Raw genomic sequence first — 57,671 nt, forward strand, 5'->3', positions numbered from 1 at the left:
CTCGCTGGAAACCGGCATTTTGCGCTGTTCATTGGCAAGCTGCTCTGCTTCGTTTAGCATATCGTTCGTCTGGAACTGATTCAGGATTTTCACCAGTACCGCCGACAATGTTTTCAAAGAAGCAGCGTAGGTATAAATATAAGAGTCATACCATGCATTCCAATGGCTAATGGCCGAGAACAAGGCAATGGTCGCAATCACCGGCGTGCACACGGGCAGAATGACTTTCACAAAAATCTGAATGTCGTTCGCGCCTTCCATTTGCGCCGCCTCCTCCATTTCTTTGGGCAAACCCTCCATGTAGGTGCGAACTAATATCATCCAGAAGACGCTTATGATTCCGGGGAAAATAAACACCCAAAAGCTGTCGATGAGATTCAAGCTGCGCACTACCATATAGGTGGGAATCAATCCGCCGCCGAAGTACATCGTAAAGATAAAAAACAAGTTGATTCCGCGCCAGCCCGCAAGCTCTCTTTTACTGAGCGCATAAGCCAGCATCGAAATACAAGCAAGCGTAAGAGGTACGCCGATGACCGTTCGACCGACCGTCACGATAATGGAATTCAGAATTTCCGAATCCTTCAGGACGGTTTTGTAACTGTCTAGGCTGAACTCATTGGGCCACAGCATAAATTGTCCATAAGTAGGGTCGGACGCATCGTTCAGGGATAAAACGAAAATATGCCAGAATGGAAAAAACGTAATCATGAACAAACATACCAACGATCCGTAAACGAATATATTTCCTGTAATGGTTGCAAGCGTATAGCGTTGTAACCGATTGCTTATAGCGCTAGACTTGTTTACCCGCGCAACTTCGTTTTTCATCCTCTTCCTCCTTCCAGCTGTACATACAGCTTAGAATAGACGCGTTCCGCTCATTTTTTTAGATAATTGGTTGACAGCTACCACCAAAATAAACGCGACTACCGATTTGAACATACTTACGGCAGATGCATACGAGAACATGCCATTCTGAATGCCGTAACGGAACGCATAGGTATCGATTACATCGGAATACGACCTGTTCAACGAATTCCCCAGTAGGAAAAATTGATCAAAGCCGGTATTTAGCAAATTGCCGATGTTTAAAATCAAAAGAATAATAATCGTAGGCCGCAGCATCGGCAGTAACACATATCGGATTTGCTTTAACCGACCGGCGCCGTCCACTTTTGCCGCTTCGAATAGCTCCGTCGGAATGGCTGCGATAGCCGCCAAATACATAATGGAGTTATACCCCATATCTTTCCACGCATTGGACAAGGCGATGATGATCCAGAATAACTTTCCTTCCTGCATAAACAACACGCCTTGTTCGACAATACCAAGTTTCATCAGCAATTGATTGACAGGTCCTTCAGCCGACAAGAACGTAATCACAATACTCGCAGCAACAACCCATGAAATAAAGAACGGTAAATAGGATGCTGTTTGTACCGTCCGCTTGAACCAACTTATTCTTACTTCGTTCAGCGTTATGGCAATACAAATAGGAACCATGAACCCTATGGACAGCGTTAACACGCTCGAAACCAACGTATTGCGCATCACTTGCGCAAAATCTTGTCCTGTAAAGAAGTATTCGAACCACTGCAATCCCACAAAATCCGCTTTAAACAGAGAGCCCCAGAAATCCCCTAAGGTAGGCTTGTAATCGATAAACGCCATGTACAAACCAGCCATAGGCGCATAAGCAAACAATACGGCCCATACAACGCCCGGCATCAGAAGCATAAATAAATATCGCTGCCGGAGTATTTTTTTTATTGTGGGATATTTCAGCAGCGGTATTTTCTCGTTGCTTCCATCGACATCACATTCCATTCTCCCGACTCCTCATATCCAAATTAGGTTTATGAGTTCATCTTAGGGTATCCCGTATTCTTCCGCTATCTCTCGATTTTCCGATTTATATCACAAAAAAACGAACTTTCGTTTTGTCCGTTTTCTTGAAGGTATTGTAATTGACAGCCCATGTACACGAATTTATACTGTGTTCTAAGTAATGGCATTATCGTGCGATAACGATACCATGTTGCGGAGGCTCGATGTATGTACACGATAATCTTAGTGGATGACGAACGGCTTACCTTAGACACGCTGGCCAATTATATCGAATGGGAAAAGATGTCTTGCCGCGTCATTGCTACTGCGAGCAACGGACGCGAAGCAATGAATAAGATTGAAGCCCTGCAGCCGGATATTCTCATTACCGATATCAAAATGCCTGTCATGGATGGCATTGAGCTTTGTAAACAAGTCCATGCTCGCTTTCCTGCTATTCAGATTGTATTTCTCAGTGGATACAATGAGTTTGAATATGCATGTGCCGCCCTGCAGCATGGCGCCTGCGGCTATTTGCTGAAACCGATCGACAACGATGAACTGGCTGTCACGATGAAGATGGTCCATCAACGTTGCGAAGAGCAGAAAAACCGTCTCCATTCCACCGTGTTGACAGCTGGCGAATATCTGCGAGAACTTCTCCGAATCGGCGGTCATTTGCTCTCCGGCTTAGCGGATGAAGTAACCTCTATTTACAACCGCTATTTACATCTTCCTGCCGAGAACAAAACCTTTACCTTTGTCTTTATCAGCATAGACGAATATACGCTGTTGGCTGACAATCCCCTTGCTATCGATGCGCCTTCCGGTGATTTCTCCACCGCGGAAAGATTAGAATTTTTCATCGCTGGATTGCCCAGCTTTGTCCCCGGTGTACTGACCAAACTGCGCGATGGCCAATGGATTTTTGTCACGCCGGAATCGGTCGGTACCGCGTTCACGAATTGGCGGAATCAATCTGCGCATGCCGAACGCTGGATATCCCTGTTCCTGACAACCTCCCCTCAAACACTGCTTTCCTTTACGAAGAATTGGCCAAAGATGCTGAAAATACGCAATCATCTGGTAGCCACTCAAGGCACGGGACTTATTAGCGATAGCTGGGAGAACATGAACGCTGATTGGCGCAAGGAGCCCTTTCCCGAAACCAAGCACTTGATTGCCGCCGTCCAACAAAATCGCAGAGACCAAGTCGAAGATTGGCTCCATGACTTTTACGATGGCGGTCTCCCTCCGGGAAATGTCAGCCAAGTTTTTGTGGATACCATTTCAGTGTTTGAGTCCGTGTTGTCGGCGACCGGGGCTAACAACCGCCATTTGCAAGAAATGATCGAGAAAGATGCCCCGTTTCTCGGACGCCTTTCCCTGATGGAAAGCATGCAATCTATGAAAACGCACATGCGGCAAATCTTAAACCTCATGATGGATGAACTGCAGGCCTCTCCCGTCGACCGACATATCGAGATCGTCAATGAAGTTTGCAGTATTATACAGAAAAATTATGGACAGGTTATTTCGATTGATGCGCTTGCTGAACTTATTTTTCTTTCACCCAACTATCTCCGCACGATCTTTAAGGATATTACCGGAAAAACACTACTCGAATACGTAACTCAGATCCGAATTGATAACGCTTGCATTATGCTGCAGGAAACGAATATTAGAATTCATGAGATTGCCAAACGAGTCGGCTTTGAAAGCCCGTCCTATTTTGGCGCTACCTTTTTCAAACGCACGGGGCTCACGCCTAACCAATATCGTACGCACGCTAAAAAGGGATCACTGACATGAATAGGCTGAAGACCTTTTTCAAAAACTTATCACTGCTGCAGAAGTTACTAGTCATGTTTCTTACGGTAACGATAACCCCTCTTTTATTCATTACGATTTTCTTCTACGATCGTACCGAGCAACGGCTGTTGGAATTGACCTACGAGAATATGTCCAGCAGCAACCAACAAATCAACAGCAACGTCAATGCTCAATTGGATAGTCTTCGCCAAATTTCATCTCTGATTTATACGGACGAAGCCTTGCAAGTTTATTTGACGCAGACCTACACTACCGACTATTCTTACGTCGAAGCCTACCGCTATATTGATGGACTCTTGTACAGCATGCTGACCGCGAACAACAACCTGGCCAGCATCAACCTGTATGTATACAACAAAACACTCCCGGAGGATGGTCTGTTTCTCAAACATATCACCCCTGAGAATTTGCCGATTCAGTATCTCACTCAATTGCTTCAAACCTATGGCAACAATATATTCAGCGACGTCATCCCGGACAAAAGCGGCAAAAACGTCATTTATCTTGGGCGAATTCTCAACTTTAATAATCAAAACCAACATTACGGGATGCTGACGATCGGTCTCTATGAAGAACTGCTCTATCGATTAATCGAGAAAGAAGAGCAGAACAAAAGCGTCTACTTGCTCAATGAAAATAATCAAATCATTTCCGCTTCCGATAAATCGCTCTTAAACTTACCGTTCAGCGATGCCATCGGCCCTGACCTGTCTAGCAACCAGAAAGTCGTCACCATTAACGGCCATCCCAATTTGCTGGTATATAACACCATGCAGCACGGATGGAAAACGGTCTCTCTTACGCCAATTGACGAAATCATGCGTTCCTCTCGTAAAACGGCGATGCAAATCGTCGTCATTGCGTCGTTTAGTCTCGGCTTATCGCTCTTAATGATCGTTGTCATCGCCAAATACTTCTCGCACCGTCTGCGTAAGCTAAACCGTCAAGCATTACGAGTAGAGCAAGGCAATTTCATCATCTTGGCCGATGATTTCAGCAAGGATGAAATCGGTCAATTAGGCACGGCTTTCAACAAGATGAGCGCACGTCTCAAGGAGTTAATCGATACGCTGTACGTCAAGGAAATTGCCAAGCGCGACGCGGAACTGTATGCCCTGCAAAGTCAGATCAATCCGCATTTTCTATATAATACGCTGTCGGGGATTTCCTCTCTGGCCATCCAAAACAGCGATATGGAAGTAAGCAAAATCGTAAACCATCTTGCAAGATTCTATCAAACCTCGCTGAACATGGGGCACCAATATATTACGCTCGATAAAGAACTTGCCCTTACCAAGCACTATCTTGCCATCCAGCATATGCGCTTTGATGATGGATTTATTGAACACTGGGAGATTGACCAAAGCTTGTCATCCCATGAAACGTTGAAACTGTTGGTACAGCCTTTTGTGGAGAACGCTATTAATCACGCCATGGTTGATGATCATACCTGCTTGAACATTACCATTCGGGTTTACCAATCCATACAAGTCGCCGGTGCTCCAGCGCTCTTCCTGGAGATAGAAGACGATGGTTGCGGCATGCCATCCGATCAAGTAGCAACACTATTATCCAAAGAATCGAAAGCCGGTTATGGGATAAAAAACGTACATGAACGCGTGCAGCTTGCTTACGGACCACACTACGGGGTTACCATTCACAGTCAAGTCGGAAGCGGCACGAAAATTATGATCATGCTGCCTTTGCAGCCTCGCTCCTGAACGAGAGTTAACGAATAGGTGATGGTAGGATGGCCGATTCGTAAATACAGCAAAAACCCGCACAGGGCCCTGTGCGGGTTTTCTACATTTATCCGATACCAATCCATGCCGATAAAACGCTCATCTATTAACGCTCTTTTGCAGTAGCTAAGAGATATAGAAAATATGGCGCTCCAATAATGGCCACAATTATTCCTGTGGGGATACCGGCAGGCGGTAGAATAACCCTGGATAAAGTATCCGCAACAGACACAAGCACTGCCCCAACCAGCGCGCACACGGGTAACAGGATAATATGTCTGGAGCCTACTAACCGTCTGGCAAGGTGAGGCGCAATCAGCCCCACGAAGCCTATACTTCCGCTGACGGACACGCAGGACGCCGCCAAAGCCACAGAAACCAATAACAATTTTCTGTGCTGTTTCACAACCGCAACACCTAAGCTGTACGCCGTGTCTTCGCTCATGCTGAGTACATCTAGTTTTCTCGAGTTGTAAACCAAGTAAGGAATCAAGATGAGGAGCCACGGGAGCAGCGCCAGCACGAATTTCCAATTACCGCCCCATATATTCCCTGCTTGCCACACGGCTACAAAGTCGAACTGTTCTTCGCTTAGCTTGATGACAAGAACCGTGGTCAGGGCAGAGATTCCCGCCTGCACTGCAATTCCTGTTAATATCAATCGCATAGGCGCAACGCCATCTGTTTTTTTGTAAGCCAAGACGTATACCATAATGGCCGTCAACCCTGCGCCTACTAAGGCTAGAAAAGGCAGCGTAAATATAGACAAGAGGGTTCCTGTGCCAACAAACATGGTAAATAGAATCACCATAAGCCCTGCGCCTGCCGAAATACCAAGCAGTCCAGGATCCGCCAACGCGTTTTTTGTTACTCCCTGAATTGTACATCCAGATAAAGCAAGCCCGGCACCTACTAATATGGATAAGGTTATTCGAGGCAACCGGAAATCAAATAAGATTACATGTTCCCTCTCCGTTCCTCCTCCGAATAAAGTGCGTAGAGTATCAAGCGCAGTGAGCTTGGCGTGACCGGTATTCATACTCACAATAAAGGAAACTGTAAGTGCACACGCACACATGAGAACGATCGCTGTATTTCGAAACGCCACCTTTTTATTATGCGCTTGATGCATCTTGATCAGATCATTCATTACACCGCCCTCCTTTGCCTACGCGCTAAATATAGGAAGAACGGAATGCCAATCAACGCAGTCAACACACCGACAGGTGTTTCCAACGGCGGGTTTAACATCCGCGCACCCAAATCCGCGCTCACCATCAGGATTGCTCCTAATACGGCCGATGCGGGTATAATCGAGCGGTAATCAACGCCAACCAGAGCTCTTGTTACGTGGGGTACGACCAAACCCACGAAACCGACCGCGCCTACGGCTGCTACCGAAGTTCCGGCTAACACCAGTACAGTCAGTGAGCATAGCAGGCTTATAAGCCTTGTATTTAAGCCCAATCCTCTTGCAACATCTTCTCCCAGATTGAGGAGCGATATATACCGGGAAAGGACAATCGCACTAATTAATGCTAAGCCTATCCAAGGAGACATGAGAATAACCTGTTCCCACGTGCAACCAGCAACCCCGCCCGCCATCCAAAACATGATGTTCTGCGACACTTTGTTATAAAGCGCAATACCTTGGCTTAGCGCGGAAAACAAAGCAGCGACAGCTGCGCCTGCCAGCACGATACGCATGGGCGTTGCGGAACTACGGCGAAACATTGCGATTCCGTTAACCAATAAGTAGGCGATTGTTGCACCGATAAAGGAAAAAACAATAATATAACTGTATCCAATCTGCGGAAAAAACGCGAAACAAACGGCCAAAGCCAAGCCAGCGCCGGCATTAAGACCCAGAAGGCCGGAATCAGCCATGGGATTGCGCGTTATGCCTTGCATGACTGCGCCTGAAACTGCAAAAGCTGCGCCGACCAGAGCGCTGGCAAGCACTCGGGGGATGCGTAGGTCTACAATGATCATGTGTGACATGTTGTTGCGGTCAAGGTTGAAAATGGCTTCCCAGATCATGGAAAGTGGAATACTTTTGGCTCCCATTGCAACAGAAAATGCCATCAAAATGAGCAGGGCGATACTCCCGCCAAGCATAATAAGTAAAGTCGTCATTCCGTTTTTTTTATGAATGATGGAAGATGTAGCAACGGATTCAGTAACCATAGTGAACGCCCTCATTCTACTGGATATAACATAAAAAATCGGGAGACTGGTAGAGTCGGCCCGATTTCTTATGCGGTTTTATTCTCTATTTAACAATGCTTTCTACCACTTTTTCGATAGCTAGTTTCTGGCTTAGCGGTGCACCTGACATGGAGCCAGGAGGAAGATTAAACACTTGATTAGCTTTTACAGCCTTCAGATTCTTCCATATTGTAGTGTCCGCTGTACCAGGCATAAGCCAGGTAGGCGTATAATTGTCTTTCTCCGCACCATCAATATTATCTAAGAAAATGTAATCCGGATCTAGTTCAGCCAATCCTTCTAGTGATATCTGGGCATATTCCGCAGGATAACCTTTCGGTGGAGTCAAGCCAAAGCCCACCGTCTTATCAAACCATGGAGTTCGATCAGTAGGACCGGATCCGATAAGGCCAAAGGTATTATTCCCCTGGTCGGCCATAACAACAGACGTTTTGTCCATGTATGGAGTCAACTTTTCACGGGAATCCGCAATTAAGCTTTCGAGATCCTCGATGATTTTCGCAGCTTCTTTCTCTTTGCCCAGGACCTTAGCATAGTCGGTTAGAACATCTTGCCAAGTTTTAGAGTCAAATATCAGTGTGGGTGCAACCTTATTGTAGGCTTCATAATCCGCACTATCATTAGCTGTTGCTACGATTAGATCCGGAGTGACTTCCATCATTTGCTCAAAGTCTTGTGAGTCGCCTATTTCGATGATGTTCAATTTATCTGCCATCGGCCTAAGCGCTTCTCTCGTCATAACAAACGACTTTGCTCTTGTTGCTGCAACCGGCGGCACCCCAAGCGCTATAAGTGTTTCTATGTGTCCGAAATAAGCCGGGATGATTCGTTCAGGAGCCTTCTCAAAAGTAACGGTATGCCCTAAATCATCCGTAATCGTTCGCGGCCATTCGCTTTCGGAAGTTGACTCCGTTTCTTCGGATGCAGCTGGTGTTTCCGTAGAAGCAGCTTCGTTCGAAGGTTGAACGTTGGCGTTGGACGCAGTATTGTTGTTCCCGTTATTGGAGCAGCCAACGAGCAGAACCACTATAATAGCAGAGAAAATTAGTGCCTTTACCGATATCTTGCGTTTAGCTTGCATGTCTAAAACCATCCCTTTTTTATTTATTCCGTAACCACTATCAAATATTGGTATTGATAACGATTATCAATATCGATAATTGTATAGGCATGTTAGCGTTGTGTCAATGAAAAAAAACAAACCTATCAGCTTAATGGGGGCATCAGCGAAAATAAGTGGATTGGACCAATTCCCGATTTCCAGCTTTTCGTTTATTGGCAGGAATTAACAGTCTATCGCTGAATGTTTAGAGAGAAAGAATGTTTGAGGAGGAAAATGAATGCCCACGAGTACATCCCGGATTACAATAAATGCACCAGTGGAATCCACCAATTGAGACGAAAGGAGCTGCCCGCGGCAGCTCCCTTTTGATTTTGCTATTACATTAATATTCGCCTTTAATGACAAAAAACGTGCCTCGAATTGTCCCAGCTAAGCTAGACTTCTGTCTAGCAAACTTAAACTTCTTCTCTTCTAGCTCCTTTGGTACTTCCATTCCTTGAGAAAGCTTAAAACCTACGGCCCGCTTCTTAGCATCATCAACCGTATACAGGACGTTTACCGCTAGACCATCCTCGTAAAAGACAAATGTCCAGTCTATATTCTCCACTCGAAGACGCGTCGTTTGCAACGGCTTGGCTGCAAACGCAATACCACGTTCTTCTTTCAAAATGCGATTCACATAATCCAAAGTCTCTTTGCTTTCGCTAGCGGGTACAACCGTAAATTCTTGCTTGTATTTGTTCATGAAGTAACGAGCTTCATTCGCACGTAAACCTGCAAGTGCATCTGCTACAGGGGAAGACTCTAAACCAACCGTAGACACATTTTTGAAATCAACAGTATAGGGCATTTCCATCTCTCCTTAAGGATTTATTTCCTACACAATTAATTCTATTTATTAAATGTATCAAAAAATGATACTTTTTATTGAGCTCTTGCTCTTTGCTAAATCTTTCATACATTAAAACGGCAAAATTAAGGGCCACCCTATGCGGGGTGGCCCTTTCATGACACGAATAAACCGGAAGCTATGGATCGCCTCATCACTTACGGTTGTTCTTATCCAATTCTTCGCGTTTCGCTGGCGTGACACGACTAACCCAATTTTCCCTATTCATTAATTTCACTGTATTTGCGCGAGATGGAGTATCGTTCACCGTTAGCCCGGATGGCTCTAATTCCTGGCCCCCTGCGTTATTGCCACTCGGATTATCAGGTCCCTTCTTTTCTTTACGAGAAGGTAGGCCTCTACCATTGTGCTTACCTCTGTTCCATACTCTGCCTTTACTCATTTCACATCTCCATCTATCTAGGATTCTTTGTTTAGTATGCTTTCTAACAAGTATACCCCATCTACCGAATGCCCTACTTATGTTTATTGTCAATTAGTCGTCCATTCTCTAAATAAAGAATACGATCACACAGCGGCAGTACCCGTTCGTCGTGCGTAACCATAATTCCGCTCTTACCCCGTTCCTTTGCCTCTCTGGCAATCATCCGTACGATGTCCATTCCTCTTGAGGCATCTAGACTCGCCGTCGGCTCGTCCGCCATTAGCACGGCCGGATCATTCATGAGTGCTCTTGCGATTGAGACGCGCTGACGCTCACCACCTGATAATCTGTGAGGATAAGCACTTCTACGGTGGTCTAAACCCAGCTTATGAAGCAGCTTCTTGATGCGTTCATTCGCCTTCACTTTGTTCATGTTCCCTAACTTTGCGACCAGCATCAACTGTTCTTCCACCTTCAAGTATGGAATCAAGTTGGCACTTTGAAAAATAAATCCAATCTTGTTCAGCCGTATCTCGGACAGCGCCTGCTTCTGTTTACCGGCTATTGCCTCTCCATCCAGCAATACTCCACCGCTCGTAGGCTCAAGGAGTGCGCCGGCAATCGATAGAAACGTGCTCTTGCCGGATCCCGAAGGCCCCATAACTGCAACAAGTTCCCCTTCCGAAACTTGCAAATTCAAGTGATCGAGTACCGTTCGCTGCATACCGCCATCCTCGAAGGTATGCGTAATATTGTCCAGAATAAGTCTGTGTCTCATGCTGCACTCCTCCCTATCGCATCCACGGCGTCAATTCTGGTTACTTTCCAAACGGAAAGCAGTGATCCGGCAAGCGACATCACAATAAACGCACCGCTAGTAAACGCCAATGTGGAGGGTTGAAGCAGAAACGGCATTCCGCCAGGCAAGAGAGCTTTCATTACTTGGATAAGCAGTATGCTGATAATTAAACTCCCTGTCGATAACAGCAACACTTGAAGGGACACGCTTCGCACAAGGTAAACAGTTGGTGTTCCAATCGCCTTCAAAACACCAAATTGACTGCTCTTCTGAATAGTGATGACATAGAAGAACACGGCTAAGACAAAGGAAGAAATGAGAAACAAGAAGATAATCATCATCCAAAGCGAGCCCTGCTCCTCCTTGTAACCTGGAATGGCGGAAACGGCTTGTGGTTTGGTAACGATCTCTGAGTCCGGTAAGGCTGCAGCAAGCTGCTTTGCTTGGTGCTTATTCGCCTTTACGGCTATCGCATTATAGCTCTTGCCGTCTCCGGATTCTCCTGTCTCGGTTCGCGCTGCTGTCTCTAGCTGAAGCTGCTGCCAGTCGTGCTCATTCAGAAATACCGCCGGCGAATGGCTGTAAGATTCATGGCTGACAAACCCGCTAACCGTCCATTTCAAACCTGAAGCCTGATCTACTAGAAAAGTACCGAGGCCAATCCCTGAATCCTTCAGTTTGCGATCTACAAGTACACGTCCAGTCGCACCCGATGTGATAGGCTCGCCTTCGGTCACCTTGGGCATCAGCCAGCCCGCCGGATTCATGCCAAGAAGCGTCACGTCTAGCTTCCCGGTTGTTCCCTCCGCCGTCATGGTAGTCATCTTGACGCCAAGCGGCTGCACGTTCTCTTGTCCTGTAATTATGCCCGCTTGTATCCGTACTTGTTCGCCTAGACGTGACCGGGTGAAGCGATGATTCGAATCTTTCTCCATAATAAAATGCGTAGCGTCCATATTTTGAATCGATGCCGCGTTATCATAGGCGAGCCCACTCGCAAGCCCGGTAACGAATAGAACCAGGAAAGTGACAAGCAGCATAATAATCGCGATCAGCGAATAGCGGACTTTAGCGAACCTCATTTCTCGAATGGCCAGATACATGTTGCTTCCCTCCTCTTGGATGTCTCCAGTTTAGGAAGCGAATATAAATGGCGCATAAATAACAAATTACAATTTGGGAATCGTCACCGTAAAGCTGGTGCCTGCCCCTTGCACGCTGCTCACTTCGATCGTTCCCTCGTGCAGCTGCACAATTCTCTTCACAATGGCCAGCCCCAAGCCTGTTCGACCCGAAGTACGTTCCCGAGCGCGATCGACACGGTAGAACCGATCGAATAGAAAGGGTAAATGCTCGGAAGCAATTCCTTCTCCATTATCCGAAATAACCACCTGGATACGCGACTGCATTTCCTCCGCACGCACTTCGATGCTTCGGCCCAATGGAATATGGTTTACCGCATTGCTCAGCAAGTTTGTCCATACTTGCATCAGAAGCACTTCATCGCCATAAACCGAAATGGATTCCGGGACGGATAGCTTTAGTAATAATTCCTTCCCCTCCAGCTGCCATTGCAACATTTCCACGCCTTGACGGATATGGCCGCGTAAGGAGAAGTGCTTCTTGTTCAGCGCCTCTTCTCCTTGTTCTAGCGTAGAGAGCAGCAACAGCTGTTTGCTCAGCATGGAGAGGTGGCGGCTTTCAGCCTCAACAATTGAAGCGTATTGTTGGCGTTCTTCTTCCGGCAAATCCCCTTGCGCTAATACCTTAGCAAATCCTTGAATGGAGGTAAGCGGCGATTGGATTTCATGCGATACATTGGATACGAATTGCTGGCGTGCCAGATCCACCCTCTCCAGTTCCCGGCTCATCGTCATAAAATGCTCAGCTAGCTGACCAATTTCATCACGTCTTCCCGTCGTTAGACGAAGATTGTAGTTTCCTTGTGCAAGACGTTTGGTCGCTTCGGTTAACCTCGTAATTGGATTGACAATATAGCGAGTGCTCGCCAAGAAGAATACTATGCTGATGATGATGGTTAGCAATCCGACTAATGCAAAGAAGGTACGAAGCTCTCCGAACTGCAGCAGTACATCCGGTCGCATGAACAGAGCGTAAGTCTTTCCCGATGCTTGGATGGGCACGCCTACCGTATTGCTTAAGCGGTTATCGAAGAAGCCCGTGATGAACGGCTTATTGGGAAACTGCGCCACGCCGTGGTAGATGCCACCTCCAAGAACGATCCTGATGTCTTGCTTGTCTAGATTCTGCTCCCGAAAGGTTCTCCCATAGAAACGAGACTCTTCTTGCCCATCCGTCACATAGATCTCGTACCCTAAAGCGGCCGCATTACCAAGATATCGCTCCATACCCTCCGGATCAGATTCAATAAAGTTTTTCATATGCTCGGCAATGGATACAAGCTTCTCATCGTTAAACGGTTTGAGCTTTATATGGTAATAAATATTAGAAGCGATGAATCCCAACACACTGCTGGCTAAGATAACAGCTAATATGATCATAAACACGCGAGAGTACAGACTTTTCATTTGGCCCTCACCGCAATTTTGTAGCCGATGCCTCGAACCGTCTGAATAACAAAATCATCCGCGTAATCGGCAAAACGCTGGCGTAGTCTGTTGATATGTACATTAACCGTGTTGTCGTCTCCTTCATAACCCTGACCCCATACGAGACGGATCAACTCGTCACGGGAAAATAGACGCCCTGGGTACTGGGCCAGCTGAGCCAGCAGCTCAAATTCTTTCATCGGCAGTAAAATAATAGATTGACCGTCGTTCACTTCAACGTTTTTGCGATCTATGGTAATACGATGCATTCGAATGATGTCATTCGCCGCCCGGTTATAGCGGCGGAACAGCGCCTTAACCCGGAAGAGCAGCTCTTCCGGCTCGAATGGCTTGGTCACGTAGTCATCCGTTCCTTTTAGATAGCCTTGTTCTTTATCTGATAGCTGGTCCTTGGCAGTGAGCAAAATAATCGGGATGTCGTAATGCTGCCGGATATGCTCACACAACTCAAACCCGTCCATATGCGGCATCATCACATCTATGATCGCGATATCTATCGTTGAACGTTCCATAACCTTTACCGCCTCGGCCCCGTCGCGAGCTTCATGCACGCTATATCCTTCACGGGTCATGACGTAACGCACCAGCGCTCTAATATTTGGATCATCGTCTGCCAGTAGCAGGTGGTTCAACGTAATAACCTCCCCTTTCAAAAAAATTGGCGTCAAAGTGTAAACGTGTATCATCTAGGTCAAATAATATCATTTGAATTGGATTCATACTACTCTCCCCTTACGTTAGAGTCATCAGTAAGTGATTTCACCACTAATCTATCTAGAGCAACAGCAACACCATCGTTATCATTTGATTCGGTTACGTGGGCTGCACAATTTTTCAGTTCAATTATCGCGTTCTCCATTGCTACAGGAAATCCGCACATTTGAAATAGTCCTAAATCGTTAAAGTCATCGCCGAATACCATCACATTTTCTGACTTCACCCCGATCTCATCAAGCACCCATTGTACGGCTTTTTCTTTTGAAGCTGATTTCTGCATGATTTGAACCAATACTCCTCCATCCGTTGCGATTACGTTCACATAATCACCGAATTGCTCGATAACATCCATCCATGTGCTGTAACCATGAACCAATATTTTGGTTGGGGATAATGAACTAAGAAAATCCTTATCCGCAACCAGGGGTTTAGGGTCATTGGAACGGATACCGAAATGACTAAGTTGCGAGTCAGGAATTGGTGTACGCGTATAGCATGAGTCATTAACCTCGTAATTAATTATCGAATGTGGTGCATGTAACTCGATGAATTCGTTGATCTGTTGGCTAATCTCCATAGGGATACTAATGTGCCCCTGAGTTTGCTTTGACTTGCATATTGTTAGAGCACCATTGTAATAAACCAAATAGTCTGCAAAAGGAAAATTGTTCACAAATTGATTAGCTGCTCTAGGCGGTCGCGCGGTGGCAACAATAATATGAATCCCAGAATCATAACACTTTTTAACCGTCTCATAATTTCGATTTGATATGGATTTGTCACTGCCTAGCAATGTTCCGTCTAAGTCTAATACAATTGCCTTTATGTTCGACATCTGTATCTCTCCTCACAATTAATTCTTCCAACTATAACCTAATTTTAGAAGAGATGACAGACTCAGTATTATCAGTCAACACGACGGTGTTTAAAAAATGAGACCAGGTGTAGTGCACTCCATTAAGTATCTTCATTTAATAATCACAAGCCCGTAAGGCTTTAGGGGTTTAATTTTTTGCCCTACTTATGGGCTCACCGCGCTGTCTGTAACGGCAAGTTCTAGGGCCTTCCTTTTGCGGATGGCCTCTTCGCTAACTTAATATTAAGTGTGCCACAAGCAATCGCCTGAATATGTCAAATGAAACAAAAAAAAAAACCACATCCGTGGTTTTTTTGTTTGTTCTCAATACAAGACCTTCCTTTCTGAACGCTAACGGTGGGAAAGGCAATTACCGCTGACGATCCGGCAACGGTACCTCCATTTCTATCGAGTACGGCTTGCCGTCCGGGCCGCCTGCGACATTATAGGTAAGCTTGAGGGCCTTCGCTTCCGGACTGACAGGCTCGAAAATATAATATTGCTTACTGCCCAACTCTGTCACCTGATCGCCCTGACCGCCGAGTATCTGATAGACGCGCCCCTGCTCATCACGCGTTGCCGACATATCGAAGTCATCCGGATGCACAAATGTGTTTGCTGTATCCTCGGTCTTGGGTCGAAGATGGAAGAATACCTGTGTCGTCACAGGTGTCACGACAACCTTGTCCACAACAAATCCGCGCTGCGCGAGTGTATCTGGCATTTTGGGCTTCTCAATCACAACCGGTTCGGCATTGATTTCCACCGGTACGTCAAAGTGAAATGGCTGTTCAACCCCGGCCACAGTCAGTTTAACCCCAAGCGTGAACTGACTCGGTAACTCCGATTGCAGCAAATTCATGCTCACGAGCACGGAATCCTCTCCAGCTGGCCGCCCATCATTAAGTTCTTTTGTGGTTTGATATTCTTCTGTAATCATCATCGTTGTTGTTCCCCTTGCTATTACTTGTTGTTAAAGAAAAGGGAACGGCGCCTGTTCACTTGTTCCTTACAGTAATCAATATATTATTTTAAAATTTGCTTTTGGGCATTTTCTTTATTTATTTTTAAAAAAACTTTTTTTTAACATCTGCCTATACTTTTCTGATATAATCTTTTACTTCCTTCTTGTACAAATAAAAAATAAGCTGCCGGGAACCGGCAGCCACGCAGTAAAGGTTAGACCATTGGAGGACTCATTGCAGAAATGAGTATAAGCTCATTCTGATTAAAGAGTTGTTCCTCGACTAGGTTTCCGAATTCGTTAAGACCAGTAACAGCCAGTATTACATCAGGTGGGCTAACATTCATTGTATTAAGCTGTACCTCGTAGGTAACATTTCCTGCAATAAAAAACTCCCTTACATCATAAGAGTTGGGGGGAACTACATACGAGAGATGGTATGCGGTATAGAAAATACTGGAGTCAACAGAAGCAAAAATCTCTGCGATTATTGTTGCTGGGTTTGTCATATCTAGATTTCTTGTGCTTATAACGATATTAGTTGAAGCTGTACCAAAGTCTCTAGTATTCGTTACTGGACCAGTAGTATAAGGCATGGCGTCTCACCTCACTTTCTTAGAGGACATGCTCTATTCTATGAAAATAATTTCATACTGCTTGGGCATTGATATAGGCAATAAAATATTTTACATTTTTATGGTAAAATCAATTCCTCTATTCTGGGAAGTTTAAATACAATTGTAGAATCTCATCAAAAGTAAGATTATACTTTGCCCCTAATTCAGATAGCCGTAGCATAAATATTCTTATTTCATTCTCATTAATTTGACTTCCTAACGTGCTAATCAGGAGTTTACACTCATCCATTAAGTCATTATTCATACCCTTCCACCACCCTTGTAATTTTCCTTATATAGTATGATTCGGAAGATAAAGTAGGACTACTTTATCTGAAATTGATGTTTGAGATAAAACAGGGCATCATTGACATGGAGCCTCTGCTGGACATTGTTAGTCATCCCAGCCGCCATCCCCCTTGGTTCGCTACGCTTAGGGTCTGACGGCAGGACAGCCTACAATGTCCGCCTCTCCAAGTAAATGAACCGCTCCGCTTGCCTTGACTTGATACCTGGAGAAAAGCTATTTTGGAATTTAAAAAAATAAATCGTCGTTTTGAAAACATGGCCCGTTAATTTAGATATAATCTAACTGTCTATAGTACATGCTGGCATTTACTGAATTGATACACTAAAGCGAGCTCGCTTACATTATTCGCGAGATTATTTGTTATAGCTTAAATTACATTTCGGGGGCCAGGGGAATTTTTGGAACCGCTCCGGGAGTAGTTTGGGCTATTTGTGTTGCATCACATTACACATTAGTTAGCTACAATTATTGACTTTTCAAAAAAATGGGTTATTTTATGTTCGATAAAGGAGTTGAAATTTATGTTCTACACCAATGACATGGTCTTTGTATCATGCAGAGCTACTAAAAATGAGAAATTTGCTATATACACATTTGTGGATTTAGGGAACTGGGAAAGATATCAGTTCCTTGGGAATCAGCATCTCGCAAAAGATATTCCAGAAAAATCAAAAGTCGTAGCCTCATTTTCTTTATCGAAAAAAGACAACGGGTATACTGTCTTTGTTCATTCGATTACGGAAACTAATGAATAAAAAACAGGAAAGCAAGAGTTATCTTGCTTTCCTGTTTTTGCTTGAATCCGAAAGGACATAGTCAATATACTGTCCTTTTAACATATCGCACTGCCGAAGATAACAATCCTTAAGATAGTCGACTAAATCATAATCCGAAAATGCCTCAATATACTCCTTATATTTTTTCTTACTCTCCCAACTCAAATTACCCCATTCATCTTCATGATTTAATAAATAATACACCATAGCTCGCGTTCTCATATCATCTGCGGCTTTGTAGTCAGGCTTATATACTTTTAATCCACGGAATACGTTATTCTCAGAAAAAGCGTTAAAACTTCTATCCACTGATGCTGCCTGCCCTTTAAGCTTAAATTCTATACGCCACCAATGCTTCTTTGTTTCGAGGTAATCCTTCTCTTCCGTTGAAACGTCTAATGGGTTCTTGATTAACTTTGCTTTTCGTTCCAAAAGTTTGTTGTATATTGTTACCTTGTATTCGGATTCATCAGAACCAATGTTCAACGTCTGAAGCTCCAAACCTCTTCCTCTTATGTACATTCGCTTTTTAGGGTTATTTTCCTCAATAAACTGATGCGCTTCTAGATTAAGTTCTATGTCAAAAGCCAAATCTATTCGGCTTGCAGAAACAAAGCGTAATAATGGCAGTATTTCTTTCTTTAAATATCTTTCTTCTTTTGCAGTTAGTTTATTAGGATTAAAATCTAAACGAAATGGACGAGCGTCCTTAAAATTATTGCTATCCAAAACTTCAAAGTAACATCTATTCTCAAAAATAAAACCTGCCGGTGTTCTAGTTCCATCTCCTTTAATAATTCTGATGTCATGGTTTAGAGATTTACATAATCGAGCAAACTTTTCATCGCCTTTATAATCCCAGTGCCCCAGTAAAGTTAATCTATCAATGCTTATTTTAAATATGCTAGGTTTCTTTTCGCTTTCAAACCGTTCAAGCCACTTCTCAATTCCTGATTTCAAATTACCACACCACTTTAAATTAAAAACTTCTTCGGTAAAAATCTGACCGTAGCCGGCTATTAGAATATGCCGGCTTCAAATCCGGAAACAATATAGTGTTTTTAAGTTGTTTAAGGCGTCCCAATTTATACGGACGCAAACAACTAAAAACACATATAGGTTTCAGCTTAAATCATCTTAAGCACTTGCGTTAAACTATACAGTGCAGCGTAGCCCCTAAAGCCAGGTAAACTTAAAAAACCAACTATAACTAACTGTTCTTTTTGTTCTTCTGATAAATTAATCTTAGCTAGATTTTTTATTTCAGCTAATGTGCACATATCAATAGCTTCTATGTCTGGTTCTACTTCATTTGTAAAATCATAAATTGGCTTTTCGCTGATAATCACATCCTTTTTCAGATACATTCCATACTTATTTGCTTTAATATCCTTGCTCACTTCTCACCTCCTTCAGCAATGTATTTGTAAGTAAGTTTTCTGAATCCTAGCTCACTTTTAAAAAAAGTCAATAAAAAAAGAGAGGCATAGTGCCCCTCTGCTTGATAAGATATGTTACTATCATCTTCAGATGTCCGATGATAAGACAGGAAATTGAATTCTCTGCTTTACCACTACTTGTGATACGTTTCACCGCGGTTAATCTTCACCGCTCGGTACACCTGCTCCAGCAGCACCAACCGCATGAGCTGGTGCGGCAAGGTCATGCGCCCGAAGCTGAGCTTCTGCTGGGCGCGCTTCAGCACGGCGGGCGCGAGGCCGTTGCTCCCGCCAATAACAAAAGCCACGTGGCTTCGCCCATACGTGGCTAAATGATCGAGCTGGCCCGCGAGGTCCTCGCTCGACCATAGCTCCCCGTCCAGCGCCAGCGCGACAACATGCGCGTCTGGCTTAATAACCGCGAGCAAGCGCTCACCCTCGCGCTCGCGAACAATGGCTTCCTCGGCGGCGCTCATCGTCTCGGGCGCCCGCTCGTCCGGCACTTCCGTGAGCGTGAGCTTCACGTACGGGCCAAGACGCTTCGCGTATTCGGCGATGCCGAGCACGAGATATTTTTCTTTCAGCTTCCCAACAGCAGCGATTTGAATATGCACCGGCTACACCACCAAATACTCGGCAATGTGATCGCACAGCTCACAAGTGGCTGGCGCTTCCCATTCCGTGAACTTCGTCGTCACCAAATCCACGATATCCGGTGCATCCTCGTATTCATCCACAAATTTATCAATCGCCAGCTCCACATGCTCTTTACACACACAATACATCTGCCAAATCCCCCAATTGTAGTCTGTATCCAATTACGCCCTTGTCCTATACTTACTCGGTTCCTATCTTGTTGTTCTTCCCCGATTCTCGGCCCTATGCCTTGTTCTTTCCCGCTTCTCCGCCTAATGCCCGGTTATTACCCCATATCCACGCAAAGAGATCAGCTCGTCGTAACGCAAGCCCGCACTTCCGAGCCTGCACGAGCTGATCCGCATCGCGACTATACCGTTATTCTTCCGTCTTCTCCGCCAGCTTAAACGTTGTCGTTTGCTTCTTCCCGTCACGGTAGAAGGTCACTTCAATCTCATCGCCGATCGTCTTCTTGCCGTACAAATATTTGCGCAGTTCCATCGTGCTGCTGATCGACTCATTGTCCAGCTTCACGATGACATCGTTGAACGCAAGACCCGCTTCCTCCGCCGGACCGACCGCCTGCAGCACGATTACGCCCTGCTTCACATCGTCCGGCAGCTTCAGATCGCCTTGCGGTAGCATCACGCCCTCGTCTTCTCCGCCCACAGCAGCACCATCCCCGGAATCAGAACCTTCCGTTGACTGCTCTTGATCCGCGCCGCCTGCACTGCCATCAGCATCGCCATTACCTTGAGCGACAGCCGACTGTTGCGCCATGTACAAGCCCAGATCCATCGTATACACGCCTAAGTAAGGACGCTTCACTTTGCCATACTCCAGCAAGCTTTGCACAATCGGCATCGCAATATGCGAAGGAATCGCAAAACCGACGCCTTCCACTCCGTACTCCGCAATCTTCATGCTATTGATGCCGACCACGTTGCCGTCCAGATCAATCAGCGGACCGCCGCTGTTGCCCTGGTTAATGGATGCGTCAATTTGAATAACTTCCTGTTCCCAGTCGTAGTTGCCGTCTTGGCTAAGCGACACCGGAATAATCCGTTTCGTCTTGCTCACGATGCCCATCGTCAATGAATCGCTGAGTCCAAGCGGATTCCCGATTGCCATAACCCATTGACCGGCGCGCAAGCCTTCGGATTCCCCGAACTCCGCTACCGCATCAATGCCGTCCGCATCGATTTCCAGCACAGCCAGATCCGTAATCGCGTCCGTACCGACAACCTTAGCATTCCGTGTCTCGCCATTGCTCAGCACCGCTTTTACCGCAACCGCATCTTCAATCACGTGATTGTTCGTAATGATATGCGCTTTGCCTTTGACCTTCTCGAAAATAAACCCAGAGCCCAAAGCTGCCTGCTGCAGCGGAGCAGAGTCATCTCCGCCATCAATCCCGGCACCGCCGTCTGATGAACCGCCAGGTGCATCGTTTTCAGGCTGGGCCTGCTCATTAATAATACTTACGACAGCCGGGCGCATCTTCGCCGCGGCCGAAATCGTCTTCTCAAGCGGATCATTGCTCAATCCCACATTCGTCACGCCTGCCACAGCCGATACGGAACTCTCGCCGCGGTCAAAACCTGTAAACATACCAAACACCAGCACGGCAGCCAGCGCACTAACCATCGAAGAAGCTACAGCCACACGCACAGGCGTCCAGCGGATGCCTCTCCCGGGGCGCTTACTAAACGAAACGTCACGGCCCGTTGACCGAATTCGACGCGATACACGTGTTGAATAGAAATCATCATCAAACAAGCTCATCTATAATCGCTCCTCTCGATGTCACCCTGACATCAAGACCATTATTTTACGAATCTAGGAATGATATCGGTAGAACGGTCTACAATAATAATAGGACAAGGTGAAACGGCTATCGCCGTGCTCTTGGCGGCGTGGCGCGTTTCATTCCGGTGAAATATAAGTTTGTATAAGGTGTAACTTATACTTTCTTATATTTCTGGAAGAAACGGCTGCTGCCGCCCGTTACTTGTTAATAAACGAATAGATGAAGGAGCGAATCCCATGAAACCTAGAAGTTCCGCAGCCCTTGACCATCTTACTCTGGTGGCCAAGCTTGCCGACCTCAAAGAGGATCATTACCGCACCCTGCTAACCCTCAGCGCGATGACAGAGCTGCTCTTGGATAAGGGCATTATCACCCAAGACGAGCTTGAACGCAAAATCACTTCGCTCGATTCCGAGCTGGACGAGCTTATCGTCGGCGCACTTCATCCCATGCCGTAGGCCGGTCATGGTACGTTTCTCGTATTGGATGCTCATCCCGTTTGAAGAAGAAGCCGTTGTTCTCCAAAATGCCGTTTACCGTCAGCTTAGCCAGGTCCATCAAATTGTGGTCCAAGCTCAGATGCGCCAGATAAACCCGCTTCGTGCGATCCGTCATCAGCTGGCATAACGCTTCCCCGGCCGCTTCATTGGATAAATGTCCGATATCGCTTAGGATACGCCGCTTAATATTCCACGGGTAACGTCCCATACGCAGCATGTTGACATCATGATTCGACTCTAGCACTAGCACATCGGAATCTTCTATCATCCGTCTTACTTTATCGCTGACATAGCCAAGGTCTGTGGCCAGACTCAGCTTTACATCATCATCTTGGAAAACATACCCCACCGGCTCGGCCGCATCATGCGAAATCGCATACGATGTCGTCCGCATGGCGCCAAACTTCGCGGTTTCACCTGTTTCCATAATGACACGCTGTTCGCTTGTCAGGGTTCCGACATGGCGCTCAAGTGCCCCCCATGTCGCTTCATTCGCATAGATTGGCACATTGTGCTTCCTAGCAAACGCACCAAGCCCTTTTATATGATCGGAATGCTCATGCGTAACGAGAATCGCATCGATTTCATGACCGGCGACACCTCGCTCCCGCATGAGCTCCTCGAGCTTCTTCGCACTTAAACCTGCATCTATAAGCACGGTAGCATCTTCGCACTGCACAATCGTGGCATTTCCTGTCGAACCGCTCCCAAGTACCGTAAATCGAAGTCCCATACTTCCTCTAAACCTGCCCTTTCCCCTGCTCCCCAAACCCGCCGAAGTTTCGACGAGGCACTGCGAAACCACACTTATTCCGTCACGACTTCCCCGCTGATCGCATTCATATAGTACTGACCGCCATCTTCCAGCAGCACGCGCCAAGTCGGCGCCGAAACCTGTGTATTGGAGTCAAAAATCTGTCCGTGATAGCCCAGCTTGATCTCCCCAATGACGGCCCCGTTCTGCAGCTGATTCTCAATTAAGCTTGTCACCACTTTAGTAGCCGACAAAACCGACTGTGAAGTCGAATTCTGTGGCGGCAGCAGCTCGACAAGGTCCTGCCTGTACGCCGTAATTTTCTGATTCCTGTAGTCGTAATAGAGCTCAAGCTTAGCATCGAACATCGGTCGCCCTTCAACCATCCGGTACAGAATGAACTCATCCTCATGAACCGTTCCAAGCGCATAATTCTCAAGCTCCGGAATGATGCCTCCCAGGCTCGCTTGCAGCTCTTTCTCCTCGAAGACGACTTTACTGTCTACCGGTTTCTTCAGTTCATGCCGCTCAGCTTTGCCGAGCTTGGTTTGGATCCGGTAGGTCAAATCCCGCAGCTCAGGGGTTTCCGAAGGAATGCTTGTGCCAAGCTTAATCTTCTTCTCTTCCATAAGCGCCTGCGTTTCCGGCCGCAGATCACTCACATCCGCGCTAGTCCGCAGCCCCTCCCGGATATTAGACCAGAGCTGGTACCCAAGCACGAGATTCAGCAGCAAAAATGCAAAAATCAACACACTTTTCGCCCTGCCCCAGTCCATTCCTTCATCTCCTCAACTACGATCCGAATAAGCTATCGATACGATCCTAGCTCGCTTAGGGTTTCTCCGTAGAACTGCCGACATGATTGCCGACAATACTCGCATTCCCTCCACCGCTAGCCTTATTATCTGCAGCACCTGGCATCCCTGCTATATCATCATCCGCGGGGACGGCGCTGCCGATTCCTGCGCTTGCGTCCGTGACTTCACCGGCAGCATCCGCTCCCACTTCACTTCCACCTTGTCCATCGCTTGCTTTCGTGCCTTCAAGACTGATTAAGCTGCTGATATGTCCGGATATGGGTCCGCCACTCAGCTGTGCAATACCGCTCGAAGCGGCATTATCAACCGGTTCATTCAATCCGCCGCTGGCACCGCCGGTATTGCTCGTCTTCTGTAGCGGCGCACCGCCCGGCTCACCCGGCTTCGGCTTGTAACCGCCGGGAATCGCTTGAAGCAGGTTCTCTTGGGTGCCATCCACGAGACGAACAGCCCAGATAGGCTCTAGCTTCATCACATTCTTCTCGGTTGATATAGCCAGCAGCGCAGGGTAGATCGCAGTTACTTCCAATCTGCGCTTGTAATTCTTAAATGCATTCTCCAGCATGTCGCCGCCAGGCAGCCAGCGGATATCCCGCTGTTGCGCTTTCTTCTGCAGGGTGAGCAGCGAGCGTTCATACTCCGAAACGACACCTTGCTGCAACCGCAGCCTCATGCTGCCGAACATGAATGGCTCCTGCGGGATAATCGGATACGAGCCATAATACTGCTGGAATCGCAGCACCTGCACACTCTCGAATGTACCCGCATGCATGAAGCGATGCATCCCATCCCAGCCGCCATGCTTGTTAATGAACTGAATGGCCGCATAGACGTTCTGACTCTCGTTATCGTCTTGACCTTGTACCGATACAGGGTCCGTAAAGCTGATCCATCGTCCATTCTGCTCCACCTGCAGCCCGCGTTTGCCATCTGTATAGATCTGCGACCCGCCTTGGTCGCTGATTACCCGCGTAACGCCGGGATCAACGAACAAATACCGCTGCATCTGCTCCGTTGAATACGTATCATAACCCACAATCTGCTGCATCGACTCCACAGGTCCATCCGGCGTATAGAGATCATCGCCGACTTTCCTGTAGTTCGTCTGATACTCGCCGTAACCGACATACATCTGTACGTCTTGCGCCGTTAAATCGGCTTTCACCGACTCATAGACAGTCAAGTTATCGCTGCTGAAGAAATACGTTCGGATTTCATCCCGATCACTGCTTTTATAAATCCAGATCCGGTTGACGACATCATCCATAAATGTCGCATCGCCTTCCAGCTTCAATACTTTGCTTAACAGTTCAACGGGAACGCCGCGCCCGAACCGCAGTTCAAGCCCCTCATCGCGATTGCGAATTTCATCCCAATCGACAACGACTGCCACGCTCCGCTGGAAGCCTTTAAACTCACGGCTCTTGATCTTGCCGAAGATCAAGTTATAGAAATTCGAGGCTGGGTACAGAAGCGTATGTTTCCCTTTGCCCAGATGCAGCACCATGTCTTCCGGAAAAATAACGTTCTCGATCTTCTCCTCTTGACCCATAGGCTCGGCCGGTACGTAATCCTGCTGCGGTGCCTTGGTTACACCGAGGCCGGGCATGCTGTATGCAAGCATATAACTTTGAATCAGACTGAGAATAACGAGCGCTGTGAGCAACGCGGTCTTCAGCTTGTCCATCATGCGCTCTCACCTCCGCCGACCTGCACAGGCAGGATGACCGTTACCGTCGTGCCTTCATTAAGCTCGGAATCAAGCGCAATGGAGCCGCCATGTGCCTTCACAATTTCCCGGGCAATGGACAAGCCCAGACCGGTACCGCCCATGTTGCGCGAGCGTGCTTTGTCGACCCGATAGAACCGATCGAAGATTCGGCCAAGATCCCGTTTCGGGATACCGATTCCGGTATCCTTCACGCTAATTGCAATAGATGCCGGCTCAAGTCGGCGTGCCATAATCTCAATGCGTCCACCGTCGAGCGTATATTTAATCGCGTTTGAAACGAGATTATCAAGCACTTGATCAATCTGGTCACGATCGAGCCAGATGGACGTGATTGCATCTTCTACGCGAACCGACGCCTTAATCGTCTTCTTCCGCAGTTGGAAGGAGAACCGGTCAGCCACTTCCTCCAGCATATCCGGCACATTCGTCTGCTGCCGCCGCAAGGGAGCTTGATTGGAATCCAGACGCGAGAGATGCAAGAGGTCCGTAACGAGACGAATCATCCGCTCTGTCTCATTGCGGATAACGCCGACGAATCGCTGACCAAGCTCTCGCTCATCCATCGCGCCATCGTCAAGCGCCTCCGCATAACTCTTAATTGTCGTGAGCGGTGTACGCAGCTCATGCGATACATTCGCTACGAACTCGCGCCGCGATTGCTCAAGCCGCTCCTGCTCCGTGACATCCTGCAGCACCGCAATCGTACCGCTTATGCCTTGATCTCGGCGATGAATCGGCGTCAGCGTCACGCGCATCAGCTCTTCCTCATCACCTTCGGTCTCCAGGTGATAGAGAATAGCCGACGGCTCATTCCCCTTCTGCAATCCCGTAAGCTGCGCTTCGTCCATACCGAACAAGTCGGTCAGGCGAATGCCTTCGCAATCATCCCGGCGCAGCATTTCCTGAGCGCGCCGATTCGTAATAATAACAACGCCGCGTTCATCGGCGGCCACAACCCCGTCGCTCATATTGGCCAGAATCGAAGAAATCTTCTCTTTCTCTTCTTCCGTTGCCGATAGAGCATCGCGCAAGCGCATCGTCATATCGTTAAACACTTCGCTTAGTCGGCCGATCTCGTCATTGCCGAGTACAGGTACCTGCTGATCGAACCGGCCTTCCGCAACGGCCGCAGCCTGGCGGGTCAGTGCTTTAATCGGATTCGTAATCGTATGGGCGAGCAGAATGCCAAGAACGCCTGTCAATCCAAGCGCAAAGAGCATCCCGGACATGAAGATGCGGTTAATCCGATCAACCGTCGAATAGAGCTCCTTCATCGATGCGACCAGATAAATCGCGCCTACCGTTTTCTCCCCGTCTACAATCGGCTTGGCGATAATCTTCTTGCGCAAACCGTCCTCATCGATAATTTCCTCTTCGTTATCGCGAATCCCCTGCAGCGCACGGCTGACAGCCAGCGACGTATTCTTCTTGCCGATATAGGACTGGTGCGACTGCATCGAGGTGGCCAGCACCTTCCCGCTCGCATCCAAGATTTGAATTTCAGCTTCACTAATGCTGAACAAACTGCTGACGAGCACCCTGAGATATTCTTCCGTCGAGTTCTCTTCGGAGGTACCTGTCTTGTCCAACCGGTTAGACAGCGTTTGCGCCGATAATTTCGATAGCAGATTTGCCTGCTCGTTCATGTTGTTCGTAAATGTCGTTGTCAGCGAGGTCTTCATCGTACTGATGAAATAGACGCCGATCAGCTGCATCGCAATGAGAATCAGCAGCACATAAATAATAATCAGTTTAACTTGAATGGTTCGGAAAAACCGTATCCCGTTCATCCGTACCCGAACCCTCCGGATTTCGGATTACGCATCAAGTAACCGAGTCCACGACGGGTCAGAATATATTCCGGCCGGCTTGGATCATCCTCGATCTTTTCCCGAAGTCTCCGAATCGTAACATCCACGGTACGGACATCGCCGAAATACTCAAATCCCCATACGGCCTGCAGCAAATGCTCGCGCGTCATCACCTTCCCGCAGTTGCGGGCCAAATAATAAACGAGCTCATACTCACGATGAGTCAGATCGAGCGGTTCATTGTCTTTATAGACGACATACATATCGGTATCGATAAACAGGTTGAAAATCCCCAGCCCCTGCTTGTCCTCAGCAGCCGCCGAAGCGCCGTTGCCTGCCGAAGCAGCCGCAGACGAAGAAGCATCATTCTTCTGACGCCGCAAATGCGCTTTCACTCGGGCAAGCAGCTCACGTGTACTGAACGGCTTCGTTACATAATCGTCCGCCCCAAGCTCAAGGCCAAGCACCTTATCCAGCTCGGTATCTTTGGCTGTCAGCATAATAATCGGCGTTTGCAGACGCGCGCGTACTTCTCGGCACACGTCCATGCCATCCTTCACGGGCAGCATCAAATCAAGCAATATTAAATCCGGCAGCTCTTCGAACGCGAGCCTTACCGCTTCACCACCGTCGAAGGCGCAAATGACTTGATAGCCTTCCTTCTCGAGGTTGAATTTTATAATGTCCGCAATCGGTTGTTCATCATCTACGACTAATATTTTTCCGTGCATCGCTACACCGCCTGTCGCTTAGCAATCTCCTTCTATTCTACCATAGGAACTGTCTTAGTTCCCAATGAAAGTTCCCTCATATGAGGGGAGAATTGGTCGAATTCCCGCGGATTTTGTGACTTTCCTCTGAACGCAAAAACACTGCCGAGGCCATAATGGCCGAGCAGTGTTCGTATCCTTCGCGATTGCTTCGCTTACAGGTACTTAAGCGGATTTTGCAATGCGCCGTTCTTATGAACCTCAAAGTGCAAATGCGTGCCGAAGGAGTGACCGGTATTACCCATAATGCCGATCCGCTGACCCTTCTCAACCGTCTGACCACGCTTGACGGAAATTTTGCTAAGATGGCCGTAAACTGTTTCATAGCCGTTATGGTGATTGATAATGATACAATTGCCAAGCCCCGGACGTTGACCGGTGAAGCTGACTGTACCATTGTCTGCTGCCATAATGTTCTTGTTCCCTACCATATCAACGCCGCGGTGCAATGTGCCCCAACGCTGACCGAAGCTGCTAGTAAGACGCGCGCCGGTGACCGGCCAGCTGAAGCGGCCGCTGCCTTCGCTTAGCATAACCTTCGTTCCTTTCATCACGATCGCCGGAACGGATGGCTTCAGAACGACTTCACTGATCAGCTCTTCGCTCATCAAGTAACCATTCTGCTTCACTAAGCGGTACACCAATTGCTTCTTCCCACTCTGGCCTTGGCGAATGACCTTCGACTGGCCTGCCTTCATATTGCTGTTCTTCTGAACGACCGTTGCCGGTTCAATGGATTCGGTTTCCGTGACATTCTCGACCGTTTCGACTGTCACTTGCGGCTGAAGCACCGTGAGATCAAGCACGTCTCCGACTTTAATCATGTCATCTTTAATCCATTTGTTACGTTCATAGATGACCTGCGGCGAAATATCGAACTTGTGTGCGATACACCCTACACAGTCACCATCTTGAACCGTATACGAAGTAGGTTTCACAGTTCCTTTGATAAGCTGCAAATACAACTGCTCAGGATCGGCAATGTCCGCCGGCTGCACTTCTGCTTCTTTAGTCGCAACCTTCTCGACAAATTTCACGGATTTCAATGCCGATTTGGACTTCAAGCTGCCGTCAGCGGAGTAGGCTAATGCCGTCACTTCCGCCTTGCCGGCTTTCACTGTCGGCGAATATTTACCTTCTACCCGCTTGAGCAGCGCAGTAGCCGTAGCCTTGTCCTTCACAACGCCGACTCGCTTGCCGTCTACAACGAGCTCTACGCCCGTAGCATGTGAAGCAATCAGCCCTTCAAGCTTCTGCAAAGTCGCCGATGAATCGGGTTTCGCATTGTAAGCGCTTTTATCGCTGTATGTGATCGTACCTGCGTCAAGCACCATATGTATGCCTGCGTTTTTCTCCTGAATTTGTTTCTCTTTGTTGCTAATCCACTCTTCAACCTGGGTCTCTGAGCCTACTTCTCCGATCAGCTTGCCATTATGATAAACTTCGACATAATCTACGGTGTGTGCTTGTACATAATGACTGCCGCTGAAGCCTGCAATCGTCAATAAAGCTACTGCGCTTACCGCTAGAAATAACGGTTTCTTGCTCAGTAATCGGTGCTTCGTATTGCCTTGCGTGCTATTTGGGTTGACGGTCCGAAAAGTCTGTCGGAACGAGTTCCATACCTTCCGGATGCGACCCCTCTCATTAAAAAAGGCCATGATCGTCTCCTTTTCGCGTTATGGTCCATAACTTTGTTGGGATCGGACAATGTAAAACATACATTGCCAGGGTACGAATTCTACTTTATCATAACGCTGCATTACGATTCAACCAAACGACCCTTGGCTTGACATTAATATTTGCTCAGAATTGCCAGCATTGCGTCGTATTCTGTCCGATCTAGGTATTGCGCCATGAGCTGCTGGACCTGGGTCATTTCCCCGTCTGTCAGCCCATCCTCCATCAGCTTCGATATGTTCTGCCATGCGTCCTGCGGGAGCTTCGTCAAGGTATCGAACAGCTTCTCCTTATCGGAATCGCTGATTTGCGATTTCGCTGCATTAATCTCATCGGTCGACATAGCAACCTCGTCATCCGATTTAGAAGCAACGCCACTGCCTGCTTTCGTCCCGGTCCCGCCTCCGATATCGCTAAGTTCACCGCTCGGAGTCTGCTCGAACGCATCGACCGAAGCCGGTGAATCGCTATCCGTTGACGTCGAATCATCGTTCTTATCTGCACTGCTTCCTGTTTTCGCATCTGCATCTTTATCCTTCGATGAAGAATCCGTATCCACTGTGTTTCCTTTCTGCTTCACGACGGGGTCCGCTCCCCATAGCCCGCCCCATACGCCGTTCAGTGCAAAAGGCTTCTGTTCGAGCGGCACATTAAACTGCTTCAGCAGCGTCTCGACATAGCTGTTCACGATATAGCCTGTCGTCCAGATTGATAGAAAACTGATCAGCAGTCCCGCCGCGATCGTTTTCGCCAGCCACCCTGTCATTTTCCACATGATTATCACCCTCCTATGCAAGGGCATTTTCGCCCATACTTCTTAGTATGGGCACGCGGTGCAGGAACCATTCACATTTGCAGGCCCCAATTAGGCAAAAAAAGAAGAGGACCGCGATTTCTCGCAGTCCTCTGAATTGGTAATTAATTAAACGTAGATAGGTACAACCGGATTCGTCTGCTCGCGGTTACGTCCCACGGAGAAGATCGCAATCGGAATTCCTGTAAGCTCGGATACCCGCTCCACGTAGCGGCGCGTGTTCTCTGGCAGATCAGCCAAGGTCTTCGCATTCGTGATATCTTCGCTCCAGCCCGGCATTTCTTCGTACACCGCTTCGCACTCGGAGACCAGCTTCAAGCTCGCAGGATAATGCGTAATGATTTCGCCGTTCAGCTTGTAGCCTGTGCAAATTTTAACCGTTTCCAGTCCCGAAAGTACGTCAAGCGAGTTCAAGGACAAGCCTGTAATTCCGCTTACGCGGCGTGCATGGCGGACAACAACAGTGTCGAACCAGCCTACACGGCGCGGACGGCCAGTAACCGTACCGTATTCGAAACCTTTCTCGCGGATCCAGTCACCTGTCTCATTGCTGAGCTCCGTTGGGAATGGACCGTCACCAACACGCGTCGTGTACGCTTTGGCAACGCCGATAACTTGTTGGATCTTCGAAGGTCCAACGCCGGAGCCGATACAAACGCCGCCAGCTGTCGGGTTCGAAGACGTCACGTATGGATAAGTGCCTTGGTCGATATCAAGCATAACGCCTTGTGCACCTTCGAACAGAATACGTTTGCCTTCGTCGATTGCATCGTTCAGCACAACGGAAGTGTCTGTTACGTAAGGACGAAGTGTCTCTGCATACCCCAAGTATTCTGCAAGAATAGCGTCAGCATCCAGCTTCTCGCCGTTGTAAACTTGCTCAATCACTTGGTTTTTCTCGATAACCATGCGGCGAAGCTTCGCTTCGAACTCTTCTGCATCAAGCAGGTCAGCGACACGGATACCGTTACGCGCTGCTTTGTCCATGTAGCAAGGGCCGATGCCTTTGCGAGTCGTACCGATCTTGTTATCGCCTTTACGCTCTTCTTCAAGGCCGTCAAGCACAAGGTGATACGGCATGATCAGATGCGCGCGGTCACTGATTTTCAAATTCTCCGAGGAGAAGCCATTGTCATGTATATAGTTAATTTCATCAATCAGTGCGGACGGATTGATAACCATACCGTTACCGATGACGCACACTTTATTTTCATTGAAAATGCCCGATGGAATCATCGTGAGCTTATATTTCTTATTGCCGATCATAATGGTATGACCTGCGTTGTTTCCCCCCTGGTACCGGGCTACAACATCAGCACCGTCCGCCAGAAAGTCGGTGATTTTTCCTTTGCCTTCGTCTCCCCACTGGGTTCCGACTACAACTACCGTTGACATGGATATACCCCCATTACAAGTTTTGCACGCACTGCCGAGGTGAAATTATAAAAACAACATAATAGCTACCAGCTTTAGACAGCATGATTAGTTTAGCAGTCTGCAGTGGTAAAGTCAACGAAAAGCGAACAATTGTAGGGTCCTATATCGCATTGTTCGGAATTTCGTTTAATGTGGGATACAACCCTCCCCTGTTAGGAGGCTTGGCCGGGTTCTTGGTGCGAACGGTCTAAACTAACGAATTTATTGTAATTCTTCAGGAAGGCAAGTTCGACAGTTCCTACAGGACCGTTACGCTGTTTAGCAATAATGATTTCGATAATGTTCTTCTTCTCGGATTCCTTATCATAGTAGTCATCCCGGTATAGGAACGCTACAATATCGGCATCTTGCTCGATCGAACCGGATTCCCGAAGGTCAGACATCATCGGACGCTTGTCCTGGCGCTGCTCAACGCCCCGGCTGAGCTGCGACAGTGCGATAACCGGCACTTCGAGTTCACGGGCGATTTGCTTCAGTGTACGAGAAATCTCGGATACTTCCTGTTGACGATTCTCGCCGGCTTTGCCGCGTCCTTGAATGAGCTGGAGATAATCGATTAGAATCATGCCAAGTCCGCGCTCTTTCTTAAGTCGGCGGCATTTGGCCCTAATATCCGATACGGTAATGCCCGGCGTATCATCGATGAAGATTTGCGCTTCAGACAACGAACCAATCGCCATCGTTAGCTTTTCCCAATCGTCGCCTTCCAAATACCCGGTACGCAATCGGCCCGCATCTACGTTGGATTCCGCACAAATCATACGCTGCACCAGCTGAGCAGCCGACATCTCCAGACTGAAGATGGCGACCGTTTCACGCGCTCGTACACCGACGTTTTGCGCAATATTAAGGGCGAATGCCGTCTTACCTACGGATGGCCGTGCAGCCACAATAATAAGGTCATTTTTCTGGAAGCCCGCGGTCATCTTGTCCAAGTCGGTAAATCCGGACGGGATGCCTGTTGAGCCGCCTTTATTCGAATATAACTGCTCCACTTTCTCGAATACTTCCATGAGCACATCGCGAATGGATATGAATCCAGTGCTTGAACGACGGTTAGACAGCTCCATGATGCGGGCTTCCGCATCACTAAGCATGGCTCCGACATTCTCAGCCGCGGCATAGCCTTCCGATACGATATTCGTCGCAGTCCGAATGAGACGGCGAAGCATCGATTTCTCTTCAACGATCTGCGCATAGTAATCGACATTAGCGGCTGTTGGAACCGCGTTACCCAGCTTGGCCAGATAACTGACGCCACCGATTTCCTCCAGCTGCTGCCGATCCTGCAAATAAGCAGTCAAGGTTACCAAGTCAATCGGCTGGCTGGCTTCACCAAGCTCCACCATCGCTTCAAACAGCAGCTGATGCGACGGCAGATAGAAGTCCTCGCTGCGCAGCCGCTCCATCGCCGTTATTAACGCTTCCGTTTGCAATAAGACAGCACCGAGTACCGCTTGTTCGGCTTCCATATTCTGTGGCGGTATTCGGTCAAAACTCATCTCATTACTCATTGGTCCGCATGACTCCCCTTTTGATTGCTCTTATTCCTCTGTAGCATGTACACTAAGCTTCGCTTTCACTTCTGGATGGAGCTTTAGCATAACTTGCGTAACGCCAAGCGTGCGAATGGGTTCTTCCAGTTCAATCTTGCGTTTGTCTACTTTGACGCCTTGCGCCTCAAGCGACTCCGCGATTTGTTTGCTTGTGATAGCGCCGAACAAACGACCGCCTTCTCCGGCTTTCGTTTTCACAATAATTTTCATCGCTTCCAGACGTTCTGCAAGCGCCTTGGCATCTTCTTTTTCTTTCTCTTTCTTCTTCTGCTCGGATGCCTTCTGCACATCAAGCGTCTTCAGGTTGCCATCGGAAGCCGGCTTCGCCAAGTTCTTCGGGAATAGGAAGTTGCGCACATACCCTTCCGACACCTCTTTAACCTCACCTTTCTTACCTTGCCCCTTCACGTCTTGCAGAAAAATTACCTTCATTCGAATAACCCCTCTTCCTTATCAAGTTCTTGCAGCACCTGCTTCAGTCGCTGCGCTACTTCCACTACAGTTCCTTCTTGCTGAGCGGCGGCATTCGTTAAATGCCCGCCTCCGCCCATTCGCTCCATGACTACTTGCACGTTCATGTGCCCCAGTGAACGGGCACTGATGCCAATCAGACCGTCCGGCCGTTCTCCTATGACGAAGGAAGCCAGCACATCGGTCATATTAAGCAGCGTATCTGCCGTCTGCGCAATGAGCAGCTGCGAATACTGCCGGCCTTGCTCCGTCATCGCAATGGCGATATGGTCATATACGATTTCAGCCTGCTTAATAATCTCTGCCTTCTTAATGTATTCGGTCAAGTCTTCTTTCAGCATCCGCTGAATCAAGGTTGAATCCGCTCCGTTGCGGCGCAGGAACGAAGCCGCTTCAAAGGTGCGCGAGCCGGTACGAAGCGAGAAGCTCTTCGTATCCACGGTAATCCCCGCCAGCAGCGCTGTTGCTTCTCTAACATCCAGGAGCACTCGATCGTTAATATATTGCAGCAGCTCCGTGATGAGCTCACAAGTCGAGGACGCATAGGGCTCCATATAGACCAGAATCGCATTCGCGATAAACTCTTCTCCGCGTCTATGGTGATCGACCACTACAATTTTGTCCGTTTGCGTTAACAGCTTCGGTTCTTTCACCATCGATGCTTTATGCGTATCGACGACGACGACGAGCGTGTTTCCGTTAATCAGCTCTTTAGCCTGCTCAGGCGTTATAAATCGTTTGGCTATCCGCTCTTCTTCCCTCAGCATCTCCATCATTTTCTGGATGGAAGGATTAACGCCCTCCAGTACGATGTACGCTTCTTTATTAAAGAGCATAGCAGCCTTCAGTACGCCAATGGAAGCGCCGATCGCATCCATATCCGGCATTTTATGCCCCATGATAACGACGCGGTCGCTGTCTTTGATCAGATCACGCAGCGCATGCGCGACAACCCTCGCCCGAACACGGGTCCGTTTCTCTACGGCGTTGGACTTCCCGCCATAGAAGGACTGCCGCTGTCCGACCTTCACGGCAGCCTGGTCGCCTCCGCGTCCAAGTGCATAATCGAGGCTCGTCTGTGCCCAGTGCCCGAGCTCCACAACGCTTTCGGCACCTGCAGCGAAGCCGATGCTGAGCGTCATCGGAATCTTATTCTCCGCGGTAATCTCCCGCACCTCATCGAGAAGGACGAACCGCGATAACTCCAATTGCTTGAGCGTACGCATGTCGGTAATAACCAAGTATCGGTCAGACGTGAGCCGTTTCAAATACACATGGAACTTGTTCGCCCAATCCGTAATTTCCGCAGTCGCCTTCGAGAGCAGCGTGCTGCGCTGTTGATCGTCCATGCCTTGCGTAACCTCATCGAGGTTATCCATCATGACGATGCCAAGCGCAAGCTTCTCTTCTTCATATCGCTTAGCCAGCTGCCAGCGCTGCGTCATATCACGGATGTAGAGCAGGCGCTCATCGAACCTGAACTGCAGCTCGTATACCGAGTTGCCGACATGCGCTTCTACAGTGCCTTCTCGTTCCTTGGCCTGCGACAGTGTCGGGAACAGATCTTCTAATGAATCCCCGACAACAGATTCCCGCTCCAGCATGTGCGTAACAAACGCATTATGCCATTCTACGGTCTTGTCTTCGTTATAGAGAATAATTCCGAATGGCAAATCGCTGATAACCTCATTGCCGGCCTTCTTCACCCGATACGACAGCGTCCCAAGATAGACCTTTAAATCGCGGCGAAAAGCTCGCTCGGCCATTACGGAGTAGAAGCCGACCGCCCCACAGAGCAGCAGTCCCAGCATACCGAGCTTCCATTCATAGAAAGCAAGTGTGACCGTTAGCAAAATCATAAGCACGAATGCCCACAAATGGTGCATGCCGTGCCAGCGATTAATTAAAAACTTTGGCATTGTTTCATTCGCCTCCGTATCACGATTTCTTAAACGCTTTACGGATTGGGAAAGCTGCGTCAATGACCCCAATCAAGCTTAAAGGTTGGAAAATCGCGACAACCACCGAGAGAAGCACCGGTATCGCTTTGTTCCATTTGCGTTCATGCGCCACGAAGAAGAAGAAACCCATCGCCTGAATGGAGAAAGCTAGCTGCATCAACGGTACCAAATTATGAAGCGTCACCGTCATGAACGAAGACCCTGTGTTCGGTGTAGCCATATCCGCTATGAGTACGACCAGGTAATAAAACACAAAAATCCGCGGTAATCTCCACTCGCGAGCCACTTGCAGACGCGAAATCGTCAACCCGCTTGTACGCAGAGCAGGTGCTGCAATCGCATGCGTGATAACCGCAAGCAGGAATGAAACGGTAATAAGCGCCATTGGAATGGAATGAATCAAGCTCTGCACATACGATTCCGTGACGGTTGCCGTCCATACGCTAGGCATAAGTCCTTGTTCTCGTAAATTGTCCACTGTTTTCGTAATCAGTTCACGGATTTCATGCATCAAGGAGAAATCAAATACGAGGTCAAACACAACCAGCTCCAGAAGAAGCTGAGCAAGCACCGTCAATACGGTAGCGGTTAGAACTTTCCGGGCAGGAGCCCCTTTCCGGTAGAAATGCCCCATCACAAGCGATGGAACTAAGAAGAACAGTCCCACGATTAGGGCAGGCAGTCCCATAATGATGACGCCAATTCCATATACGACTGCCATATGCAGCGTAAATGCCCGTTTAGATAAGGTCGTGTACAAAATTACTGTTGGCACCATTAATACTGCCGCAGCCAGCGCATTCAATACGGGGACTGCTACCATAAGCAGTAGAATTAACGCTGAGAAGCTCCATAAAATTGACTTTAAGCCGGTTTTCAAACCGTTCACCTCTTGCTGTTTTACTAGTACACAACTAATGATTTACTCCCCATTATAGCATAAAACAAATCCGGCAACACAGGGGACCTTGTCCAGTAGGAGCTCCAGAATCCCGCTCAGCAAGGAAGACAAAACGCCGCCCTCTTGGATCGAGGACGGCGTCTGATTTAGCCGGCTGCCATTTCTGTGCTGGCTTGTTTAGGTTGATTTAGGATAATGGCTTCACAATAGTCGATAATGTCGCTTCGACGAACAATGCCGATAAACCGGTTCATGTCATCCACTACAGGCACGAAGTTCTGCACCTTCGCCAGTGAAATCAGATCCTCCATATTGGCATCAATTTGAACGGCTTTATTGGCCATGCGCATTTGGACATCCGTCAGCTTCACTTTATTCGTCTGATCAAAGGTCACTTGAGGGTTATTCTTCATATACCACAGCAGATCGCCCTCAGTTAATGTGCCAGCATATCCGCCCTGACTATCGAGAATCGGTACTGCTGTATAGCGATGATGCTCCATCTTCTCGAGTGTTTGACGCAGTGTTGCATCGAGCGTCAACCATACCACCTCTTGCTTAGGCAGTAGAAAAAAAGCAATATTCATGTTGGTGTTCCCATTCCCTTCTACTTTGTCTTTCCTGTGTTCGTGAAGAGCTCCGGGCCTAGCTGCAGCTTGACGTGCTTGACGTGCGCCTATGAGTGGCTATAAGCGCCGCATTGCCGTTAATGCTTCTCTGATGCTGCTTTTGTTTTCGACGACAACGACTGCACAGGCTTCTGATCTTTAACCTGGTATTCCTCCGGAAGCGGCAGCTCTGCTTTCGTTTTCGCTGGATCCAGCCAAGCCTTAATCAACTGTTGCGTTGCAGCTAAATCTTCTTCGTCCGCAAAATAGTACCATGCGCCGTGATTTACCTTCCGATGTCCATTGCCCTTGAGCGTATGACTATAGATCGTGCGATTGTCGCTTTGCAGCATGCTCTTCGCCAGATCAATCATATGCTGTGGTGTTAGATCGGTTGTGAAATTCTCGCCCATAATAGAAATAAGTTCAGGAATCTTCGTCCACTGCTGGACATGCGAAGCTTTAGTCATGATCGCATTTAAGAACTGCTGGTGACGTCCTGCACGGCTTGTGTCGCCGCCTGCATCTTCACGGAACCGAACAAAGTTGAGCGCTTCAGTGCCATTGTAGAGCTCTTTACCGGCCTTAACAACGAACTTCTCGTGATCCGGGTCGTCATTGACCAGATCCTCCGTAATCGGAAGCGCAATCCCGCCCATAGCGTCGATTACTTCACGGAAGCCGGTAAAGTTAATTGTAGCATAATGATCGATGGTATTGTTGAATAACCTTTCGACGGTTTCAACCGACATTTTCGCACCGCCAAAAGCATAAGCATGCGTAATTTTATCTTCCCATTGGTTTCCGGATTTCGTTGTTTTGCCTACGATATCGACATACGTATCACGGGGGATAGATACCATTAGAATAGCGCCATCTTTGGGTCTGATGACGGTATAGATCATCGTATCTGAACGTCCTACCTCTTTATCCCGTTGATCGACGCCGAGCAGGAGCATGGAGAATGGCTCCTCCGGCTTATAAGTGGTTTTAACCGGTTCGTGGCCATCCAAAGGCTGATACGAATTCTCCAGCTCGTCCTTAACCTTCCCGGATAAGAACACATCAAAGCCCCACATCGCCAGTGCATTACGATTGAAATAGCCGACTGTCCCTGCAAGTACTACGATAACGAGAACAGCTGCCAGCCATTTATACGATCGTTGTGATTTTCTCGGTTGCATTGTTATTGTAACGCCCCATTCTCTACAAATCTATTTACACGTGATTTCCTAATTCTAAACGATTATGCGGAGCCGAAAGTTACAAATGGTTAACGATTTTCCTTTGCTAAATCTGGTCAATTCAACCAAGCATAGTTTGAACCAAGCTTGAATACATACCTACAAAGGGAGGGAGCGTTATTATGCAAGCACCGTTATTTGGACCTGATCCATCATCAACAGGTATCGACCCTAAGATTGTCGGGTTGCTTTGCTATTTGGGCAGCTTTGTAACCGGCATCTTGTTTCTCGTGCTGGAGAAGCGAAGCAACTTCGTGAAATTCCATGCCATGCAATCGATCCTCGTGTCTGTCGTATTGGTTGTTATTAATATTGTGCTCGGCTTTATCCCGTTTATCGGTTGGCTGCTTGGCATTTTACTTGCTCCGCTGTCATTTATATTATGGGTTGCATTAATGCTCCTTGCCTTGCAGGGCAAAAGGTTCAAGCTGCCTGTTATCGGCGATTATGCGGAGCAGCAAGCAAGTAAGTTTTAAAGGACTTCCTTATATGAACGCAAAAAAGGCAGCCGATTGGCTGCCTCTTCGTTACGTCCTATTCCGTTGTGTAAGGCAGCAACGCTACTTGACGGGAGCGTTTGATCGCTACAGTCAGAAGACGTTGATACTTTGCACTTGTACCAGTTACACGACGTGGCAAAATTTTGCCGCGCTCGCTGATAAATTTACGAAGCAGGTCCGTATCTTTATAGTCAATGTGTGTAATTTTGTTAGCTGTGAAGAAACATACTTTACGACGTTTGTTACGGCCTTTACGTCCGCCGAATTTGCGTTCTGGACGCTCGTCGCCACCATCTCTTTGCTTAAAGCTCATGTTCATCCGTCCTTTCAGTTAGAATGGCAAATCATCTTCCGATATATCGATCGGGCGTCCGTCATCTGAGAACGGATCACGACTATTGTTGTTCCTTGGTGTGCCTCCCGAACGACCTCCACCTTGTGGATTACCACCATTGGAGCCACCTTGTGAGTTGCCTCCGCCGTAGTTGCCGTTTCCGCTACCGTAACTTGCCGCACCTTCATCACGCGGACCATTGTCGCGGTTACCGGATTCCAAGAAACGCACGTTATCGGCAATAATTTCAGTCACGTAGACCCGCTTGCCTTCGTTGTTCTCGTAATTCCGTACCTGGATACGGCCTTCAACCGCTGTTAGGCGGCCTTTGCGCAAGTAGTTCGCACAAGTCTCAGCGAGCTGACGCCAAGTAACGATCGGAATAAAATCCGCTTCCCGTTCGTTCTGACCACCGCTCGTAAACGGACGATCCACCGCAAGTGTAAATTGCGTTACCGCAACACCTGCCGGCGTATAGCGCATTTCAGGATCCTTTGTTAATCTACCGATGAGAATAACACGGTTCAACATCGTTTATCGCCTCCAATCGAAACATCCTTGCGTTGATGAGACTAAGCTACATCTTTAACAACTAAGAAACGGATAACTTCATCCGTAATTTTCATGACGCGGTCAAGTTCAGCAACAACTTCAGGAGTTGCATTGAAATGTACCAGTACGTAGATACCGTCACGAATCTTGTTGATTTCATACGCAAGGCGGCGTTTACCCATCACGTCATGCTTTGTGACTTCTCCACCGTTTCCGATGATTGCTTGGAACTTGTCAGTCAAAGCTTGTACCGACTCTTGTTCCACATCCGGACGAATAATGTACATCACTTCGTATTTGCGCATATGTTTCACCTCCTCTTGGACTATGCGGCCCCCTTAAAGGGAGCAAGGAGCGAGTTAATTTCTCGCATACCCGAATACTATACCAAACTTAGTCCCTTCTTGACAAGTGTTAATTATGGTTGTATGCCTACCTCTTTCTTCCGTTCATGTTCCTCCTTCATTTGTTGCACACTAATGATCAGGACGGAATCTCTGCGTCGTCCTCATTTGTGCAACCGCACTGGAGGTGTAATTCATTAATGGGTGAATGGACAGAATTTCGAGAAGGCGACCGTGCGCCAAACGACGGGATGTATATTGAAATCGGCGAAGCATCTTTTCATATGGGTGTAAACAATCCGCAGAAGGTAAGATTGGCGAAAGGCGACAAGTTCCCGTCCCTTTCGAATAAGGATCGTAAGTGGAAACGAATGTATTAGAATTTCACAACCCATTTGTATAGAAGATAAGCAAGCTGCGCATTATAGTGGTGACGGTGTAAAGAGAGGTGTGGTTCCGTTGAACCCATACATGTACGAACCTCAAGGAGATTTTGTCCACTCAGCATAGAAGCGGAGGGATGTGCCAAAGACCAGTGTCTGTAACACACGCACACCGACTAAAGACCGGTGAACCGAGGTTTCTTACGAAAAGCTTGTAGTGATGACTGTTTTCTAAATCAAACGCCGTCGGAGAAGGGCTCGCACGAGCCCTTTTTTCCTATGTGTCTGCGACACAGGAAATAAAGCGCTCGTGAGTACCCTTTTTTCCTATGTGTCTGCGACACAGGAAATACCTTCATCAAACAACACGGCGAGTCTCTGCTACTCTCTTGTGTGCGAAAATTCGTGTTTTAGTTGTTGGTTTTGCCTCTAAGCGGTATAAACTAAAAAACGACCCGTTAGGGTCGTTGATTGTTTAAATATGGCGGAGAGGGTGGGATTCGAACCCACGCACGCTTTGACACGCCTAACTGATTTCGAGTCAGCCCCCTTGGGCCTCTTGGGTACCTCTCCATAAAGGTGAATCAGCAGAACAGAATTTATCTTACCACGGGGCTCGTCCAATTGCAAGCATTAATTACTTGATGTTTCATTGGCGCTTTCTCCCCCATTTAAGCCTTCTTCGGCCTTCGAACGGAGCACCTTTTTCAAGTTCTTCTCAAACTTCGCACGCGGTATGAGAACGCTATGTTTACAGCCGACGCATTTGATGCGAATATCCATCCCCATGCGAATGATCTCCATTTCATTTGTGCCACATGGATGCTGCTTCTTCATTTGCACAACATCGCCCAGTTCAAACTGTTTCCTCTCCATAACAGTCCGCCCCTTTCCTCTAAAGCCGTTTCTACTCTCTATCGTATCCCTTTAAGCCTCATAACTCAATGGGCTCGTACCGATCCTCAATCTGTTTAAATATTCCCCTAATCTCTACACTCTCTTGGCTAATGACATCCTTCACGACTAGCAGATCACTCTCGGGAAAATGAATGGATAGTGCGCAGCCCGCTGTAATTTGTTTCGGTGTTGGACAGATGTCTATTTCAATATCGGCATATTCTAATAGCATTTCCGCCCGCAGAGCCTGCTGGGTGGAGTCAAAGGCAATAAGCATTGCATCTGCACCTCCTACATGTATTTGTTACAGGTTCGTTCAACCTTTCTTATATTCCAAGTATAAAATGGTTGTCCCATCCATATACTAGTAACCAAGTGATAACAACGTTTCTCTATCGATTATGTTGTTGGAATTCATAGAGTTGGCGGGAGGAGAATCTATGAAATTGCCAGGAATGAAAGAAACACCGCTCAAAGTACCGTACACAGAACCTAACATTACAGGACTTCTGATGAATCGCATCACGTACCTTTTGGACAACGTCCCTGCTGATCGTAGGCTTGTTGTTGTATGTGTAGGTACTGACCGTTCCACAGGCGATTCGCTCGGCCCTCTTGTCGGCACTTCTCTCAGCAAATATCGGAGTCCCTTCTTCGATCTTTATGGCACCCTGGAGGAACCTGTCCATGCGATGAACTTGGACGAAACGTTAATCGACATCAATAAGTTTGTCCGCAAGCCATTTGTCATTGGTATTGATGCCTGCTTGGGTCAAGCCGCTAGTGTCGGCTGTATTCAAGTCGGTTCTGGTCCTGTCCGTCCGGGTGCCGGTGTGAATAAAGATCTACCGCCTGTTGGTGACATCCACATCACGGGCATTGTAAATGTCGGCGGCTTTATGGAGTATTTTGTTTTGCAGAATACGCGTCTTCATCTAGTTATGCGGATGTCTGATATTATTGCGCACAGTCTTTTCTTATCGATCATGAAATGCGTACGCCCTACTTCGATTCCCGCTGCGACGCAAGACTGATCGCTTCTTTTTCTTCCGGGGTTAGCGGATACTTCGATTGCCCCTCTTGCACCGGCTTGGCATAGACGAACGTGTTCTCTCGACCGTGAATGCCGCTTAGCACCATTCCGTCTTCAGCATCATCAATCACTGCTATTGAGAAGCTCAGATCATTGCCTCGTTCTGCAAAAGCGTTATATCGATGAATACCGATATTGCCTTTCTTCTTCTTCAACGTACCATTCAGCGTATGAACGCTTTGCTTTATTTTGTTCTGTTCTTCTTCCTGAGTATTAAGGCGTTGCTTCAGTTCCACAATTACACTTTCCAGTTCCTCTACTCCTGCGCCGCTCATAAACTGCGTATAACTCTTACGTAGTCGTTTCAGTTTACTGCTGATAACGAAACTGCGTATTAACAAGATCAGAACAATAACAAGCAGCCCAATCGTTATCCAATCGGACGGTCTTTCGATCAGTTCATTCATGATGTCTTACTCTCCCCCGTTTAAAGCCCATTAGCTGTAGTGCTGCTTTATTTCCTTTACAGCCGCTATAAGCGCATCAACCTCTTGTTTCGTTGTGAAGCAGCCGACGCTTGCGCGAATTGCCCCTGTTTCTTTCGTCCCTGCAATTTCATGTGCGAGCGGAGTACAGTGGAATCCTGTGCGGACAGCAATCTGATAATGCTGATCCAGAATAAATCCAATCTCCGACGGATCTGCCCCTGGCAACACGAACGACACGATTCCTGTCCGAGGTTTACCGAACTCCGGGCCCAGGATATGAACGCCATTTAAAGCATGAAGCCCCTCCATCAATTGCTGTGTCAGCATCCATTCTCTAGTATGGATATTTTGCACCGTCTCATGCAGAACATACTGTACGCCAGCCTTCAGCCCATTAATTCCTGCTGCATTCTGAGTACCCGCCTCATAGCGATCTGGCCGCACCTTCGGCTGCTCAATCGCCTCGGATTGACTGCCCGTACCGCCGTGCAGGAGGGGCTCCAGCTCCAAGTTGGGGTGAATGTATAACCCCCCTGTTCCTTGCGGCCCCAGCAGCCCTTTATGGCCCGGAAACGCGAGCATATCGATCCCCATTTGCTCCACATTAATCTCCAACAGCCCAGCTGTTTGCGCAGCATCAACAAGCAGCTTTATCCCTCGTTTGCGCGTAATTTCTCCAATATCAGCTACTGGCAGTATCGACCCTAATAAGTTCGAACTGTGATTTACAATAACAAGCTTGGTATTAGGTTGTATTGCAGCTTCAATTTGTTTCGCATCCAGTTCCCCTGCTTCATTTGTTTCAACATAACTCACCTCAATACCACTTACATTCCTCAAGTGTTCCAGGGGTCTACGTACGGAATTATGTTCAACTGCAGTGGCTATTACATGATCGCCTTTGTTTAACATTCCTTTAATAGCGGTGTTAAGAGCCATGGTTGTGTTTAGTGCAAAAGCAATATCATTAGGGTTCGATACGGCGAACAGCTTAGACAGCGCTTTTCTCGTATTGAATAAAATTCTGCTTGCCCGAACAGCCATCGCGTGACTGCCTCTCCCTGGGTTTGCCCCGTCATGCTCCATTGCTTCCACAACAGCTTGAATGACATCAGCCGGTTTAGGCCATGACGTGGCTGCATGATCGAGATAGATCAATCCCTTATCCGTTGTCTGCTGCATCATTACTCCCCCTCTAGCCAACGAGCCGAAATACCTTTTTATTCTAACAATAGCATACTCGATTGGCACCCCTACTTCAAACGGGGATTCCCAATCGAGTATGCTATTTGAGTTTTAGTATTAAGATAACTGTTGCAATAATTCCAACAATCGTTCCAGGTCCTGTTTATTATAATAGAGAAGTTCGATACGACCTTTATCCTTTTGTTGCTTAATCTTCACCGTTGTCTTGAATTGTTCACGCAGTGTTTCTTCCAATTGATCAATATAGGGATCGCGTTTTTTAGAAGATTGCGGCTTCGCTTTCTCAGCTGAAGGCTGATCCAAGTTTTTAATCGCTTCTTCTAATTGACGAACACTCCACTCATTGGTAATGGTCAATTCAGCAAGTTCCTTCTTGCGTGCATCTTCCTTCACACCCACAATTGCCCTTGCATGTCCCATTGAAATTGTTCCACGTGAAACATTATCTTTGATTTGCTCCGGCAATGACAACAATCGCAGAAAGTTTGCGATATGTGATCTCGACTTGCCTACCTTCATGGACAGTTCTTCTTGAGTCAATTCGAATTTATCCATGAGTGCTTGATAAGCAATTGCAAGCTCCATTGCATTGAGATCTTCACGTTGAAGATTTTCTATTAACGCAATCTCCATAACCTGTTGGTCAGAGAAGTTGCGGATTACTGCTGGAATAGTTGTATTCCCACATAGCTGAGATGCACGGAATCGTCTCTCACCGGCGATGATTTCATACCCTTTAAGGACGGTGCGTACAATGATGGGTTGAATGACGCCATGCTGCTTGATCGATTCAGCGAGCTCTTTAATCGCATCATCATCAAACGTTTTACGTGGTTGATACGGGTTGGGACGAAGCTGTGTTAACGAAACTTCTACAACTTTATCATCTTCGCTTACAGATAGCGATGGGATAAGCGCATCAAGTCCTCTACCTAGCCGCTTGCTCATACATAATCACTTCCTTCGCGAGTTCAAGATACACCTCTGCCCCTTTGGATCTTGGATCGTAAGTAATGATGGATTGTCCGTGTGAAGGAGCTTCGCTTAAACGGACGTTTCTCGGAATAATCGTTTGGTAAACCTTTTGTTGAAAATACTTCTTCACTTCTTCGATAACTTGAATGCCCAGATTTGTTCTGGCATCAAACATCGTAAGCAAAACACCTTCAATTTGAAGCGTAGTATTCAGATGTTTCTGAACAAGACGTACTGTATTTAACAGCTGGCTTAAGCCCTCCAGCGCGTAATATTCACATTGAATAGGGATAATAACTGAATCAGAAGCGGTTAAAGAATTAATTGTTAGAATGCCCAAAGACGGCGGGCAATCAATGAGGATGTAATCATACTGGTTCTTAACAAGAGCAAGTGACTTCTTCAAGCGCTGCTCACGAGAAATCGTTGGAACCAGTTCGATCTCCGCACCGGCCAACTGAATCGTAGCTGGAATAATATAAAGTCCTTCAATATTAGTAGAACAAGTAGCATCTTTAGGGTGAACATCATTAATAAGCACATCATAAATACAATGTGCAACATCTGCTTTATTAATTCCAATTCCGCTCGTCGTATTACCCTGAGGGTCAATATCCACGAGCAATACTTTCTTGCCAAGCGACGCTAGACAAGCACCCAGATTAACGGACGTGGTCGTTTTTCCGACACCGCCCTTCTGGTTCGTTATTGCTATCGTTTTAGACAAACCGTTCACCTCTATGCTGATTACTTTAATGATGCCATATAAAACGATGAAATGACGATGCCGTCCCAGGTTCGGACGGCTGTTTGAATCGCTATTATCGTTTCGGAATTTTGATTACGATTTCGTAATGATCCTCGTAATCTTGTTCATTGGTCTTAATTTGCAAGCCCGATCCCGAAACCATATCAATAGATTGTCTTATTGTATTCAATGCCAAACGCACATCCTTCGTAAAGGAAATTCGCTTTGGCTTCTTAGACTTCGTAGCTTCTTTATAGAAAGCTACACGAGCTTCCGTTTGTTTCACGTTCAGCTCTTTCGTTATAATGTCGTCCAGCACTTTCAGCTGCAGCTCTTCTGTATCGAGTGATAACAAGGCTCTCGCGTGACGCTCCGTAATTTTGCGTTCCATCAGCGCATTCTTAATGGTATCACCCAGACCTAGAAGTCTGATCTTGTTTGCTATTGTAGATTGGCTCTTACCTAAACGCTGAGCTAAGCTTTCTTGCGTAAGATTATGAAGATCAATAAGCTTCTGATACGCGACCGCTTCTTCAATTGAAGTGAGCCCTTCACGTTGAAGGTTCTCAATTAGAGCAATTGAAGCGGCTTGAGAATCATTAAATTCACGAACGATAGCCGGAATCGTCTCAAGACCGAGTTTTTTAACTGCACGATAGCGGCGTTCACCTGCGATGATTTCATACCTTCCACCACGTATCCTTACAACAATCGGTTGTATGATGCCGTGTGTACGGATGGTTTGACTGAGTTCTTCAATACGATCATCATCGAAGACAGTCCGCGGTTGATAAGGACTTGTATCCACATCTTCAATTGGAAGCTGCTTCACTTCATCTTGACTAGTGCTTTTGGTATCACTCAATCCGAATAAACGAGAGAACTGTTCTTTCATATCGTCAACTACCACCCGATTTCAAAGTGCCGAGTATTGTCGTTCTTACTATAATTCGCCGGCTGTAAGTTGATTTCCTGCTTGACAGGGATTTATTATCGAAACAATTGTGACTGCGAGTAAAATGTTCCACGTGAAACAAAATCAAACGATATGGACTACATAATAGGCTGCTTCAGTGGTAAACCAGCTTTTCTTGGATACTTCACTGGCGTAGCTCCAAGCTTCTCCATCAGGAGGATATGCCGATCTGATTGTTCGAAAGGCAGCTTCAAATGTTCAACAGAAGTAAGTTTTGCTTTCAACTCAATCATACTGCGTTTTGATTCATTCGCTTCCTCAGCAGGGTCGGAACCTTTCATTGCAGCGAACACTCCACCCTTACGAACAAAAGGAAGACATAATTCATTTAATCCACTAAGCCTTGCAACTGCCCTTGCGGTAACAACATCATAGGCATCGCGGTGATTAGCAAGGCGCGCAATATCTTCAGCACGACCATGAACACATTGTACGTTCTGAAGACCAAGCGATTGCACGACATGCTGCAAAAATTGAATTCGTTTATTCAAGGAATCTACAATCGTAATGTTAAGATGAGGGAAACAAATTTTCAATGGCAGGCTTGGAAATCCGGCACCTGACCCTATATCGGCCAACGATGACACCTTGTCCATTTTGACAAAGAAAGAGAGAGTCACGGAATCGTAGAAATGTTTCTCATACACCGCTTCTCTCTCCGTAATGCCTGTTAAATTCATTTTCTCGTTCCATTCTACCAGCAGTTCATAATACGTTTGGAACTGCTGGAGCTGGAGCGGCGAAAGCGCCACTCCCTGCTCTTGCAATAAACCAGTAAACCAAGTTTCGGTAGCGTTCATCATTACCCCCGTGCAGCAATAACCTTATTGTAGTGTTCTAAATAAACAAGAAGAATGGAAATGTCAGCCGGCGTTACACCGCCAATTCGTGATGCTTGCCCAATCGACAACGGCCGAATGTTAGACAAATTTGATTTCGCTTCCTTAGAGAGATTGTTGACCACCATGTAATCAATATCGTCCGGAATGCGCTTCTTCTCCATCTTGGCAAGACGCTCAACTTGTTGCTGCTGTTTCTCAATATAGCCGGCGTATTTAATTTGAATTTCAACTTGTTCTTTCATATCATCCGTAAGCACTTCCGGCGATGGGGACAGTCGATCTATGATATCATAGGATACTTCAGGACGTCTTAATATGGAAAGTCCGTCAGTCGTCTGTTGAATCGGAGTAGACTGTGCTTCCTCCAGCAGTTGAAGCGTTAGTTCATCAGGTTTAATCTTGACGGTTTTCAGACGCTCAATTTCCTGCTCCACCAGCAGCTTCTTCTGTGAAAACTTCTGATAACGCGCTTCTGAGATTAACCCGATCTCATAACCGGTTGGCGTCAAACGCATATCGGCATTGTCATGTCTCAGTAACAACCGATATTCCGCACGAGAAGTTAATAGGCGGTACGGCTCTGTAGTACCCTTCGTCACCAAATCATCAATCAGTACTCCGATATAGCCTTGCGAACGGTCGATGATAACCGGTGGTTTCCCCTGCGCTTTACGTGCAGCATTAATACCAGCCATAACACCTTGCCCCGCTGCTTCCTCATAGCCGGATGTACCATTAATTTGTCCAGCTGTGAATAACCCCGGAACAATTTTCGTTTCTAGAGATGGCCACAATTGTGTTGGAACAACGGCATCGTACTCGATCGCATAGCCCGTACGCATCATCTCAACTTTTTCCAAACCTGGAATAGAACGGAGAATACTGAGCTGCACATCCTCAGGCATGCTGGTCGAGAGTCCTTGCACATAATACTCTGACGTGTTCTTTCCTTCCGGCTCTAGGAAGATTTGATGCTTCGGCTTATCAGCGAATCGCACAATTTTATCCTCAATAGACGGGCAATATCTAGGACCTGTTCCCTCAATTTGACCGGAGAACATAGGAGCGCGATGGAGATTATCGTTAATAATCTTATGCGTTTCCTCAGAAGTATACGTCAGCCAGCAAGGCAGCTGCTCATTGTCGGAGTACTCCGTTTCATATGAGAAGAACTTCGGCTTCTCGTCGCCAGGCTGAATCTCTGTTTTGGAGAAATCAATCGTATCCTTATGCACACGTGGCGGCGTGCCTGTTTTGAAACGAACAAGCTGCAGACCAAGTGAGCGCAAGCTCTCGGACATCTTAACAGAAGGCTGCTGGTTGTTAGGCCCGCTCTCATACATCAGCTCGCCCATAATTACTTTCCCGCGAAGATACGTTCCCGTGGTAACAACAACGGTTTTCGCGCGATATTCTGCACCTGTCTTCGTAATAATCCCTACACAAGCGCCGTCCTCAATAACGAGTTCCTCCGCCATCCCTTGGCGAAGGGTCAGATGATCGGTTTCTTCAATCGTTTGCTTCATAAAATGTTGGTAAAGAAACTTATCCGCTTGCGCACGCAGTGCGTGTACAGCCGGGCCTTTACCCGTATTCAGCATCCTCATTTGGATAAACGTTTTATCAATGTTACGTCCCATTTCCCCGCCAAGTGCATCAATTTCACGCACGACATGGCCTTTGGCCGGACCGCCAATCGATGGGTTACATGGCATGAAAGCCACCATGTCCAAATTAATCGTAAGCAACAGCGTCTCACAGCCCATTCTCGCAGCAGCAAGTGCAGCTTCAACACCTGCATGACCGGCACCGACTACGATGACATCAAAATCCCCTGCATGATATCCCATTACTTTATCCCTCCTTGCCTTGCAACAATAATTATTTACCTAAACAGAACTGAGAGAAAATTTGGTCGATAAGCGAATCTGATACGGAATCTCCTATTAATTCGCCTAATTGCTCCCAAGCCGTACGCACATCAATTTGCACAATATCAATCGGTATCCCGATATCTGTCGCTTCCATAGCATCTACAAGCGACTGGCAGGCATGACCGAGCAGCGTAATATGTCGAACATTGCTGACATAAGTCAAATCCGCAGACTCCAGCTCTCCACCGAAGAACATACGTTTAATGACATCCTCCAGTGTTTCCAGCCCCTGTTCGTGCAGAACCGACAAACGAACGATTTGTTCCGGGGAGAAAATCGCCTCCACCTCAGAGGTGTCCATCACTACCGGCAAATCCGTCTTATTCAATAATACGACAACAGGTCGATTTCGGAACTGCTCCATCAACAAACGGTCATCCGGATGAAGCTCCTCGTTCACATTCAGTACGAACAAGATCAGATCCGCTTCCTCGAGCGCCGAACGTGAGCGTTCCACCCCTATTCGTTCCACCACATCCGCAGTTTCGCGGATACCGGCCGTATCCAGCAATCGCAGTGGAATTCCTCCAAGAGTGACATACTCTTCAATAACATCGCGCGTTGTACCCGGAATGTCCGTCACAATCGCTTTGTTTTCCTGGACGAGCGCATTAAGCAGCGAGGATTTACCGACATTGGGCCGGCCAACAATTGCCGTCATAATGCCTTCTCTTAATATTTTGCCTTCACTTGCCGTTTTTAACAAACGATCGATTTCGGCGCAGGCCTCACCACAGCGCTCACGAATATAATCACTCGTCATGGAAGCCACATCATGCTCTGGATAATCGATGTTCACTTCAATATGTGCAAGCAGCTCAATCAAATTATGACGAAGTGCTTTAACCTTCTTCGACAGCATTCCCTCGGCCTGCTTCATCGCAACCGAGAAAGCACGATCCGACTTCGAGCGAATCAAATCAATGACCGCCTCCGCTTGCGTCAAATCGATTCTCCCGTTTAGGAATGCACGCTTCGTAAACTCACCGGGCTCTGCAATTCGAATGTCCCCAGAGCGAAGCAGCAACTCCAGAACGCGTTTCACCGCGACAACACCGCCGTGCGTACTAAGCTCAACGACATCTTCCGCCGTAAACGAACGCGGTCCCCTCATAATCGTTAGTAAAATCTCTTCTACGACTTCGCCACTGATCGGATCCACAATATGACCATAATGGACGGTATGCGAATCAGCCGTGACAATATTCGATTTGGATCGGAAGTATTTTGCGCTTTCGGCAACTGCCTCAGGTCCACTTACCCGTATAACGGCAATGCCGCCCTCTCCGACAGCAGTCGAAATGGCGGCAATCGTGTCTTGAATCATCATGTTATTTTCCCTCATATTTAAAAAAATGAGCAATGACCATTAAAGAGCCATTGCTGAAAAAGAGCTGTATGCTTCTACTTAAGCGTAATCACGACACGGCGATTTGGTTCATCGCCTTTACTGAATGTTTTAACTTTGGCATGGTTCTGTAATTGCGAGTGAATGATCTTCCGCTCGTGCGGGGACATCGGCTCCAGTACAACTTCCTTACGTGTACGGATAACATGTCCCGCAAGCCGATCGGATAAATCCTCGAGCGTCTTCCGTCGACGCTCGCGAAAATCTTCCGCATCAAGCACAATGCGAAGATGGCTGTTGGAATAACGGTTGGCAACAATGTTGACCAGGTATTGCAAAGCGTCAAGCGTTTGGCCTCGACGTCCGATCAGCATGCCAAGATCGCCGCTTCCCGATAACGCGAGAGTTAAACCGTCTTTCGAATCGTTACGAGCAATCGTAATGTCAAGCCCCATCGTTCTTGCCACTTCGGTGATGAATCGTTCCGTTTCAAGGAGCGGATCTTTGGCTGCTGCAGCAGTAACCGATGGCGTCTTCGCCTGCTCGACCACCAGAGGTACAAGCACGAGTTCCACTTTCGCAGCACGCGCGCCGATCAGGCCGAATAAACCTCTAGACGGTTTCTCGAGAACAGTTACATTAACGCGATCCGCTGACACTTGCAATTCCGTTAAACCATTTTGTACAGCATCTTCGATCGTTTTGCCCGATGCTACGATTTTCTTCATTTCGCAGGTACACTCTCCTTGCCCTTAGGTGAGTTGCGTACATATAGGAAATAGTTTTGCACAATGGTGTAGATATTGCTGAATACCCAGTAAAGCGGCAATGCAGCCGGGAATGACAACGCCATAACGAAGATCAACACCGGGAAAATCATCATAATCCCTTGCATCGCCGGCATTGTTTTCTGCTGCGAAGACATCATCTTGGATTGAATGAACGTTGTAATAGCAGCCAGGATTGGCAGCACGTACGTATGATCCTTCTCTCCAAGCTCCAGCCACAGGAATGTATGCTCACGAATGTTTTCATTCATATAAATCGCATTGTAAAGCGCAATGAAGATCGGCATTTGCACGAGCAGCGGCAGACAGCCGGCTAGCGGGTTAACTTTGTGCTGTTGGAACAGCTTCATCGTTTCTTCCTGCTGCTTTTGCGGATTGTCTTTATGCTTCTCTTTCAATTTCGCAAGCTCCGGCTGCAGTGCCTGCATCGCCTTCGAGCTGCGGTATTGTTTAATCGTAAGCGGGAGAATCAATGTTCTGACGATGATAACCATTAGCAAGATCGCAATGCCATACTCGCCGCCGAACCATTTGGCAAAATTCTCGAGCACTAGTGAGAAATAATATACTACGTTTCTCTGCCAGAAGTTGCCGTGCTCCAGGTCAGTCATTGATACCGTGTGAGTAGCTGAAGAACAGCCGCTCAGAAAAAGCATGACCGCAATTAATGCAATTGCCGTCAGCCATGTTCGTTTCGAAATACGGGACAACATGTAAATCTCCTCTCTGCATACCGATAGCGTAAGGTCCGAAAAACAAGGACCAGTTGCATTATCATATTCACGTAAACTATATCACATTTTATGGCACAAAGAAACAAGCCTCCTGCTCACGTAAAAGCGATTACACACCTTAACGCGTAGTCTTCAGAAGCCCTGCTCGTTTCAATACGTGAAGCATGCTTTTTTCGAGCTCCTTGAGCTCCAGACCAACTGCCGGCTTCCTCACAATGACGATCAGATCCAGCTGCCCGGTTATACGATCCTTCTGCCCTCGGACAATTTCCTTCACAAGACGCCGCATTCGATTGCGAACGACGGCATTCCCGATCTTCTTGCTCGCCGATACACCAAGACGCAACGGATCCGCCTGCAGTTGGCGCGACCAATATACGACAAATTGGCTGTTTGCGAATGATTTGCCGTTTCGATAAATCCGGCTGAAATCTTCGCGGTTACGCAATCGCAATTTTCTTTGCACGGGTACACCTTCACCGGACCTTTATTTATATATCAGTAAGCATCCTAAGATTATCATGCGACCGATCGTCTCTCCCTCATTTAAGGAAGCGCATAATACCTTCTTCTACCTCTATTCTTGCCGTAAAAAAGAAAAAAAGACCACGTAATGTGGTCTTAAGGTTTACGCGCTCAATACTTTTCTTCCACGTTGACGGCGGGCGCTAAGCACTTTACGTCCGTTTGCGGAAGCCATGCGTTTACGGAAACCATGAACTTTCTTGCGTTTGCTAACGTTCGGTCTGAATGTCGGTCTCATTATCAATGCACCTCCTATACCTTACTCAAATCAGCTTACCTATTTACTATTTCTATCGTCTGGCGCGATTAGCGATCATCAGTTTTTTCTAAGCGTGAACAGCTGCGCAGCCGCGATAGTCAAACCACGAGCGTCCATCGGTGAAAAAACGCCTTTTTCAATTAAACCATGCAGGTGCCCAAAAGTCAACCAGAAACAGCTGTGGGAAGAGTCTCCAAAACCAAGCTGTGGATAAAAGTATAAACAGGGGCTTTAGGTTGATAATTTAATAACATGTGGATGAATTTATCGGAGTTTCCCGCATTATGTCGAATTGGTAACAAGATATAAACAATATCTAGTGTTGTCGATAACTCTTATACACAACCTATAGAATTTGTGGATAAAATCAGCGGAATCGTTGAATATCAAGGGTTATTTTGCTATGATGATTATGTTTTCTGTGTGGATGACTCCAACTCCCCCTCAACATTATCAACACCCTGTGGATAACAATGTGAACAACATTCATCCCCTTTTGATAATTTTTATGCACCCATCCTTAGTAATGTGGATGAAATGGATCAGAAAGCCCGATGTTTCGACATCAACAGCATGACCGCGCCGTTTTCGGTGAATTGGATAAGGAGTGACAATCTGTGGATAGCCATACGCACGAAATGTGGCAACAGGTGCTGTCGATCATTCAAACGAAGCTCAGCAAGCCAAGTTTCGACACTTGGTTTAAAGCGACTAAGGCTTCGTTTAGTGGTGATTCTACTGTCATTGTGACAGCGCCGACGACTTTTGCAGCCGAATGGCTCGAAAGCCGGTATACAAAGCTTGTGCGGACCACACTGCAGGAATATATGGGGCGCCAATATGACATTAAATTTGTCATTGAAGAGAATAAGCCGCCTGAGCCAGCAGAAATCCAACCAATCATTATGCCAACCGTGCATGTCGGGCCGGAAGAGCCCTACACGCATATGCTTAATCCCAAATATATGTTCGACACGTTCGTCATCGGCGCCAACAACCGGTTTGCCCATGCGGCTTCTTTAGCTGTGGCCGAAGCACCGGCGAAGGCATACAATCCGCTGTTCCTATACGGCGGTGTTGGACTAGGCAAGACGCATTTAATGCATGCGATTGGTCATTATATTTTGGAACATAACCCGAATACACGAGTTCTGTATTTATCCTCCGAGAAATTTACGAATGAGTTCATCAATGCGATTCGGGATAACAAGGGCGAAAGCTTCCGCAACAAATACCGAAACATTGACGTGCTGCTCATTGACGATATTCAGTTCCTGGCCGGCAAAGAACAAACGCAAGAAGAGTTTTTCCATACCTTTAATGCGCTGCATGAGGAACGTAAGCAAATCGTCATCTCAAGTGACCGACCGCCCAAAGAAATTCCAACCTTAGAGGAACGCCTTCGTTCCCGGTTCGAATGGGGCTTAATTACGGATATTCAGCCGCCGGATTTGGAGACGCGGATCGCCATTCTGCGTAAGAAAGCGAAAGCGGAGAATCTGGACATCCCGAACGAAGCCATGGTCTACATCGCGAGCCAGATCGATACGAATATTCGAGAGCTCGAAGGCGCATTAATCCGCGTCGTAGCCTATTCGTCACTCATTAATGAAGACATCTCGTCCCATTTGGCAGCCGAAGCACTCAAAGATATTATTCCATCAAGCCGGCCAAAAATGATCACGATGCAGGATATCCAGCAAAAAGTTGGGGAGTTGTACGGACTCAAGCTGGAGGAATTTAAAGCGCGTAAACGTACGAAGGCAGTTGCGTTCCCAAGGCAGATCGCGATGTATCTATCCAGAGAGTTAACGGACTACTCGCTGCCAAAGATCGGGGAAGCATTCGGAGGACGCGACCATACAACCGTCATCCATGCGCACGAGAAAATTACGCAGCAGCTGAAAGTGGATTCGGAGCTCTACAAAATCGTCCAAACGTTAACGGATAAAATTAAAAATCACACGTAAATACGAAGACTGTGGATATAGCACAAAAAGTTATACACTACTTCAACATTTCATCAGCAAGCCTATGCACACGCTATACACATGTGGATAGGCTTGCTTTATCCGTGTTTGAACCACTTATCCACATATTCAGGGCCCCTACTACGACTTCTACTAATATTTATTAATAAACATCATCAAATATAGGTGACAACGCAGCTCCTCATTCGCCGCCTTGATCCCTGCAATATAGGAGTGACATTCATGAAATTAACCATTCGAAAAGATCAATTGAACGACGCGATTCAACAAGTTTCCAAAGCAACTTCCAGCAGACCGGCGATTCCTATTCTCGGTGGTATCAAAATCGACGTTACACACCAAGGTGTAACACTTACCGCCAGCGATACCGATATTTCGATTCAAAGCTTTATTCCCGTTGAGAACGGTGAATTTGTCATTGCAAAAGTACAGAAACCAGGCAGTGTTGTATTACCGGCTAAGTTCTTCGTCGAAATCGTGAAGAAACTTCCGTCGGATGAACTCGAAATTGAAGTAAAAGAACATCACCAAACGATGATTCGCTCCGGTTCGACGGACATCCAAATGGTTGGCCTGGATCCCGAAGAATTCCCGATTCTTCCGACAGTCGAACAAAGTGAGAACATCTCTGTTCCCGGCGATCTGTTGAAATCGATGATCCGCCAAACCGTTTTCGCAGCTTCTACGAGTGAACAAACGCCGATTTTGACCGGAGCGCTCTGGAATTTACAAGAAGGTCAACTGAAATTCGTGGCAACGGACCGCCATCGTCTGGCTAGCCGCACAGCAGCTGTCGATACCCCTGAGAATTACCGTTTCTCCAATGTTGTTATTTCAGGAAAGACACTCAATGAGTTATCCAAGCTCGTTCCGGATGATCATACACATGTGGATATCGTTGTGGCGGACAACCAAGTGCTCTTCAAAGTGGGTAACGTATTGTTCTACTCGCGTATTTTGGACGGGACTTACCCCGACACTTCTAAAATTATTCCGCAGCAGTTCAAAACAGAACTCGTGCTTCATACAAAAAAATTGACGGATGCGATCGATCGCGCTTATTTGATGTCGCGTGAAGAGAAAACCAACATCGTTCGCCTTATTTCGGATGAAGACGGCACGATCGAAATTTCCTCGAGCTCCACGGAACTCGGCCGCGTAACGGAGAAACTCGATGCCAAAGAAATGAACGGTGAGCAGCTTCGCATCGCCTTTAACTCCAAATATATGCTTGATGCACTGAAAGTTATCGATAGCGAGTATTTGTTTATCGGATTTAACGGCGCTATGAGCCCGATCATCATTAAGCCGACCGATCACCCGCACAGCCTGCACCTCATCTTGCCATACCGGACGACAGGCTAAAGAAGGAGAATGAAACGATGAAAGAAATAGGGATTTCGACAGAATATATTGCACTCGGACAGTTCCTGAAGCTGTCGGACTGCATTGATTCCGGCGGGGCAGCCAAATTCTTCTTGCAGGAGAACGAGGTACTGATTAACGGGGAGCCGGACGACCGCCGCGGCCGCAAATTGTACACCGGCGATAAGATTGATGTGAAAGGGTTCGGCAGCTTTACGATAGTGAAACGGTAATGCAGCAAGCCAAACAGCTTGTCAGCAGTAACCGGGGGGCATCTAAATGCGATTAACATCCATTCAATTGCAGCATTATCGCAATTACGAGCATATTGAGCTTGCGACTGACAGTCAGGTCAACTTGTTTGTCGGTCGCAACGCACAAGGTAAGACCAATCTGCTGGAAGCCATTTTCGTGCTGGCTCTGACGAAGTCTCACCGTACGAGCAAGGACAAAGAGCTAATCGGCTGGCAATCTTCTGAAGCGCGGATCCGGGGTGTAGTGGAGAAACGATATGGTCCGCTCACGCTGGATCTCTCTTTGTCTACGCAGGGGAAGAAAGCGAAGATAAACGGCCTGGAGCAGCGCAAGCTCAGCGAGTTTGTCGGATCGCTTAATGTCGTCATGTTCGCTCCTGAGGATTTGGAAATCGTAAAAGGCACGCCGGGCATCCGAAGACGGTTTCTGGATATGGAAATCGGCCAGGTTCAGCCCGGTTATTTGCATGCACTGGGTCAATACAGCAAAGTGCTTGTGCAGCGCAATAATTACTTGAAAACAGCATCGCCCGGAAACGCCAATCAGGCCATGATGGATGTCTGGAATATGCAGCTTGCAGAGTATGGTGTTAAAATTGTGAAAAAAAGGCAAAACTTCATAGAGAAGCTCCAGAAATGGGCGCAGCAGATT

The 57,671-nt window shown here is 47.3% G+C and carries 59 protein-coding genes and 1 tRNA gene (2 of these 60 cut by a window edge); 10 read left to right on the top strand and 50 right to left on the bottom strand.

Annotation, left to right across the window (positions count from 1 at the left end):
* Window positions 1-831: the 5' portion of a carbohydrate ABC transporter permease gene (locus BLW29_RS14165; RefSeq protein WP_090980536.1), read on the bottom strand. It extends 111 nt beyond the left edge of the window; only the first 831 of its 942 coding nucleotides appear in the window; its start codon is at window positions 829-831; its stop codon lies off the left edge, out of view.
* A gap of 30 nt (window positions 832-861) precedes the next feature.
* Complete coding sequence (locus BLW29_RS14170) at window positions 862-1,830, bottom strand: ABC transporter permease (RefSeq protein WP_090980538.1); 969 nt, start codon at window positions 1,828-1,830, stop codon at window positions 862-864.
* Window positions 1,831-2,058: 228 nt separating this feature from the next.
* Here BLW29_RS14170 and BLW29_RS14175 point away from each other — a divergent pair, with 228 nt between their 5' ends.
* Window positions 2,059-3,642: a response regulator gene (locus BLW29_RS14175; RefSeq protein WP_090980540.1), complete on the top strand. Its 1,584-nt coding sequence runs from the start codon at window positions 2,059-2,061 to the stop codon at window positions 3,640-3,642.
* Window positions 3,639-5,384, top strand: a complete 1,746-nt coding sequence (locus BLW29_RS14180; RefSeq protein ID WP_090980542.1) for a sensor histidine kinase — start codon at window positions 3,639-3,641, stop codon at window positions 5,382-5,384. Before BLW29_RS14175 ends, BLW29_RS14180 begins: the two co-directional genes overlap by 4 nt.
* A 127-nt stretch (window positions 5,385-5,511) precedes the next feature.
* Here the strand turns inward: BLW29_RS14180 and BLW29_RS14185 are convergent, their stop codons facing one another.
* The 16 genes from BLW29_RS14185 to BLW29_RS14270 all read right to left on the bottom strand — a co-directional run bounded on the left by BLW29_RS14185 (window position 5,512) and on the right by BLW29_RS14270 (window position 21,461).
* Window positions 5,512-6,555: a FecCD family ABC transporter permease gene (locus tag BLW29_RS14185; protein WP_090980544.1), complete on the bottom strand. Its 1,044-nt coding sequence runs from the start codon at window positions 6,553-6,555 to the stop codon at window positions 5,512-5,514.
* Entirely contained in the window at window positions 6,555-7,592 is a 1,038-nt protein-coding gene (locus BLW29_RS14190; protein WP_090980546.1) for a FecCD family ABC transporter permease, read from the bottom strand. The genes BLW29_RS14185 and BLW29_RS14190 overlap by 1 nt, the downstream gene beginning before the upstream one ends.
* Window positions 7,593-7,677: 85 nt before the next feature.
* Window positions 7,678-8,715: an ABC transporter substrate-binding protein gene (locus BLW29_RS14195; RefSeq protein ID WP_177186630.1), complete on the bottom strand. Its 1,038-nt coding sequence runs from the start codon at window positions 8,713-8,715 to the stop codon at window positions 7,678-7,680.
* Window positions 8,716-9,079: 364 nt separating this feature from the next.
* Entirely contained in the window at window positions 9,080-9,547 is a 468-nt protein-coding gene (locus tag BLW29_RS14200; protein ID WP_090980550.1) for a phage tail protein, read from the bottom strand.
* A gap of 515 nt (window positions 9,548-10,062) precedes the next feature.
* Complete coding sequence (locus BLW29_RS14210) at window positions 10,063-10,749, bottom strand: ABC transporter ATP-binding protein (protein WP_090980554.1); 687 nt, start codon at window positions 10,747-10,749, stop codon at window positions 10,063-10,065.
* Window positions 10,746-11,873, bottom strand: a complete 1,128-nt coding sequence (locus tag BLW29_RS14215) for an ABC transporter permease (protein ID WP_090980556.1) — start codon at window positions 11,871-11,873, stop codon at window positions 10,746-10,748. Before BLW29_RS14215 ends, BLW29_RS14210 begins: the two co-directional genes overlap by 4 nt.
* A gap of 66 nt (window positions 11,874-11,939) precedes the next feature.
* On the bottom strand, window positions 11,940-13,319 hold the full coding sequence (locus BLW29_RS14220; protein ID WP_090980558.1) for a sensor histidine kinase: 1,380 nt from the start codon (window positions 13,317-13,319) through the stop codon (window positions 11,940-11,942).
* Window positions 13,316-13,999: a response regulator transcription factor gene (locus BLW29_RS14225; RefSeq protein WP_218147105.1), complete on the bottom strand. Its 684-nt coding sequence runs from the start codon at window positions 13,997-13,999 to the stop codon at window positions 13,316-13,318. The genes BLW29_RS14220 and BLW29_RS14225 overlap by 4 nt, the downstream gene beginning before the upstream one ends.
* A gap of 83 nt (window positions 14,000-14,082) precedes the next feature.
* A complete protein-coding gene (locus BLW29_RS14230) occupies window positions 14,083-14,913 on the bottom strand; it encodes a Cof-type HAD-IIB family hydrolase (RefSeq protein WP_090980562.1) in 831 nt (276 codons plus the stop codon).
* A 391-nt stretch (window positions 14,914-15,304) separates the two neighbouring features.
* Window positions 15,305-15,796, bottom strand: coding sequence for a DUF5643 domain-containing protein (locus BLW29_RS14235; RefSeq protein ID WP_256208622.1), 492 nt, complete (start codon window positions 15,794-15,796; stop codon window positions 15,305-15,307).
* Between the two features lie 317 nt (window positions 15,797-16,113).
* A complete protein-coding gene (locus tag BLW29_RS14240) occupies window positions 16,114-16,494 on the bottom strand; it encodes a hypothetical protein (protein WP_090980566.1) in 381 nt (126 codons plus the stop codon).
* A 1,104-nt stretch (window positions 16,495-17,598) separates the two neighbouring features.
* Entirely contained in the window at window positions 17,599-18,561 is a 963-nt protein-coding gene (locus BLW29_RS14250; protein WP_090980570.1) for a hypothetical protein, read from the bottom strand.
* A gap of 167 nt (window positions 18,562-18,728) precedes the next feature.
* Window positions 18,729-19,001, bottom strand: coding sequence for a hypothetical protein (locus BLW29_RS14255; RefSeq protein ID WP_090980572.1), 273 nt, complete (start codon window positions 18,999-19,001; stop codon window positions 18,729-18,731).
* Window positions 19,002-19,174: 173 nt separating this feature from the next.
* Complete coding sequence (gene rlmH, locus BLW29_RS14260) at window positions 19,175-19,654, bottom strand: 23S rRNA (pseudouridine(1915)-N(3))-methyltransferase RlmH (RefSeq protein ID WP_090980573.1); 480 nt, start codon at window positions 19,652-19,654, stop codon at window positions 19,175-19,177.
* A 3-nt stretch (window positions 19,655-19,657) separates the two neighbouring features.
* Window positions 19,658-19,825, bottom strand: coding sequence for a CxxH/CxxC protein (locus tag BLW29_RS14265; protein WP_090980575.1), 168 nt, complete (start codon window positions 19,823-19,825; stop codon window positions 19,658-19,660).
* 229 nt (window positions 19,826-20,054) lie between these two features.
* Complete coding sequence (locus BLW29_RS14270) at window positions 20,055-21,461, bottom strand: S1C family serine protease (RefSeq protein ID WP_090980577.1); 1,407 nt, start codon at window positions 21,459-21,461, stop codon at window positions 20,055-20,057.
* Window positions 21,462-21,722: 261 nt separating this feature from the next.
* On the opposite strand from BLW29_RS14270, the gene BLW29_RS14275 reads away from it, so the two are divergent.
* The gene (locus BLW29_RS14275) at window positions 21,723-21,944 is read left to right on the top strand and encodes a hypothetical protein (RefSeq protein ID WP_090980579.1); all 222 of its coding nucleotides are present in this window, start codon (window positions 21,723-21,725) and stop codon (window positions 21,942-21,944) included.
* On the opposite strand, the gene BLW29_RS14280 is transcribed toward BLW29_RS14275, so the two are convergent.
* From BLW29_RS14280 to BLW29_RS14345, 14 genes are all read right to left on the bottom strand, one after another.
* Window positions 21,913-22,719 carry an MBL fold metallo-hydrolase gene (locus BLW29_RS14280; RefSeq protein WP_090980581.1) on the bottom strand — a complete coding sequence of 269 codons (807 nt, stop codon included), beginning with the start codon at window positions 22,717-22,719 and terminating at the stop codon, window positions 21,913-21,915. The two genes, BLW29_RS14275 and BLW29_RS14280, sit on opposite strands and share 32 nt — an antisense overlap.
* 74 nt (window positions 22,720-22,793) lie before the next feature.
* Window positions 22,794-23,516: a two-component system regulatory protein YycI gene (gene yycI, locus BLW29_RS14285; protein ID WP_090980583.1), complete on the bottom strand. Its 723-nt coding sequence runs from the start codon at window positions 23,514-23,516 to the stop codon at window positions 22,794-22,796.
* 55 nt (window positions 23,517-23,571) lie between these two features.
* Window positions 23,572-25,248: a YycH family regulatory protein gene (locus BLW29_RS14290; protein ID WP_090980585.1), complete on the bottom strand. Its 1,677-nt coding sequence runs from the start codon at window positions 25,246-25,248 to the stop codon at window positions 23,572-23,574.
* Complete coding sequence (gene walK, locus BLW29_RS14295; RefSeq protein ID WP_090980587.1) at window positions 25,245-27,080, bottom strand: cell wall metabolism sensor histidine kinase WalK; 1,836 nt, start codon at window positions 27,078-27,080, stop codon at window positions 25,245-25,247. The genes BLW29_RS14290 and walK overlap by 4 nt, the downstream gene beginning before the upstream one ends.
* Window positions 27,077-27,832: a response regulator YycF gene (gene yycF / locus BLW29_RS14300; RefSeq protein WP_090980589.1), complete on the bottom strand. Its 756-nt coding sequence runs from the start codon at window positions 27,830-27,832 to the stop codon at window positions 27,077-27,079. Before yycF ends, walK begins: the two co-directional genes overlap by 4 nt.
* A gap of 194 nt (window positions 27,833-28,026) precedes the next feature.
* The gene (locus tag BLW29_RS14305) at window positions 28,027-29,532 is read right to left on the bottom strand and encodes a M23 family metallopeptidase (RefSeq protein WP_090980591.1); all 1,506 of its coding nucleotides are present in this window, start codon (window positions 29,530-29,532) and stop codon (window positions 28,027-28,029) included.
* A gap of 134 nt (window positions 29,533-29,666) precedes the next feature.
* Window positions 29,667-30,326, bottom strand: coding sequence for a hypothetical protein (locus BLW29_RS14310; RefSeq protein WP_090980593.1), 660 nt, complete (start codon window positions 30,324-30,326; stop codon window positions 29,667-29,669).
* A 147-nt stretch (window positions 30,327-30,473) separates the two neighbouring features.
* The gene (locus BLW29_RS14315; protein ID WP_090980595.1) at window positions 30,474-31,760 is read right to left on the bottom strand and encodes an adenylosuccinate synthase; all 1,287 of its coding nucleotides are present in this window, start codon (window positions 31,758-31,760) and stop codon (window positions 30,474-30,476) included.
* 194 nt (window positions 31,761-31,954) lie between these two features.
* Window positions 31,955-33,316: a replicative DNA helicase gene (dnaB, locus tag BLW29_RS14320; RefSeq protein ID WP_090980596.1), complete on the bottom strand. Its 1,362-nt coding sequence runs from the start codon at window positions 33,314-33,316 to the stop codon at window positions 31,955-31,957.
* Between the two features lie 30 nt (window positions 33,317-33,346).
* Window positions 33,347-33,790 carry a 50S ribosomal protein L9 gene (rplI, locus tag BLW29_RS14325; protein WP_090980598.1) on the bottom strand — a complete coding sequence of 148 codons (444 nt, stop codon included), beginning with the start codon at window positions 33,788-33,790 and terminating at the stop codon, window positions 33,347-33,349.
* The gene (locus BLW29_RS14330) at window positions 33,787-35,748 is read right to left on the bottom strand and encodes a DHH family phosphoesterase (protein WP_090980600.1); all 1,962 of its coding nucleotides are present in this window, start codon (window positions 35,746-35,748) and stop codon (window positions 33,787-33,789) included. Before BLW29_RS14330 ends, rplI begins: the two co-directional genes overlap by 4 nt.
* A gap of 19 nt (window positions 35,749-35,767) precedes the next feature.
* Window positions 35,768-36,670, bottom strand: coding sequence for a DUF2232 domain-containing protein (locus tag BLW29_RS14335; protein WP_090980601.1), 903 nt, complete (start codon window positions 36,668-36,670; stop codon window positions 35,768-35,770).
* 167 nt (window positions 36,671-36,837) lie between these two features.
* Window positions 36,838-37,278, bottom strand: a complete 441-nt coding sequence (locus tag BLW29_RS14340) for a CBS domain-containing protein (protein ID WP_090980603.1) — start codon at window positions 37,276-37,278, stop codon at window positions 36,838-36,840.
* Window positions 37,279-37,397: 119 nt separating this feature from the next.
* The gene (locus BLW29_RS14345; protein ID WP_090980604.1) at window positions 37,398-38,483 is read right to left on the bottom strand and encodes an LCP family protein; all 1,086 of its coding nucleotides are present in this window, start codon (window positions 38,481-38,483) and stop codon (window positions 37,398-37,400) included.
* A 182-nt stretch (window positions 38,484-38,665) separates the two neighbouring features.
* Here BLW29_RS14345 and BLW29_RS14350 point away from each other — a divergent pair, with 182 nt between their 5' ends.
* Complete coding sequence (locus BLW29_RS14350; protein WP_090980606.1) at window positions 38,666-39,019, top strand: DUF4870 domain-containing protein; 354 nt, start codon at window positions 38,666-38,668, stop codon at window positions 39,017-39,019.
* Between the two features lie 58 nt (window positions 39,020-39,077).
* On the opposite strand, the gene rpsR is transcribed toward BLW29_RS14350, so the two are convergent.
* Genes rpsR through rpsF form a run of 3 tightly spaced genes read right to left on the bottom strand, consistent with a single transcriptional unit; the run spans window position 39,078 to window position 40,234 of the window.
* Window positions 39,078-39,356, bottom strand: a complete 279-nt coding sequence (rpsR, locus tag BLW29_RS14355; protein WP_090574546.1) for a 30S ribosomal protein S18 — start codon at window positions 39,354-39,356, stop codon at window positions 39,078-39,080.
* An 18-nt stretch (window positions 39,357-39,374) separates the two neighbouring features.
* Window positions 39,375-39,908: a single-stranded DNA-binding protein gene (ssb, locus tag BLW29_RS14360; protein ID WP_090980608.1), complete on the bottom strand. Its 534-nt coding sequence runs from the start codon at window positions 39,906-39,908 to the stop codon at window positions 39,375-39,377.
* A 41-nt stretch (window positions 39,909-39,949) separates the two neighbouring features.
* Window positions 39,950-40,234 (bottom strand): 30S ribosomal protein S6, encoded by a 285-nt coding sequence (gene rpsF / locus BLW29_RS14365; protein WP_090980610.1) that lies wholly within the window; start codon window positions 40,232-40,234, stop codon window positions 39,950-39,952.
* 239 nt (window positions 40,235-40,473) lie between these two features.
* On the opposite strand from rpsF, the gene BLW29_RS14370 reads away from it, so the two are divergent.
* The gene (locus BLW29_RS14370; RefSeq protein ID WP_090980611.1) at window positions 40,474-40,653 is read left to right on the top strand and encodes a YjzC family protein; all 180 of its coding nucleotides are present in this window, start codon (window positions 40,474-40,476) and stop codon (window positions 40,651-40,653) included.
* A gap of 485 nt (window positions 40,654-41,138) precedes the next feature.
* On the opposite strand, the gene BLW29_RS14375 is transcribed toward BLW29_RS14370, so the two are convergent.
* The 3 genes from BLW29_RS14375 to BLW29_RS14385 all read right to left on the bottom strand — a co-directional run bounded on the left by BLW29_RS14375 (window position 41,139) and on the right by BLW29_RS14385 (window position 41,830).
* A tRNA-Ser gene (locus BLW29_RS14375) sits at window positions 41,139-41,229 on the bottom strand.
* A gap of 60 nt (window positions 41,230-41,289) precedes the next feature.
* Window positions 41,290-41,532, bottom strand: coding sequence for a DUF951 domain-containing protein (locus BLW29_RS14380; RefSeq protein WP_090980613.1), 243 nt, complete (start codon window positions 41,530-41,532; stop codon window positions 41,290-41,292).
* A 58-nt stretch (window positions 41,533-41,590) separates the two neighbouring features.
* Window positions 41,591-41,830 (bottom strand): putative Se/S carrier protein, encoded by a 240-nt coding sequence (locus tag BLW29_RS14385; protein WP_090980614.1) that lies wholly within the window; start codon window positions 41,828-41,830, stop codon window positions 41,591-41,593.
* A gap of 163 nt (window positions 41,831-41,993) precedes the next feature.
* Here BLW29_RS14385 and yyaC point away from each other — a divergent pair, with 163 nt between their 5' ends.
* Window positions 41,994-42,587, top strand: coding sequence for a spore protease YyaC (yyaC, locus tag BLW29_RS14390; protein WP_090980616.1), 594 nt, complete (start codon window positions 41,994-41,996; stop codon window positions 42,585-42,587).
* Here the strand turns inward: yyaC and BLW29_RS14395 are convergent.
* From BLW29_RS14395 to rpmH, 12 genes are all read right to left on the bottom strand, one after another.
* On the bottom strand, window positions 42,556-43,053 hold the full coding sequence (locus tag BLW29_RS14395; protein ID WP_090980619.1) for a DUF4446 family protein: 498 nt from the start codon (window positions 43,051-43,053) through the stop codon (window positions 42,556-42,558). The two genes, yyaC and BLW29_RS14395, sit on opposite strands and share 32 nt — an antisense overlap.
* A 30-nt stretch (window positions 43,054-43,083) precedes the next feature.
* On the bottom strand, window positions 43,084-44,256 hold the full coding sequence (locus BLW29_RS14400; RefSeq protein ID WP_090980621.1) for an aminotransferase class V-fold PLP-dependent enzyme: 1,173 nt from the start codon (window positions 44,254-44,256) through the stop codon (window positions 43,084-43,086).
* Window positions 44,257-44,376: 120 nt separating this feature from the next.
* Complete coding sequence (locus BLW29_RS14405) at window positions 44,377-45,228, bottom strand: ParB/RepB/Spo0J family partition protein (protein WP_090980623.1); 852 nt, start codon at window positions 45,226-45,228, stop codon at window positions 44,377-44,379.
* Window positions 45,209-45,982 (bottom strand): ParA family protein, encoded by a 774-nt coding sequence (locus tag BLW29_RS14410; protein ID WP_090980625.1) that lies wholly within the window; start codon window positions 45,980-45,982, stop codon window positions 45,209-45,211. The genes BLW29_RS14405 and BLW29_RS14410 overlap by 20 nt, the downstream gene beginning before the upstream one ends.
* Before the next feature lie 94 nt (window positions 45,983-46,076).
* Window positions 46,077-46,898, bottom strand: a complete 822-nt coding sequence (noc, locus tag BLW29_RS14415; protein ID WP_090980627.1) for a nucleoid occlusion protein — start codon at window positions 46,896-46,898, stop codon at window positions 46,077-46,079.
* 158 nt (window positions 46,899-47,056) lie between these two features.
* A complete protein-coding gene (rsmG, locus tag BLW29_RS14420; RefSeq protein WP_090980629.1) occupies window positions 47,057-47,779 on the bottom strand; it encodes a 16S rRNA (guanine(527)-N(7))-methyltransferase RsmG in 723 nt (240 codons plus the stop codon).
* Between the two features lie 2 nt (window positions 47,780-47,781).
* Window positions 47,782-49,671 (bottom strand): tRNA uridine-5-carboxymethylaminomethyl(34) synthesis enzyme MnmG, encoded by a 1,890-nt coding sequence (gene mnmG, locus BLW29_RS14425; RefSeq protein ID WP_090980632.1) that lies wholly within the window; start codon window positions 49,669-49,671, stop codon window positions 47,782-47,784.
* Window positions 49,672-49,702: 31 nt separating this feature from the next.
* Complete coding sequence (mnmE, locus tag BLW29_RS14430) at window positions 49,703-51,082, bottom strand: tRNA uridine-5-carboxymethylaminomethyl(34) synthesis GTPase MnmE (protein WP_090980688.1); 1,380 nt, start codon at window positions 51,080-51,082, stop codon at window positions 49,703-49,705.
* A 77-nt stretch (window positions 51,083-51,159) separates the two neighbouring features.
* Window positions 51,160-51,831: an RNA-binding cell elongation regulator Jag/EloR gene (jag, locus tag BLW29_RS14435; RefSeq protein ID WP_090980634.1), complete on the bottom strand. Its 672-nt coding sequence runs from the start codon at window positions 51,829-51,831 to the stop codon at window positions 51,160-51,162.
* Window positions 51,828-52,604: a YidC/Oxa1 family membrane protein insertase gene (locus tag BLW29_RS14440; protein ID WP_090980636.1), complete on the bottom strand. Its 777-nt coding sequence runs from the start codon at window positions 52,602-52,604 to the stop codon at window positions 51,828-51,830. The genes jag and BLW29_RS14440 overlap by 4 nt, the downstream gene beginning before the upstream one ends.
* A gap of 139 nt (window positions 52,605-52,743) precedes the next feature.
* On the bottom strand, window positions 52,744-53,091 hold the full coding sequence (gene rnpA, locus BLW29_RS14445) for a ribonuclease P protein component (RefSeq protein ID WP_090980638.1): 348 nt from the start codon (window positions 53,089-53,091) through the stop codon (window positions 52,744-52,746).
* 162 nt (window positions 53,092-53,253) lie between these two features.
* Window positions 53,254-53,388, bottom strand: coding sequence for a 50S ribosomal protein L34 (gene rpmH, locus BLW29_RS14450; RefSeq protein ID WP_090574515.1), 135 nt, complete (start codon window positions 53,386-53,388; stop codon window positions 53,254-53,256).
* 638 nt (window positions 53,389-54,026) lie between these two features.
* Here rpmH and dnaA point away from each other — a divergent pair.
* From dnaA to recF, 4 genes are all read left to right on the top strand, one after another.
* Complete coding sequence (gene dnaA / locus BLW29_RS14455; RefSeq protein ID WP_090980640.1) at window positions 54,027-55,379, top strand: chromosomal replication initiator protein DnaA; 1,353 nt, start codon at window positions 54,027-54,029, stop codon at window positions 55,377-55,379.
* 243 nt (window positions 55,380-55,622) lie between these two features.
* Window positions 55,623-56,765, top strand: coding sequence for a DNA polymerase III subunit beta (dnaN, locus tag BLW29_RS14460; protein WP_090980642.1), 1,143 nt, complete (start codon window positions 55,623-55,625; stop codon window positions 56,763-56,765).
* A gap of 17 nt (window positions 56,766-56,782) precedes the next feature.
* On the top strand, window positions 56,783-56,998 hold the full coding sequence (gene yaaA / locus BLW29_RS14465) for a S4 domain-containing protein YaaA (protein ID WP_090980644.1): 216 nt from the start codon (window positions 56,783-56,785) through the stop codon (window positions 56,996-56,998).
* Window positions 56,999-57,044: 46 nt separating this feature from the next.
* Window positions 57,045-57,671 carry the 5' portion of a DNA replication/repair protein RecF gene (recF, locus tag BLW29_RS14470; protein WP_090980646.1) on the top strand. The gene runs 483 nt beyond the window's last position, so 627 of the gene's 1,110 nt are visible here — the first part of the coding sequence; its start codon is at window positions 57,045-57,047; its stop codon lies off the right edge, out of view.

The sequence above is a fragment of the Paenibacillus sp. CF384 genome (assembly GCF_900106745.1).
Classification (GTDB): domain Bacteria; phylum Bacillota; class Bacilli; order Paenibacillales; family Paenibacillaceae; genus Paenibacillus_Z.

Bases quoted from the DNA above. Each gene is read 5' to 3' on its own strand.
- yycF (WP_090980589.1), bottom strand. From the start codon at position 27,832: ATGCACGGAAAAATATTAGTCGTAGATGATGAACAACCGATTGCGGAC.
- BLW29_RS14175 (WP_090980540.1), top strand. From the start codon at position 2,059: ATGTACACGATAATCTTAGTGGATGACGAACGGCTTACCTTAGACACG.
- BLW29_RS14370 (WP_090980611.1), top strand. From the start codon at position 40,474: ATGGGTGAATGGACAGAATTTCGAGAAGGCGACCGTGCGCCAAACGAC.
- mnmE (WP_090980688.1), bottom strand. From the start codon at position 51,082: ATGATTCAAGACACGATTGCCGCCATTTCGACTGCTGTCGGAGAGGGC.
- jag (WP_090980634.1), bottom strand. From the start codon at position 51,831: ATGAAGAAAATCGTAGCATCGGGCAAAACGATCGAAGATGCTGTACAA.
- BLW29_RS14240 (WP_090980566.1), bottom strand. From the start codon at position 16,494: ATGCCTTATACTACTGGTCCAGTAACGAATACTAGAGACTTTGGTACA.
- rpmH (WP_090574515.1), bottom strand. From the start codon at position 53,388: ATGAGACCGACATTCAGACCGAACGTTAGCAAACGCAAGAAAGTTCAT.
- BLW29_RS14350 (WP_090980606.1), top strand. From the start codon at position 38,666: ATGCAAGCACCGTTATTTGGACCTGATCCATCATCAACAGGTATCGAC.
- rpsR (WP_090574546.1), bottom strand. From the start codon at position 39,356: ATGAGCTTTAAGCAAAGAGATGGTGGCGACGAGCGTCCAGAACGCAAA.
- dnaB (WP_090980596.1), bottom strand. From the start codon at position 33,316: ATGAGTAATGAGATGAGTTTTGACCGAATACCGCCACAGAATATGGAA.
- BLW29_RS14405 (WP_090980623.1), bottom strand. From the start codon at position 45,228: ATGAGCAAGCGGCTAGGTAGAGGACTTGATGCGCTTATCCCATCGCTA.
- rplI (WP_090980598.1), bottom strand. From the start codon at position 33,790: ATGAAGGTAATTTTTCTGCAAGACGTGAAGGGGCAAGGTAAGAAAGGT.
- BLW29_RS14270 (WP_090980577.1), bottom strand. From the start codon at position 21,461: ATGAGCTTGTTTGATGATGATTTCTATTCAACACGTGTATCGCGTCGA.
- yyaC (WP_090980616.1), top strand. From the start codon at position 41,994: ATGAAATTGCCAGGAATGAAAGAAACACCGCTCAAAGTACCGTACACA.
- BLW29_RS14185 (WP_090980544.1), bottom strand. From the start codon at position 6,555: ATGAATGATCTGATCAAGATGCATCAAGCGCATAATAAAAAGGTGGCG.
- BLW29_RS14395 (WP_090980619.1), bottom strand. From the start codon at position 43,053: ATGAATGAACTGATCGAAAGACCGTCCGATTGGATAACGATTGGGCTG.
- BLW29_RS14215 (WP_090980556.1), bottom strand. From the start codon at position 11,873: ATGTATCTGGCCATTCGAGAAATGAGGTTCGCTAAAGTCCGCTATTCG.
- BLW29_RS14290 (WP_090980585.1), bottom strand. From the start codon at position 25,248: ATGATGGACAAGCTGAAGACCGCGTTGCTCACAGCGCTCGTTATTCTC.
- dnaN (WP_090980642.1), top strand. From the start codon at position 55,623: ATGAAATTAACCATTCGAAAAGATCAATTGAACGACGCGATTCAACAA.
- BLW29_RS14195 (WP_177186630.1), bottom strand. From the start codon at position 8,715: ATGCAAGCTAAACGCAAGATATCGGTAAAGGCACTAATTTTCTCTGCT.
- BLW29_RS14230 (WP_090980562.1), bottom strand. From the start codon at position 14,913: ATGTCGAACATAAAGGCAATTGTATTAGACTTAGACGGAACATTGCTA.
- BLW29_RS14275 (WP_090980579.1), top strand. From the start codon at position 21,723: ATGAAACCTAGAAGTTCCGCAGCCCTTGACCATCTTACTCTGGTGGCC.
- BLW29_RS14200 (WP_090980550.1), bottom strand. From the start codon at position 9,547: ATGCCCTATACTGTTGATTTCAAAAATGTGTCTACGGTTGGTTTAGAG.
- BLW29_RS14340 (WP_090980603.1), bottom strand. From the start codon at position 37,278: ATGAATATTGCTTTTTTTCTACTGCCTAAGCAAGAGGTGGTATGGTTG.
- BLW29_RS14385 (WP_090980614.1), bottom strand. From the start codon at position 41,830: ATGCTTATTGCCTTTGACTCCACCCAGCAGGCTCTGCGGGCGGAAATG.
- BLW29_RS14330 (WP_090980600.1), bottom strand. From the start codon at position 35,748: ATGCCAAAGTTTTTAATTAATCGCTGGCACGGCATGCACCATTTGTGG.
- ssb (WP_090980608.1), bottom strand. From the start codon at position 39,908: ATGTTGAACCGTGTTATTCTCATCGGTAGATTAACAAAGGATCCTGAA.
- BLW29_RS14310 (WP_090980593.1), bottom strand. From the start codon at position 30,326: ATGTGGAAAATGACAGGGTGGCTGGCGAAAACGATCGCGGCGGGACTG.
- BLW29_RS14345 (WP_090980604.1), bottom strand. From the start codon at position 38,483: ATGCAACCGAGAAAATCACAACGATCGTATAAATGGCTGGCAGCTGTT.
- BLW29_RS14380 (WP_090980613.1), bottom strand. From the start codon at position 41,532: ATGGAGAGGAAACAGTTTGAACTGGGCGATGTTGTGCAAATGAAGAAG.
- BLW29_RS14220 (WP_090980558.1), bottom strand. From the start codon at position 13,319: ATGAAAAGTCTGTACTCTCGCGTGTTTATGATCATATTAGCTGTTATC.
- yaaA (WP_090980644.1), top strand. From the start codon at position 56,783: ATGAAAGAAATAGGGATTTCGACAGAATATATTGCACTCGGACAGTTC.
- rsmG (WP_090980629.1), bottom strand. From the start codon at position 47,779: ATGAACGCTACCGAAACTTGGTTTACTGGTTTATTGCAAGAGCAGGGA.
- BLW29_RS14210 (WP_090980554.1), bottom strand. From the start codon at position 10,749: ATGAGACACAGACTTATTCTGGACAATATTACGCATACCTTCGAGGAT.
- BLW29_RS14265 (WP_090980575.1), bottom strand. From the start codon at position 19,825: ATGTATTGTGTGTGTAAAGAGCATGTGGAGCTGGCGATTGATAAATTT.
- BLW29_RS14315 (WP_090980595.1), bottom strand. From the start codon at position 31,760: ATGTCAACGGTAGTTGTAGTCGGAACCCAGTGGGGAGACGAAGGCAAA.
- BLW29_RS14280 (WP_090980581.1), bottom strand. From the start codon at position 22,719: ATGGGACTTCGATTTACGGTACTTGGGAGCGGTTCGACAGGAAATGCC.
- noc (WP_090980627.1), bottom strand. From the start codon at position 46,898: ATGAAAGAACAGTTCTCTCGTTTATTCGGATTGAGTGATACCAAAAGC.
- walK (WP_090980587.1), bottom strand. From the start codon at position 27,080: ATGAACGGGATACGGTTTTTCCGAACCATTCAAGTTAAACTGATTATT.
- BLW29_RS14180 (WP_090980542.1), top strand. From the start codon at position 3,639: ATGAATAGGCTGAAGACCTTTTTCAAAAACTTATCACTGCTGCAGAAG.
- yycI (WP_090980583.1), bottom strand. From the start codon at position 23,516: ATGGACTGGGGCAGGGCGAAAAGTGTGTTGATTTTTGCATTTTTGCTG.
- BLW29_RS14400 (WP_090980621.1), bottom strand. From the start codon at position 44,256: ATGCAGCAGACAACGGATAAGGGATTGATCTATCTCGATCATGCAGCC.
- mnmG (WP_090980632.1), bottom strand. From the start codon at position 49,671: ATGGGATATCATGCAGGGGATTTTGATGTCATCGTAGTCGGTGCCGGT.
- BLW29_RS14440 (WP_090980636.1), bottom strand. From the start codon at position 52,604: ATGTTGTCCCGTATTTCGAAACGAACATGGCTGACGGCAATTGCATTA.
- BLW29_RS14190 (WP_090980546.1), bottom strand. From the start codon at position 7,592: ATGGTTACTGAATCCGTTGCTACATCTTCCATCATTCATAAAAAAAAC.
- BLW29_RS14170 (WP_090980538.1), bottom strand. From the start codon at position 1,830: ATGGAATGTGATGTCGATGGAAGCAACGAGAAAATACCGCTGCTGAAA.
- BLW29_RS14305 (WP_090980591.1), bottom strand. From the start codon at position 29,532: ATGGCCTTTTTTAATGAGAGGGGTCGCATCCGGAAGGTATGGAACTCG.
- BLW29_RS14235 (WP_256208622.1), bottom strand. From the start codon at position 15,796: ATGAATTTGCTGCAATCGGAGTTACCGAGTCAGTTCACGCTTGGGGTT.
- rpsF (WP_090980610.1), bottom strand. From the start codon at position 40,234: ATGCGCAAATACGAAGTGATGTACATTATTCGTCCGGATGTGGAACAA.